The organism is Longimicrobium sp. (assembly GCF_048594345.1).
In the GTDB taxonomy this organism is placed as follows: domain Bacteria; phylum Gemmatimonadota; class Gemmatimonadetes; order Longimicrobiales; family Longimicrobiaceae; genus Longimicrobium.
In genome coordinates this window covers 1-47,374 of record NZ_JBMDXM010000015.1, presented here as the reverse complement: position 1 = coordinate 47,374, position 47,374 = coordinate 1, and the positions used below count along the sequence as shown (strand labels likewise).

44 protein-coding genes and 1 riboswitch are annotated in these 47,374 nt (G+C 69.9%); of the genes, 29 read left to right on the top strand and 15 right to left on the bottom strand.

Going from position 1 to position 47,374, the window contains the following annotated elements:
• Window positions 1-409 precede the first annotated feature (409 nt).
• Window positions 410-1,411 carry a hypothetical protein gene (locus ACOJUJ_RS01510; RefSeq protein WP_420125072.1) on the top strand — a complete coding sequence of 334 codons (1,002 nt, stop codon included), beginning with the start codon at window positions 410-412 and terminating at the stop codon, window positions 1,409-1,411.
• Window positions 1,412-1,554: 143 nt separating this feature from the next.
• Here ACOJUJ_RS01510 and ACOJUJ_RS01505 read toward each other — a convergent pair whose 3' ends face one another.
• From ACOJUJ_RS01505 to metH, 3 genes are all read right to left on the bottom strand, one after another.
• Window positions 1,555-3,462, bottom strand: a complete 1,908-nt coding sequence (locus tag ACOJUJ_RS01505) for a bifunctional homocysteine S-methyltransferase/methylenetetrahydrofolate reductase (protein ID WP_420125071.1) — start codon at window positions 3,460-3,462, stop codon at window positions 1,555-1,557.
• 32 nt (window positions 3,463-3,494) lie between these two features.
• A complete protein-coding gene (locus ACOJUJ_RS01500; protein ID WP_420125070.1) occupies window positions 3,495-4,094 on the bottom strand; it encodes a hypothetical protein in 600 nt (199 codons plus the stop codon).
• A gap of 462 nt (window positions 4,095-4,556) precedes the next feature.
• Window positions 4,557-8,027: a methionine synthase gene (gene metH / locus ACOJUJ_RS01495; protein ID WP_420125069.1), complete on the bottom strand. Its 3,471-nt coding sequence runs from the start codon at window positions 8,025-8,027 to the stop codon at window positions 4,557-4,559.
• Window positions 8,028-8,113: 86 nt separating this feature from the next.
• Window positions 8,114-8,186, bottom strand: a riboswitch (SAM riboswitch).
• 140 nt (window positions 8,187-8,326) lie between these two features.
• Between metH and ACOJUJ_RS01490 the strand changes: the two genes are divergently transcribed.
• Both ACOJUJ_RS01490 and ACOJUJ_RS01485 read left to right on the top strand, forming a co-directional pair.
• Window positions 8,327-8,608 carry a hypothetical protein gene (locus ACOJUJ_RS01490; protein WP_420125068.1) on the top strand — a complete coding sequence of 94 codons (282 nt, stop codon included), beginning with the start codon at window positions 8,327-8,329 and terminating at the stop codon, window positions 8,606-8,608.
• Between the two features lie 222 nt (window positions 8,609-8,830).
• A complete protein-coding gene (locus tag ACOJUJ_RS01485; RefSeq protein WP_420125067.1) occupies window positions 8,831-9,022 on the top strand; it encodes a hypothetical protein in 192 nt (63 codons plus the stop codon).
• Window positions 9,023-9,603: 581 nt separating this feature from the next.
• Here ACOJUJ_RS01485 and ACOJUJ_RS01480 read toward each other — a convergent pair.
• From ACOJUJ_RS01480 to ACOJUJ_RS01460, 5 genes are all read right to left on the bottom strand, one after another.
• Window positions 9,604-10,650 carry a hypothetical protein gene (locus tag ACOJUJ_RS01480; RefSeq protein ID WP_420125066.1) on the bottom strand — a complete coding sequence of 349 codons (1,047 nt, stop codon included), beginning with the start codon at window positions 10,648-10,650 and terminating at the stop codon, window positions 9,604-9,606.
• 116 nt (window positions 10,651-10,766) lie between these two features.
• Entirely contained in the window at window positions 10,767-11,786 is a 1,020-nt protein-coding gene (locus ACOJUJ_RS01475; protein WP_420125065.1) for a hypothetical protein, read from the bottom strand.
• Between the two features lie 166 nt (window positions 11,787-11,952).
• Window positions 11,953-12,684, bottom strand: coding sequence for a hypothetical protein (locus ACOJUJ_RS01470; protein ID WP_420125064.1), 732 nt, complete (start codon window positions 12,682-12,684; stop codon window positions 11,953-11,955).
• 270 nt (window positions 12,685-12,954) lie between these two features.
• Window positions 12,955-13,290, bottom strand: coding sequence for a hypothetical protein (locus tag ACOJUJ_RS01465; RefSeq protein ID WP_420125063.1), 336 nt, complete (start codon window positions 13,288-13,290; stop codon window positions 12,955-12,957).
• Between the two features lie 266 nt (window positions 13,291-13,556).
• Window positions 13,557-14,309 (bottom strand): TMEM175 family protein, encoded by a 753-nt coding sequence (locus tag ACOJUJ_RS01460; RefSeq protein WP_420125062.1) that lies wholly within the window; start codon window positions 14,307-14,309, stop codon window positions 13,557-13,559.
• Between the two features lie 182 nt (window positions 14,310-14,491).
• On the opposite strand from ACOJUJ_RS01460, the gene ACOJUJ_RS01455 reads away from it, so the two are divergent.
• Both ACOJUJ_RS01455 and ACOJUJ_RS01450 read left to right on the top strand, forming a co-directional pair.
• Window positions 14,492-14,770 (top strand): hypothetical protein, encoded by a 279-nt coding sequence (locus ACOJUJ_RS01455; RefSeq protein ID WP_420125061.1) that lies wholly within the window; start codon window positions 14,492-14,494, stop codon window positions 14,768-14,770.
• A gap of 93 nt (window positions 14,771-14,863) precedes the next feature.
• Window positions 14,864-16,456, top strand: a complete 1,593-nt coding sequence (locus ACOJUJ_RS01450) for an FAD-dependent oxidoreductase (RefSeq protein WP_420125060.1) — start codon at window positions 14,864-14,866, stop codon at window positions 16,454-16,456.
• Between the two features lie 490 nt (window positions 16,457-16,946).
• On the opposite strand, the gene ACOJUJ_RS01445 is transcribed toward ACOJUJ_RS01450, so the two are convergent.
• A complete protein-coding gene (locus tag ACOJUJ_RS01445) occupies window positions 16,947-18,371 on the bottom strand; it encodes an aminopeptidase P N-terminal domain-containing protein (RefSeq protein WP_420125059.1) in 1,425 nt (474 codons plus the stop codon).
• 215 nt (window positions 18,372-18,586) lie between these two features.
• On the opposite strand from ACOJUJ_RS01445, the gene ACOJUJ_RS01440 reads away from it, so the two are divergent.
• The 5 genes from ACOJUJ_RS01440 to ACOJUJ_RS01420 all read left to right on the top strand — a co-directional run bounded on the left by ACOJUJ_RS01440 (window position 18,587) and on the right by ACOJUJ_RS01420 (window position 21,724).
• The gene (locus tag ACOJUJ_RS01440; protein ID WP_420125058.1) at window positions 18,587-18,757 is read left to right on the top strand and encodes a hypothetical protein; all 171 of its coding nucleotides are present in this window, start codon (window positions 18,587-18,589) and stop codon (window positions 18,755-18,757) included.
• Between the two features lie 74 nt (window positions 18,758-18,831).
• On the top strand, window positions 18,832-19,017 hold the full coding sequence (locus ACOJUJ_RS01435; RefSeq protein ID WP_420125057.1) for a hypothetical protein: 186 nt from the start codon (window positions 18,832-18,834) through the stop codon (window positions 19,015-19,017).
• A 415-nt stretch (window positions 19,018-19,432) separates the two neighbouring features.
• The gene (locus tag ACOJUJ_RS01430) at window positions 19,433-19,606 is read left to right on the top strand and encodes a hypothetical protein (RefSeq protein WP_420125056.1); all 174 of its coding nucleotides are present in this window, start codon (window positions 19,433-19,435) and stop codon (window positions 19,604-19,606) included.
• Between the two features lie 340 nt (window positions 19,607-19,946).
• Complete coding sequence (locus ACOJUJ_RS01425) at window positions 19,947-20,738, top strand: SDR family oxidoreductase (protein ID WP_420125055.1); 792 nt, start codon at window positions 19,947-19,949, stop codon at window positions 20,736-20,738.
• A gap of 29 nt (window positions 20,739-20,767) precedes the next feature.
• The gene (locus tag ACOJUJ_RS01420) at window positions 20,768-21,724 is read left to right on the top strand and encodes a hypothetical protein (protein WP_420125054.1); all 957 of its coding nucleotides are present in this window, start codon (window positions 20,768-20,770) and stop codon (window positions 21,722-21,724) included.
• A 394-nt stretch (window positions 21,725-22,118) separates the two neighbouring features.
• On the opposite strand, the gene ACOJUJ_RS01415 is transcribed toward ACOJUJ_RS01420, so the two are convergent.
• Window positions 22,119-22,736 (bottom strand): polysaccharide biosynthesis/export family protein, encoded by a 618-nt coding sequence (locus ACOJUJ_RS01415; protein WP_420125053.1) that lies wholly within the window; start codon window positions 22,734-22,736, stop codon window positions 22,119-22,121.
• Between the two features lie 211 nt (window positions 22,737-22,947).
• Between ACOJUJ_RS01415 and ACOJUJ_RS01410 the strand changes: the two genes are divergently transcribed.
• The 6 genes from ACOJUJ_RS01410 to ACOJUJ_RS01385 all read left to right on the top strand — a co-directional run bounded on the left by ACOJUJ_RS01410 (window position 22,948) and on the right by ACOJUJ_RS01385 (window position 29,190).
• Window positions 22,948-24,147 (top strand): hypothetical protein, encoded by a 1,200-nt coding sequence (locus ACOJUJ_RS01410; RefSeq protein ID WP_420125052.1) that lies wholly within the window; start codon window positions 22,948-22,950, stop codon window positions 24,145-24,147.
• A gap of 13 nt (window positions 24,148-24,160) precedes the next feature.
• Window positions 24,161-24,826 (top strand): hypothetical protein, encoded by a 666-nt coding sequence (locus tag ACOJUJ_RS01405; RefSeq protein ID WP_420125051.1) that lies wholly within the window; start codon window positions 24,161-24,163, stop codon window positions 24,824-24,826.
• A complete protein-coding gene (locus tag ACOJUJ_RS01400) occupies window positions 24,823-25,131 on the top strand; it encodes a PqqD family protein (RefSeq protein ID WP_420125050.1) in 309 nt (102 codons plus the stop codon). The genes ACOJUJ_RS01405 and ACOJUJ_RS01400 overlap by 4 nt, the downstream gene beginning before the upstream one ends.
• 34 nt (window positions 25,132-25,165) lie before the next feature.
• Entirely contained in the window at window positions 25,166-26,998 is a 1,833-nt protein-coding gene (locus ACOJUJ_RS01395) for an asparagine synthetase B family protein (RefSeq protein WP_420125049.1), read from the top strand.
• Between the two features lie 85 nt (window positions 26,999-27,083).
• Window positions 27,084-28,043, top strand: coding sequence for a serine/threonine protein kinase (locus ACOJUJ_RS01390; RefSeq protein ID WP_420125048.1), 960 nt, complete (start codon window positions 27,084-27,086; stop codon window positions 28,041-28,043).
• Complete coding sequence (locus tag ACOJUJ_RS01385) at window positions 28,036-29,190, top strand: 50S ribosomal protein L11 methyltransferase (protein ID WP_420125047.1); 1,155 nt, start codon at window positions 28,036-28,038, stop codon at window positions 29,188-29,190. The genes ACOJUJ_RS01390 and ACOJUJ_RS01385 overlap by 8 nt, the downstream gene beginning before the upstream one ends.
• Before the next feature lie 29 nt (window positions 29,191-29,219).
• On the opposite strand, the gene ACOJUJ_RS01380 is transcribed toward ACOJUJ_RS01385, so the two are convergent.
• Together ACOJUJ_RS01380 and ACOJUJ_RS01375 are read right to left on the bottom strand one after the other, a co-directional pair.
• A complete protein-coding gene (locus ACOJUJ_RS01380) occupies window positions 29,220-29,363 on the bottom strand; it encodes a hypothetical protein (protein ID WP_420125046.1) in 144 nt (47 codons plus the stop codon).
• Window positions 29,364-29,560: 197 nt separating this feature from the next.
• Window positions 29,561-29,707 (bottom strand): lasso RiPP family leader peptide-containing protein, encoded by a 147-nt coding sequence (locus tag ACOJUJ_RS01375; RefSeq protein ID WP_420125045.1) that lies wholly within the window; start codon window positions 29,705-29,707, stop codon window positions 29,561-29,563.
• A gap of 195 nt (window positions 29,708-29,902) precedes the next feature.
• Between ACOJUJ_RS01375 and ACOJUJ_RS01370 the strand changes: the two genes are divergently transcribed.
• The 13 genes from ACOJUJ_RS01370 (at window position 29,903) to ACOJUJ_RS01310 (ending at window position 44,156) form a co-directional block, all read left to right on the top strand.
• Window positions 29,903-31,069, top strand: coding sequence for a nucleotidyltransferase family protein (locus tag ACOJUJ_RS01370; RefSeq protein WP_420125044.1), 1,167 nt, complete (start codon window positions 29,903-29,905; stop codon window positions 31,067-31,069).
• Window positions 31,066-32,904, top strand: coding sequence for an ABC transporter ATP-binding protein (locus ACOJUJ_RS01365; protein WP_420125043.1), 1,839 nt, complete (start codon window positions 31,066-31,068; stop codon window positions 32,902-32,904). The genes ACOJUJ_RS01370 and ACOJUJ_RS01365 overlap by 4 nt, the downstream gene beginning before the upstream one ends.
• 239 nt (window positions 32,905-33,143) lie before the next feature.
• A complete protein-coding gene (locus tag ACOJUJ_RS01360) occupies window positions 33,144-33,593 on the top strand; it encodes a hypothetical protein (RefSeq protein ID WP_420125042.1) in 450 nt (149 codons plus the stop codon).
• A gap of 505 nt (window positions 33,594-34,098) precedes the next feature.
• Window positions 34,099-34,440 (top strand): hypothetical protein, encoded by a 342-nt coding sequence (locus ACOJUJ_RS01355; RefSeq protein WP_420125041.1) that lies wholly within the window; start codon window positions 34,099-34,101, stop codon window positions 34,438-34,440.
• 7 nt (window positions 34,441-34,447) lie between these two features.
• The gene (locus tag ACOJUJ_RS01350; RefSeq protein WP_420125040.1) at window positions 34,448-35,044 is read left to right on the top strand and encodes a hypothetical protein; all 597 of its coding nucleotides are present in this window, start codon (window positions 34,448-34,450) and stop codon (window positions 35,042-35,044) included.
• Window positions 35,045-35,114: 70 nt separating this feature from the next.
• Complete coding sequence (locus ACOJUJ_RS01345) at window positions 35,115-36,596, top strand: aldehyde dehydrogenase family protein (protein ID WP_420125039.1); 1,482 nt, start codon at window positions 35,115-35,117, stop codon at window positions 36,594-36,596.
• Between the two features lie 131 nt (window positions 36,597-36,727).
• Window positions 36,728-37,564 carry a hypothetical protein gene (locus ACOJUJ_RS01340; protein WP_420125038.1) on the top strand — a complete coding sequence of 279 codons (837 nt, stop codon included), beginning with the start codon at window positions 36,728-36,730 and terminating at the stop codon, window positions 37,562-37,564.
• A 59-nt stretch (window positions 37,565-37,623) separates the two neighbouring features.
• Window positions 37,624-38,436, top strand: a complete 813-nt coding sequence (locus tag ACOJUJ_RS01335) for a hypothetical protein (RefSeq protein ID WP_420125037.1) — start codon at window positions 37,624-37,626, stop codon at window positions 38,434-38,436.
• On the top strand, window positions 38,433-38,948 hold the full coding sequence (locus tag ACOJUJ_RS01330) for a GNAT family N-acetyltransferase (RefSeq protein WP_420125036.1): 516 nt from the start codon (window positions 38,433-38,435) through the stop codon (window positions 38,946-38,948). Before ACOJUJ_RS01335 ends, ACOJUJ_RS01330 begins: the two co-directional genes overlap by 4 nt.
• A gap of 31 nt (window positions 38,949-38,979) precedes the next feature.
• Complete coding sequence (locus ACOJUJ_RS01325) at window positions 38,980-40,428, top strand: amidohydrolase family protein (protein WP_420125035.1); 1,449 nt, start codon at window positions 38,980-38,982, stop codon at window positions 40,426-40,428.
• A gap of 106 nt (window positions 40,429-40,534) precedes the next feature.
• A complete protein-coding gene (locus ACOJUJ_RS01320; protein WP_420125034.1) occupies window positions 40,535-41,176 on the top strand; it encodes a vWA domain-containing protein in 642 nt (213 codons plus the stop codon).
• Window positions 41,177-41,315: 139 nt separating this feature from the next.
• Window positions 41,316-43,115: a TIR domain-containing protein gene (locus tag ACOJUJ_RS01315; protein ID WP_420125033.1), complete on the top strand. Its 1,800-nt coding sequence runs from the start codon at window positions 41,316-41,318 to the stop codon at window positions 43,113-43,115.
• A 192-nt stretch (window positions 43,116-43,307) separates the two neighbouring features.
• Window positions 43,308-44,156: a hypothetical protein gene (locus ACOJUJ_RS01310; RefSeq protein ID WP_420125032.1), complete on the top strand. Its 849-nt coding sequence runs from the start codon at window positions 43,308-43,310 to the stop codon at window positions 44,154-44,156.
• A gap of 78 nt (window positions 44,157-44,234) precedes the next feature.
• Here ACOJUJ_RS01310 and ACOJUJ_RS01305 read toward each other — a convergent pair whose 3' ends face one another.
• The 3 genes from ACOJUJ_RS01305 to ACOJUJ_RS01295 form a co-directional block, all read right to left on the bottom strand.
• A complete protein-coding gene (locus tag ACOJUJ_RS01305) occupies window positions 44,235-44,465 on the bottom strand; it encodes a hypothetical protein (protein WP_420125031.1) in 231 nt (76 codons plus the stop codon).
• A 508-nt stretch (window positions 44,466-44,973) separates the two neighbouring features.
• Window positions 44,974-45,780 carry a hypothetical protein gene (locus ACOJUJ_RS01300; protein WP_420125030.1) on the bottom strand — a complete coding sequence of 269 codons (807 nt, stop codon included), beginning with the start codon at window positions 45,778-45,780 and terminating at the stop codon, window positions 44,974-44,976.
• Window positions 45,781-46,155: 375 nt separating this feature from the next.
• A complete protein-coding gene (locus ACOJUJ_RS01295) occupies window positions 46,156-46,953 on the bottom strand; it encodes a 3'(2'),5'-bisphosphate nucleotidase CysQ (RefSeq protein ID WP_420125029.1) in 798 nt (265 codons plus the stop codon).
• Window positions 46,954-47,374: the final 421 nt, after the last annotated feature.

Genomic DNA, 47,374 nt, shown 5'->3' with positions numbered 1-47,374 from the left:
AACCACCTCACCTCACGTCGGGCTACCGAAAACAGAGGTCAGGGTACAGAGGAACAGAGAACAGCCAGAGGAACAGAGGAGGAATGCGGATCACCTCTGTTTCTCTGGCGGTTCCCGGTTCCTCTGTACCTTCCGATGTTGTTTTTCCGGATTCGGTATCACCATCACGCCCGGGAGTAGAACTCGGAGTGCACGTCGATCACGGCAATCGGTATCAGTGGAGATGGCGGAGTTTCTCGTGCCGTACGACGGCGACGTGGATTATTCTGGACTCGTTAAGAAGCGTTGATCCTAGTTGACGATAGAGCCGGCGCTGACGATGCTTTGCGCGCGGCATCCAGGGCACACGATCAACGGATGGAGGATGGGAGAGCGTTTCGGAGGACGAGTGGCCAATGAGCGACACGGGATGACGTCCGCGAACCGTCGTCGCACGTACGCCTGGACGGCGGCGATCGTCCTCGCGGCCGGCTGCGGGGCGCTTCCTCCGCGGACGGAGAGCCCGCCCCCCGCCGTCGTATCGGCTGATTCCGCGGTGCAGCCGCTCCTGGAACCGGCGGCGCGGCTGGTCATGGCGTCGCCGGCGATTTCCAGGATCTGGCCGGGGTTCTGGCCGCCGGGCCAGCCGTTCGGCATCGCGAATCCGCACAAGGTGGTGCTGGTGGTGTCGGAGGTCGCGCCGGAATCGTTGTTCACCGCCCTTCCGCCGCGCGTCCTTCCGCGGGCGCTGCGCGGACGCGCGTACGTGGCGTACGGTGAGGTCCCCCGTCTCAACTCCGCGCGCGGCATCGGCTTCGATCTCCGCACGCGCCTGATGGGGCCGGAGATGACGGTGTTGCCCGTCCGGGACGAAGTGGAATCCACCGTCGAGGTGCTGGTCCACGAGTCCTTTCACGCGTTCCAACTGCGCGCCTTTGCGCGGCCCGAGCGGCAGGACGACGCGTTCGACCGGGCATCGGCCGCGCGTCCCGAGTTCGCCTCGCTCGTGGAATCGGAGCGCCGCCTGCTGGTCGCCGCGCTGGACGCGCCGGGGCGGGACAGCCTGGAGCGGGTGGTCCGGTCGTACCTGGCTGTGCGGGCGCGGCGGTACGCCTCAACGGCCGAAAGCGTCCGCGCGGAGGAACTGCACCTGGAACGGATCGAAGGGAGCGCCCAGTACGTGGGATCCATCGTCGCGGCGCTTGGCGACGGACGGCGGCGGCCCGAGCCGATCGCAGCCGCCGTGCGCGAGCATCTGACGACGGAGATCGACGCCTCCGATCCAGGATGGGCCATCCGGGTGCGCAGCTACGGCACCGGCGCCGCCATCGCCATCCTCCTGGACCGCCTGAACGTGTCCGACTGGAAGCAGCGCCTGCAGGCCGGCGAGACCTTCCACGACCTGCTGTCCCGCGCTCTGGCGGAGCGGTGACACGCTCCGGGCCACCACGTTGATCCCCCCGCGCCACCACCCTGAATAAACCAACCCCTCTCCCGAAGTTGGGGGAGGGGTCGACCGCCGTTGCGAGGAACGAGCAAAAGGCCGGTCGGGGGAGAGGGCCCGAGGGTCGCGCCTCACACCCCCGCGACCACCCGCTCCTCCTCCTCCTCCTCCGCCGCAGCCGCGCTCCACCCCGGGATCGCCTCGAACACCTTGAGCGCCAGCGGCACCTTGCCGAACGGCGCGCTCACCTGCACGCCCTGGATCATCGGCAGCGCCTCCGCCAGCATCCCCCGCGCAATGCGGGTGCCCTCCTCCGTGCCGCGCTCCTTGCCCTCCGCGCTGGCGACCCGCATCCGCGCCAGCACCGGCTCGGGCACCACGACGCCGGGCACCTCGTTGGCCAGGAACTCCGCGTTCCGCGCGCTGACCAAGGGCCACACGCCCGCGATCACCGGAATGCGCAGCCCGTCCTTCTCGATCCGGCGGACGAACTTCTCCAGCTGCCGCAAGTCGAACACCGGCTGGGTGATGCAGTACTCCGCCCCCGCCTCCACCTTCCAGTAGAAGCGCCGCATCTCGTTCTCGAAGTCCTCCGCCCCCGGGTTCACGCCCACGCCGACCACGAAGCGGGTGGGCTCGCCCAGTGCGTTGCCGCCGGGGTCCATCCCCCGGTTGAGCCGTGAGACCAGGTTGGTCAGCCCGATGGCGTCGATGTCGAAGACCGCCGTGGCATCCGGGTACGGGCCCATCTTGGGCGGGTCGCCGGTGATCAGCAGCAGGTTGCGCAGCCCAAGCGCCTGCGCGCCCAGCAGGTCCGACAGCATCCCCAGCAGGTTGCGGTCGCGGCAGCAGTAGTGCACCACCGCCTCGATCCCCACGCGCTGCTGGATGAGCACCGCCGTCGCCAGCGCGCCCATCCGCGACTGCGCGCGCGGGCCGTCCGGCACGTTCACGCCGTCCACCCCCGCCGCCTTCAGCAGCCGCACGCCCTCCAGCATGGCCTCCGGGTTGGATCCGCGCGGCGGGACGATCTCCACCGTCGTCAGGAACTCGCCCGACACCAGCTTGCGCCCCCAGTTGGAGCGCTCCGCCAGCGGTGCCGGCTCCTGCGCGATCGCGTTCTCGTTCTCCGCCTGCTCCACCGTCACCCGCGGCTCCGACGCCGGCGCCAGCATGCGCACCGCACCCGCCATGGCCGCCACGTGCTCCGGCGTGGTCCCGCAGCACCCGCCCACAAAGCGCACCCCCTTGCGGATCATCCGCGCCGCGTAGCTGGCCATGTACTCGGGCGACGCCATGTACATCGTGCGCCCCTCCACCTCGCGCGGCAGCCCGGCGTTGGGCTGCATCGACACCGGCGTGGTGGTGGACGCGAGAAGGCGATCCGCCGCGTTCAGCATCGCACTCGGCCCCACGCTGCAGTTGAGGCCCACGACGTCCGCGCCCCACTCCGCCAGCCGCTCCGAGATCAGCTGCGCGTCGCTGCCAAAGGCGGTGCGGCCGTCCTCGCGAATCACCATCTGCGCCACGATGGGGAGCTGCGAAGCGTCACGCACGCCCAGGATGGCCTGGTGAATCTCTTCCAGGTCCGCGAAGGTTTCCAGGATGAAGAGGTCCACCCCGCCCTCCGCCAGCGCCGACGCCTGCTCGCGAAAGATGCCGCGGGCCTCGTCGCGGGCCGTGGGGCCGTACGGCTCGATGCGCACGCCCAGGGGTCCCATGGCGCCCGCCACGCACGCGCGGTCGCCCGTCGCCTCGCGGGCAAGGCGGGCGGCGGCCACGTTGATCTCGTGCAGGCGGTCTTCCAGGCCGTGGCGGGCGAGCTTGGTGCGGCTGGCCCCGTAGGTGTTGGTTTCGATGATCTCCGCGCCCGCCTTTACGTAGGCGCGGTGAACGTCGCGCACCAGGTCAGGCTGGGTGAGCGAAAGCTCGTCGTAGCAGCGGTTGATGTAGACGCCGCGGGCGTACAGCATCGTCCCCATGGCCCCGTCGAAGAGGTGGGGACGGCCGTCCTCCAGCAGCCGGCGAAAATCGCGCATCGGTCTTCTTCACGGGTAACGGCCCCCGCGCGTTACGTGGGGGCGCCTTCATACACCAGCGGGCGCTTGTCGCGGGTGGGCACCACCCACAGCACGCGTCCCTGCCGGTCAAACCCCACCTCGACGGCGCCGTCGTCGGGCACGCACCCCTGGCCCTTGGGATACACCCAGCGCGTCACCGTGCCGCGCCGCAGCCGGATCATCTCTTCGTCGATGGTGGGGCGCGGCGTTCCGGCGGGGAACTGGTTCTCCAGGTGCGCCAGGTTGCTGGCCTCGCAGCGGTGCGGCGGCTGCCCCAGCGTCTGCGCCACCATGGTGCTGTCGTCGCCGACGGCCACGCTGGCGGCGCGGCTCTCGCGGCGGCGGCCGCCCATCAGCAGCGCGACGGCCACCACCAGCAGGCCAATGGCGATGATGGCGACGCTCACGATGCGCGACTTGCGTTTGTGCGTGCGCAGCGCCTGGTCGATGCGGGCGTCGTACGCGTCGTACCGGTTGGCGATAGGGTCCTCCTGCGGCGGAGCCGGCGTGCGGCGGGTGTGTGAACTTCCGATGCAAACGTTGGCGTGTCTGCACGTTCCCTGCCGCTGTCGCCCTGACGCCGCCTCATCCGTCGGATCGGAGCGGTTCACCACACATCGAACTGCGTCCGCGCGGGGTGCCCCTCCCCCGGCCCCTCCCCGTTCGTTCCTCACGGAGAGGGGAGGTTGTTGCCGCCGCCATCGAGGCGCGTCGAAACAGATCGAACTGGCGTCGGCGGGGCGCCCCCTTACTCGCCTAGGCTCGCACCTCCCCCAAAAACCCCTGGGGGAGGTGGACTTCGATCCCGCTTCGACCCGGTGCGTCGCACCATCCCGCGCTACCCCATCCGAAACACTCCGCCCCCTGCCCCACCCACAACACCTCCCCCGGCAGTTTCGGGGGAGGTGGGCCGGTGGTGCCGGCCCGGAGGGGGCCTGCGGGCCCTCCGAAGCACTCCACCCCCTGCCCCATCCACCACCCCTCCCCCGAAGTTGGGGGAGGGGTCGACCGCCGTCGCGAGGAACGAGCGAAAGGCCGGTCGGGGGAGAGGGCGCGTCCGGAGCGCGCCGATCTCAGCTCGTCGAGAAGTACTTCGCCGCGGGATGGTGCACCACCAGCGCCGCCGTGGACTGCTCGGGGTCCAGCTGGAACCCGGCCGTCAGCCCCACGCCGATCGTCTCCTTCACGGGCAGGATGCGGAACAGCGTCTCGTGCTGCTCCACGTCGGGGCACGCCGGGTACCCCCAGCTGTAGCGCAGCCCGCGCTCGCCCTCAAGCCCCAGCTCCTGCCGCACGCGGCGGTTCACGTACTCCGCCGTCCCCTCCGCCGTCTGCACGCTGAACCCGTGGAGGAAGTACCCTTCCGAGTAGTCCCCGCCCTGGTTCTTGCGCTCGATGAACTCCGCCGCGCGATCGCCGCTGGTCACCACCTGCAGCGGCAGCACGTCCCGCGGCCCGTCGCCGTCCAGCGGGCGAAAGTAGTCCGCCAGGCACAGCTCCTCGCGGTCTTCCTGCCGCGGAAATTCAAAGCGGCCGATTTCCTTCGTGCGATCCGCGGGGTCGAAGACCACCACCGCGTCGCCGTCGCGGCCCGCGGGGAAGTAGCCGTAGACGGCCTTCGGTGAAAGCCAGCGCTGCGTGCGCGCCTCCAGCGTGTAGCGGGCCAGCCGCGGCTCAAAGTCCTCGCGGACAATGCGGTCCCACTCTTCGCCCTTCAGGTTGCGCGCGCCCCACTGCATGCGGTACAGCGTGTTGCGGTCGATGCACGCCACCACGTCGTCAACGGGAATCCCCAGCAGCGTCTTCCATCCCCAGAACGGCGGCGTGGGGACGTCCGCCAGCGCCACCGCGGGGTTCTCGCGGCTGGCGGGCCGCATGCTGCCGGCCGACGCCTTGCGCGCCTCGTACTCCGCCTGGCGCCGCAGCATCTCCACGTTGTGCGCACGGATGAACGCGTCGCCGTCCTCCGCGACAATGCGGTCCATCGTGTCCAGCCCCTCGAAGGCGTCCTTGCAGTAGAACATCCCCGACGGGTACGGCTCCTCCGCCCCCACCAGCGCCGCGGAACGGACAAAGCTGGGGTTGATCGCCGCGCCGCCCACCAGCAGCGGATACTTAAGGTTGCGGCGAAAGAGCTCCTGCGCCGCCAGCGGCATCTGCTTGGACGTAGAAACCAGGAGCGCGCTCAGGCCGATTGCGTCGGCGCCCACCTCCTCCGCCTTTTCCAGGATGGTGTTGACGGGCACCTGCTTGCCCAGATCGAACACAGTGTAGCCGTTGTTGGTCAGAATGGTGTTCACCAGCGACTTGCCGATGTCGTGCACGTCGCCGTACACGGTCGCCAGCACCACCTTGCCCTTGGTCTGCCCCTCGGCTTTCTCGAGATACTGCTCCAGCCGCGCGACAGCCTTCTTCATCACCTCCGCGCTCTGGAGGACGAAGGGGAGGATGAGCTCGCCGGCGCCAAACTTGTCGCCCACTTCCTTCATCGCCGGCAGCAGCACCGTGTTCAGCACCGGCACCGCGCCCAGCTTTTCCACGCCGCGGTCCACCCACTCCTCGATCCCGTCCTTCTTGCGGTGCAGGATCTTCCAGTGCAGCGCCTCTTCCGGCGTCATCTGCTCCGTGGGATCCACGGCGGATTCCACCTCGCCGCTTTTCCCCTCGTAGTGCTGGATAAACGCCGCCAGCGGGTCGTGCGTCTCCGTGCGCCGGTCAAAGATCAGGTCGTCCGCCAGCCTGCGCTCGTCCGCGTCGATCTCAAAGTACGGCTTTACGTGCGCGGGGTTGATGATGGCCGTGTCCAGCCCCGCCTCGACGCAGTAGTGCAGAAAGACGGAGTTCAGCACCGCGCGCGCGTGCGGCTGCAGGCCGAACGACACGTTCGACACGCCCAGCGTGGTCAGCACCCCCGGCAGCTCGCGCTTGATGGCGCGGATCCCCTCGATCGTCTCCACGGCGCTGCGGCGGAACTCCTCGTCGCCCGTGGCCAGGGTGAAGGTCAGGGCGTCGAAGATCAGCGCGTCGGGCGCCAGGCCAAACTCGTGGACGGCGATGTCGTGGATCTTCTTGGCCGCCTGCAGCTTGGTTTCCGCCGTCTTGGTCATCCCCCCCAGGTCGCGGTCGATGGTCAGCGCCACCACCGCCGCCCCGTGCGCCGCAACGGCGGGAAGCACGGCGTCGATCCGCTCGCGGCCGTTCTCCAGGTTGATGGAGTTGACGATGGCGCGCCCCGGCGACTGCTCCAGTGCCGTGCGGATCACGTCCGCCTCGGTGCTGTCGATGCACAGCGGCGCCTCCACGCCCTGGCTCAGGAGCTTGACCACCGTGCGCATCTGCGCCGACTCGTCCTGCCGCTCGGTAAGGGCCACGCACACGTCCAGCACGTGCGCGCCGCTCTCCGTCTGCTCGCGGGCCACGTCCAGAATGCCGTCGTAGTCGTCCGCCAGCAGCAGCCGCTTGACCTTGCGCGACCCCTGCGCGTTCACCCGTTCACCGATCATCGTGGGCGCGGGGACCTGCACCAGGTCCGTCGCGCGGATGCCGGAGGAAAGGCGGGGGACGTACTCCACCCGCCTGGACTTCGGCGTGACGTCGCGGATGCGGGCGACCAGCTCGCGGATGTGGTCCGGCGTGGTGCCGCAGCATCCGCCGACGACGTTCACGCCGTGCTCGCGGATGAACTCCTCCATCTGCTCCGCGAACGAGGTGCTGCCCAGCGGATAGACCGCGCAGCCGCCCTCGTTGTGCGGGATGCCGGCGTTGGGGATGCAGCTGACGGGCAGGCGGCTGTTCTCGCCCAGGTAGCGGATGGCCTGCCGCATGTGCTCGGGACCGGTCGAGCAGTTGAGGCCGATGACGTCCGCCCGCAGCGACTCCAGCGTCACCATCGCCGCGGCGATGTCGGTCCCCAGCAGCATGCGGCCGGACGTATCCAGCGTCACCTGCACCTGCAGCGCGACCGGGCGCCCCGCCGCGGCGATCGCCTCGCGGCAGCCGAAGATGGCGGCCTTGACCTCCAGGATGTCCTGCGAGGTCTCGATCAGCAGCACGTCGGCGCCGCCTTCGATGAGCGCCGCCGCCTGCTCGGCGAACACCGGCACCAGCTCGGCGAAGGTAATGCCGCCCAGCGTGGGGTCGCTGGCCGAGGGAAGAAAGCCGGAGGGGCCGATGGAGCCCGCGACAAAGCGCGCCCGGCCGTCCCGCGCGGCAAAGCGGTCGGCCACGGAGCGGGCCAGCCGGGCGGCGGCCACGTTGATCTCGCGGACGCGCTCGTGCAGCCCGTACTCGCGCAGGGTGATGCGGTTGGAGCGAAAGGTGTCCGTCTCCAGCACGTCGCACCCCGCCTCCATGAACGACGCGTGAATCTCGCCGATCACGTCGGGCCGGGTGATGACCAGGTAGTCGTTGCACCCCTCCAGCGCCTGCCCGCCAAAGTCGTCGGGGGTCAGCTCGTAGCGCTGGATGCTGGTGCCCATGGCCCCGTCGAACACCAGGACGCGGTCTTTCAGTGCGGCAAGGTACGGCGAGCGCTGCTGCGTCATCGTGTCAGATCCCAAAACAGAAAACCCCACGACTCGGAAGGGAGAGTGCGGGGCGAAAATGCGCTGGATCGGCTGTCCGACATCGGCTCCGGTCCATCCCGACTCTTTAGCGTTTTTAACGAGGCGCAAGCGGTCGCGCAAATCCCCTCGGCACGCGGAGTTGATGCGTACGGGGCGGAATCTAGCGTCCCCCGCAAATCGCGCAAGGGGGCGGGGCTTGCGCTTGCGCAAAGCGGGTCCGCATGCCTTACTTTATCCGCCTCCCCATGCAAGATTCTCTCAACCAGGATGAACCGGTCATGAACAAGCTCAGGCTGAACGTCGATTCGCTGCGGGTGGAGTCGTTTGTCCCCGCGCCGCTGCAGGCGGACGCGCGCGGCACCGTGCACCCGCACCAGAGCGGCCCCGAGGAGCCGCAGAGCATCGTTGCGACCTGCGAGTGCCCCCAGAGCAGCGCCTGCTCCGGTCTTGCCACCTGCGACTGGTCGTGCGGCTGCCCGAGCGCCGTCACTTGCGGCGAAAACACCTGCGGCCAGTACAGCTGCGCCGAGAGCTGCATGCCCTGCGTGCCGAAAGGCTGACCGCACCCCGGTGGTCATGACGCAGCACATGCGCGTGCCCTCCACAAAGACGGGATGATGCACGATGCCCCGGCCGCGCGTTGCGTGGCCGGGGCTTTCGTCGCACGGCCGGGGGTGGATTCCATCCGCCCGATCGACGGAACTTGATTCCAACATTGCGGGCGGACGGATCTTCAAACCTGTGCTGGCATCATCCCATTCACGCCACCCATGAGGCAGACGATGAAGATCAAGCTGAACCTGGACGCGCTGTCGGTGGATTCGTTCGAAACCGCGGGCGCAGACGTGACCTCGCGCGGCACCGTGCACGCGCACGAGGCGGATCCCACGCGCAACTGCAACACCCGCAACCCGTTCTGCCAGGTGCCGTCCGTCTACGCCGTGTGCCCCATCAGCGACGTGGAGTGCTCCTGACGGGATGAGCCCGTCAGTCATCCTGAGAGGGTGTTGAGAAATCGCAGCTCTTCGTACGAAGCGCACAGTCATCCTGAGGGAGCGCCACGCATAACCTTCAGGACCACAAGAGCTTACGCGCGACCGAAGGACCTTCTCTCCGCGACCGTGAGGCCAGATGCGGGGCCTGAAGCCAGCCTTACGCTTCTGCCGGCAAGGTCCTTCGGTCGGCGCCAGGGTGTTGTGTATGAGCAGGTTATGGAGCGGCGCCTCCCTCAGGATGACTGGCATGATTCGAGGTTTCTCAACACCCTCTGAGGCTCAGCCTGAGGGAAGCGCACACGCGTAACCATCCGTACCCAGTCGTTTGTGCGCGAAGGACCTGCTTTACGCCAGCGGGGGCAAGTTTGGTGGCGTACATCCAGCCGCTCAGTTCTGCCGGCAAGGTCCTTCGGTCGGCGCCCGGACTCCGTCGTTCGCGACAGTCCGCCGCGACGCCTTCCTCAGGATGACTGATTGTGGACGCGAGGTTCGAAAGAAGATCAGCAAAGAGCCCCCGGAACTCGTGGAGTGCCGGGGGCTCTTTCGTGCACGGATGTCCGCTACTCGCCTGCCGCGTCCGGCAGGCTGCACCACAGCAGCTCGCCGCCGTCGACGGAGAGGCAGAGGAGCGCATCCGGGTACAGCGCGATCGGCATCGCCAGGTCCGGCGGCGCGGGAACGGGGACGGGCGGCTGGCCCACGCGCCACAGGAAGTCTCCATCGCCGCAGGGGGCCCACGCGACCGGCGCCGTACCGCAGGCGAGCACGCCGGAAAAGAAGCCGTACGGCTGCTGGCCGCGCCCGCGGACCCAGCAGTGGTGCAGCTGGCCCGTGGCCGGGTCGATCGCCGCCAGCCCGCAGCCGTGGCCGTGCCATACCAGCACGTGCCGGTGCGCCGCCGGCCACAGCACGTCGGTGGGGTCGTACACCAGGTCCCCCACGATGCGCGTCTGCCCGGGGATGCGGCGCAGCTCGCCCAGCCCGTGCAGCGCGTCCACGCGATGCGTGACCACCACGCCGTAGCATCCCGCCGCCAGCCAGAAGTGCTCCTCACCCTCCGGCACGTCGCCATCCGCACACGGAAGGGCGACGACGCTCTGGACGCCGTGCAGCGCCAGACCTTCCAACTCGCCGTCGGAGTCGCGCTCCCGGTGGTGAAAGGTGAACGTCTCGCTCCACGCCGCCTCGCCGGCATCCAGATCCAGCGTGCCGCCGCGGCCCTCGCCCACGCTGATGACCCAGCGCCCGTCGGGGCTAAGACAGAGGGTCGGGCCCGGAAGCGTCGGCAGCGCGGCGACCAGCTCGCCCGAAGGGATGGCGTACACACGGGGCTGATGGTCCCTGGACCACAGCAGCAGCCGTTCCAGCGCGTGCGAGCCCGACATCACGTGGACGTTCCATCCCCTGCCGTCGCTGCTCCGCGGCAGGTGGATGGCGAGCGGGCGCGGCTCGCACGTTCGCGCCCGCGGATCGATGTCCAGCAGCCACAGCTGTCCCGTGCGCCTGCCCACCGCCACGCCCCGCCGGCCGTCGTGGCGAACGAAGCCGTAGCCCGGGCTCAGCGGCTCCGGCAGCGGGATGCGGGCGGTGACAGCGAGGTGATCCATGGAAGGCGAGGTGCGGATGGAGGACGCCGGATGTACCGAGGATCGTTGGGGCGGAAGAAGCCATCAACCGGAGAGCGCCCGGCCGGACCGCGGCATTCTCGTGATTCCAGGCGGCATCATGACGGCGGAACCGTCAGATCGCCCCACAGCAGCTCCGTGCCGTCCGGCGCAAGGGAGAGGAGCGCGTCAGGATACAGCGCGACCACCGGACCGGGCGCATCGGGCATCCGCACCGGGGGGTCGCCCACGCGCCACAGAAAGGAGCCGTCCACGCTGGTTCCCCACGCCAGCGGCGCCGCACCGCAGGGCACCACGCGGTGAAAGAAGGCGTAGGTCCTTCGCTGCGGCGGGCGCATCAGGCAGTCGTACCGCTCGCCCGTCGCGGGATCCAGGGCGGCCAGCCCCATGCCGAAGCCGTGCAGCACGAACAGGTGGCGCTGTCCGAACGGCCGCACCAGTTGCGTGGGATCGTACACCAGGCCGCCGAAGCCCCGCGTGCGCCCGGGAACGCGCCGGACGTCCAAATCCCCTTCCACCTGGTGGGTGAACACCTCGCCGTAGCATCCCGCCGCCAGCCAGAACGTTTCCTCCTCCGCCAGCAGCGGCTCACCCTCGCAGGGATGCGCGACGACGTCGTCCACGTGGTCCAGGTAGATCCACTCCAGCTCGCCCGACGCGCCTTCCGTAACGTGAAACGCGGACGTTTCGCGCCACGCCGGGAACGGGGCATCCAGATCCATGACCGCGCCCCGCTCCTCCTCGAGCCGGATGGCCCAGCGCCCGGACGGGCTCAGGCACAGCGCTCCCTCCGAATGCGGCCACAGTTCCGCCACCACGTCGCCGGAGGAAATCGCGTGCACCCGTGCCTGGTCGGTCCACAGCAGCAGCCGGTCAAGCGCGTGGGATGCCGTCATCAGACGGACGTTCCAGTCCCGGCCGTCCTCGTTCCGCGGCAGGTGGATCGGGAGCGCGCTCGGCACGCAACTCCGTGAATCGGGATCGATGTCCAGCAGCCACAGCTGCCCGGTGCGCTCGCCCACCGCCACGGCGCGCCGTCCGTCGTGGCGAACCAGGGAGTGGATGATGCTCAGCGGCTCCGGCAGCCGGATGCGGGAGGTGACGGGAAGGTGATTCATGAGGACGTGTGGATGGCGGTTCGCCGGCGGGCCGGAGAGTTACCGCCGCTAGCCGAACCCGTCAACCGCCGGTACGTACCCAGTGGGACGACGCGAGGATCCGGACGCACGAAGCCCCGCACGGGGCGGGGCTTCGAACCTTCGGCTGCGGCTGTGAATCCGCGGGTCAGAGGGTGTCGTCGTCGCGGCGGTCCTCGTGCTCCTCGCGGTGCTCCTCGGACTTCTCGCGGCGCTCTTCACGGTGCTCGCGCAGGCGCCGCTGGCGGATGCGGTCGGCCTGCTGCCGGGCGCGCTGCTCGTGCACACGGGCGCGGGCGGCATGCTCGCGGTGCTGGACGCCGTGGCGGGCGGCGATCTCCGCGTGGCGGCGGGCGTGGTCGGCGGCCTCGCGGCCGTGCACCCCGGCGCGGCGGGCTTCCTCGTGGGCGCGAAGGGCTGCCCGCTCCGCGTCGCGTCCGGCGCGCTCGGCGTGCATCCGGGCGCGTTCCGCATGTGCACGCGCCTCGTGCTGATGCTCGCGGACACGCACCTGCGTCCGGGCGCGGACGTGGTCGCCGCGGGCGTGCTCACGGGCCCGCTCACGCGCATGCTCCGCGTGCTCCCTGGCGCGCGCGGCGTCCGCATGGGCTCGCTCACGCGCATGCTCCGCGTGCTCACGAGCGCGGCGGCCATGCTCACGCGCGTGCTCGCGGGCGCGCTCGGCGTCCGCCCGGGCTCGGTCACGCGCGTGCTCCGCGTGCTCACGGGCGTGCTCTGCCCGCTCACGGGCGTGTTCGGCGTGCTCACGGGCTTCGGCGCGGGCGCGGTCTTCAGAACTGGTGGCGGGCGGGGCGATCTGCGCGGCCAGCGACGCGGGCGCGGCGGCCAGCGCCAGGGCAATCATCCAGTGCGGTTTCATGGAATGGATCTCCGTTCAGGAAAGGAATCGGCGGGGCGTCCGGCGACCACGGCGCGGGCGCGCCGTCCCGTACCCATTTCCACAGTACAGCGCGGCAATCGCCGATGTTTGCGGTGCCGCCGACTCCTAATGGATTCCCCATGAAGCCCAATGGTTGCAATCACTATCACACAGCCGACGGATTTGCTTCACACGCGGTGCTGGCGATGAACGACGCGGAGCCCCGGCCGGTCAGCCGGGGCTCCGCTGTCTTGGGGAAGACGCTGGAAGCTACGCGGGCCGGCGCCGGTCGCGGCGATCCTCGCGGCGGTCGCGGACGTCTTCGCGCCGATCGCGCACGTCCTCGCGGCGGTCCCGTACGTCTTCGCGCCGGTCGCGCACGTCTTCGCGGATGTCGCGCGCGCCGCCAAAGTGCCGTGCGTCGCGTCGGTCTTCCGCGCGGTCGCGCCGGTCTTCGCGGCGATCCGCGATGTCTTCGCGCCGGTCACGGCGGTCCTCACGGCGGTCGCGCACGTCTTCCGCACGGTCGCGGTGATGGCTGTGCTGCGCGGCGAGCGGGGCGGGCGCTGCGGCCAGCGCCAGGGCAAGCATCCAGTACGGCTTCATGGGTGTGAACCTCGGTCCGGGAGTCCAGTGTCTGCGCCCGCTGAGGAGCGGTTCACATCACAGTACAGCCGCTCCCGGCCGGGCGTTGGCCGCGCTCGGACGTGCGGATCTACCGGCCTTGTACCGAATCCACAAACCCGTAAAAACATTGGGCACGCAGAGGAAGCGGAGGAAGCAGAGAACTGATGTAAAAACTCTGCTTCCTCTGCTCCCTCTGCGTGAGAACCTGCAGTTGGGGAATATGGAGTGTATTTGCGGATCAGGTCTTATCCAATCGCCGGCACCGACTCCACCCGCTTGCGGCGGCGGCCGCTGAGCCAGCCGTGCGCCAGCAGCGCCGGCCCCACCAGCCAGTACGACAGCCCGCCCAGCAGCGGTCCGGATTCCCCGCCAAACACCGACAGCAGCACCGACACCGCGCCGATCGCCACGTTCAGCAGGCTTTCGCGCACGTTGTCCATCGTGTCGTAGCGCTCCATCTCCGACAGATCGAGGGCGTCACCCAGGCGCAGCGCGTTCAGGTGCATCAGCGCAAAGAGCAGGAACACCGCCATGTATCCGCCGCCATAGATCATCATCAGCCCCGGCCACTGGTCCGCCGTGAGCACCTGCACGCCGTCGTGCGTCTGCAGCCAGGGGCGGCCGCCGCGCATCATGTCGATCACCAGGGTGAACACGAACTTGAGCGGATACACAAAGAAGACGATGACGAACAGCAGCACGCCGTTCAGCGCGACCGTCCACCCGTCGTTCAGCCCGTAGCGGCGAAAGAAGCGGTTCTGGCTGTTCCAGATAAAGAAGAGCAGCGCAAAGCAGGCGGCAAACGCCACAAAGCCGCTCATCGCGTCGAACAGCGCAGTCGCCGTCCGCGGCACCTCCAGCGACACCACCAGCAGCGTGATGGCAAAGCCGAACACGGCGTCGCTCAGCGCCTCGAGCCGCGACACCTCGCGCCCGCGCAGGCGAAAGCCGTTCGCGTCGACCGTGCTGCCGTCCATCACCATCGGGGACCGGATCATCGCGCCTCCTGGGCGTGCGGACCTGCGGGATCGTACGTCGCGCCATGCGACACAATCTGCTGGGAAACACGGGACATCGGCATTACACTGCATCGCTGGCGGAAACGCCGGAACGCCGCCGCGGTTCACGCCGGCCCGCCGAGCGCGGGCCGGGTTAACATCCCCCGGAACGGAGGTGGACGATGAAGAAGCTGCGGCTGCGGGTGGAGAACCTGCAAGTGGAATCGTTCGGGACGAGCGCTGCGCGCCGCGGGCCGGGCACGGTGGTTGGGCGCGGCGAGGACTGCACCTGGATGGACAGCTGCCTGTGCGACACCGCGTACTACTGGTGCGGAACGGGGATGGAAACCATCCACTCGTGCGACTACACCAACAACGAGCTGTGCGAGCGCACCGCGGTCGACTGCCCGAACACGAACTACCAGGTGTGCGGCACGCGGCAGGAAACGCCGGGCTGCTGACCGGGCGAGCCGGAGGGCAGGAAAGGGAGGCAGTGAGCAGCAAGGGCGATTAAATCCAATCAAGCACAATTCAACGGAAGAAGGAGTGCCGTCTTGAGCCATTCAATCGCGCAGGGTGGTAGCCGTCCCGTCGTCATCAGTGATCGTCAGGGATTCGACCGCCGCTGGTTCGCGCCCAACCTGCAGGCGGTCTACGTACCGACGCATCCGGAACAGGTGGCGGACTGCCTGACCGCCGCCATACGGGCCTGGGGAAGGGACGTCAAGGCAACCTCGGGTCGCCACTGCTACGAAAACTTCGTCTACAACAGCACCACCAGGGCCGTCATCGACCTGTCGGCACTGAACCAGGTGGGGTTCGATCGGGCGCGGAACGCTTTCTTCGTCGACGCGGGCTGCGAGAACTGGAGCGTCTACCGCACGCTCTTGAATGGATACAACAAGACGCTTCCCGCCGGCAGCTGCTATTCGGTCGGCGCGGGCGGCCACATCACCGGCGGCGGTTATGGATTGCTGTCGCGGCTGCACGGTCTGACCGTCGATCACCTGCACGCCGTGGACATCGTCACGTGGGACGCCGGGGCCGGACAGGCGCAACTACGCCATGTCTCCGCCGACAGCGCGACGAGCGACGAGCGCGACCTCTTCTGGGCGCTGTGCGGCGCCGGCTGCGGCAATTTCGGCGTCATCGTGCGCTACTACTTTGCCGACCTCCCTAACGCGCCCGATCACGCCACGATCTCGACCCTGGCGTGGAACTGGTCCGATCTGGACCCGAACAGTTTCGCGGACCTGCTGGCGGCATACGCCGAGCTGGTCGCGGAGATGCCCGAGACCGACTTTGGGCTGCTGAAACTGAACCACGTTTCGAACGGACAGATCGGGCTGATCCTGCAGATGGCGTCTGCCCCCGGCGTGGGCATGCGCGAGCATCAAGCGCGGGCGGAGATGAGCACCGGCCGCTGGAGGGCGCTGCTGGAGCGGGTGGTTCCCACCGTGCCGCTCGAGAAGCCGCTGGGCGGGCACCCTGGCTACATGACGACGATGCCGGCCAGCGACGCCGCGCAGCACGTCACGTACCTCGAGGCGCTGCAAACCCTGAACGGTTCCGGCCCCAACCAGTTCGGAAAATACAAGTCGGCGTACATGAAGAAGCCTTTTCCGGCTGATCAGGTCGCAGCCATCTACCGGTGGCTGAATACGACCCCGCCGGGGCTGCCTGCCGCCGACATGAATCAATCGCTCCTGCAGGTGGACAGCTACGGTGGTGCGGTCAACAGGCGGTCCGCGGAGTCCACGGCCGTCCCGCAGCGCAGCTCCATGCTGAAGCTTCAGTACCAGACCTACTGGATCAACGCCTCCAAACCGGGCGAGAGCCATCTGCAGCCCTACTCGGATCAGGCCGCGGCTCACCTGCAGTGGATCAACGACTTCTATCGCGACGTGTATGCCGAATACGGCGGCACGCCCGACCCGGCCCGGGACCGTACCGGCACCGTCGATGGCGCCTACTACAACTATCCCGACATCGACCTGGGCAGCCATGAGCGCGGCGATGCCGATCAGGCGCTCTGGCTTTACTTCCTGGAGAATTTTCGACAGAATCCCCGCAACCTGGTGAAGGTGAAGCAACGATGGGATCCGGAAAACTACTTTCACCACGCGCAATCGATTCCGGTCCGATGAGGGCGTGATCGGGGTCCGGCGCTCCGGCTTCGCATCACACCAGTTTCCATGATTCGCCGTGCAGTCGGAGTGCTACTGCCGGGCTCACGCGGAGACACGGAGGGCGCGGAGACGCGGAGAACGTCCCGCTTCTCCGCGCCTCCGCGTGAGATTTCGTTGTGGAAGTCCTGAATGCACAGCGAATTAGAACTGCAGAAACGGCAGCTGCACCTCCGGAAACGATACCTCACACCGGGTCAACGGGGTCAACGGTTTTGATCGTTACCGTTGACCCCGTTGACCCCGTCCCGTGTGAGACAAGTCGTTTCCATGACCGGATCGGGTGCACGATGATCAGCGCAATCCGGTATCAGCAGGCGCCACAGGGTTGTGCGGGGGAAAGGTTCCACGTGGCGCGTCCTTCGAAATGACTTTCTGGGGCACGGGTGGATAGCGCGCACGCCGGCTCTGGAAGTCGAAAGGGCGGCCTCACCGGCCGCCCTTCCGCGCGTCAGGACCTGGCTTCGGAGCAGATACGCTCCACGTCGTCGGGGTCGACGGGAACGGCGCGGGTGAGGATTTCGTGGCCGTCCTCCGTCACCAGCACGTCGTCTTCCAGGCGGATGCCGATGCCGCGCAGCTCGGCGGGGATGTCGTCGCCGTGCTCGGGGATGTACAGGCCGGGCTCGATGGTGAGCACCATCCCGGGCTGCAGCACGATCGGCTCGCCGTCGCGCGCGGTGTACGAGCCGGGGTCGTGCACGTCCAGCCCCAGCCAGTGCGAGGTGTTGTGCATAAAGAAGCGCTTGAACTTCTCCTCTTCGATCAGCTTTTCCGGATCACCCTCCAGCAGCCCCAGGGTGATCATCCCCTCAACCAGCACCCGCCGCGCCGCCAGGTGCATGGCGTTGGCGGGCGCACCGGGGCGCACGGCCTCGATGCCCGCCTCCAGCGCGCGCAGAACGATGTCGTACACGGCGCGCTGGGGGGCGCTGAAGCGGCCGGACGCGGGAAAGGTGCGGGTGATGTCGGAGCAGTAGAAGCCCACGTCGGCGCCGGCATCCACCAGCACCAGGTCGCCCTCCTCGATGCGCCGGTCGTTGGTCACGTAGTGCAGCACCGTCGCGTTGGCCGCCGACCCCACGATGGCCGGAAACGACGTGCCCGACGTGGCGGAATACGATCGAAAGGTCTGGTCCAGCAGCGCCTGCAGCTCCCACTCACCCACACCCGGCCGGCCGGCGCGCATCACGGCGATGTGCCCGCGCGCGGCCAGCTCCGCCGCCTCGCGCATCAGCGCCAGCTCGCCGGGCTCCTTGATCAGGCGCATTCGATCCAGCAGCTGACCGGGGTCGCGCAGGTCCCACGGCCCCTTCCCCGCCCGCGGCCGCGGCGCGCGAAAGCCCGTCAGCAGCGCCAGCATTCGCCGGTCCATCTCGCCCCCGTCCGCGCGCAGGGCGTACCACAGCGCATCCGCCGGCTCCAGCAGCGCCTTCAGCCGGCTGTCCAGCTCTTCGATGGGATAGGCGGCGTCGGCGCCGTACGCCTGCATCGCGCCCTCCACGCCGGCGCGCCGGCCGTTCCACGTTTCGCGCTCGGGATCGCGCGGGCGCACGAACAGGGTAAAGCGGTGCGCGCCGTCGTGCGGCGTGAGCACGGCTACGGCGCCGGGCTCCAGAAAGCCCGTCAGGTAGAAGAAGTCGCTGTTCTGGCGAAAGGGGATGTCGGTGTCGCGCGACTTTACCAGCTCGGGCGCGGCCGCGAGCACCGCCACGCCCTCGCCGATCGACGCCATGAACCGCTCGCGCCGGGCGCGGAACTCCTCCGGCCCACGGCTGCGTACCGCATCCGCCGCCTCCGCGTGCTCGACGGCGCCCTCGGCCGGTTCGGCAAAGGTGGGCTGGGTTGATGCGGCGGCTGGCATGGCTTCGGTCATCGATCGTAACGGCGGTCGGCGGCGATGGATTTGCGGCCGCGCCGACGGGTTCGACGCGGGCTCACAGCATAGGCCGGAGCGGTGGATCGGCGCAATCCGCGGGAGCCGCGAATCGTCCGTGCACCTTGGCCAGGCAGGTTGCGCACGCTCCACTACGAGACGATATTCGTCGTCAAACGTCAGCCGATCCACCGACCCGTTCCCTGGAGGAAGCCTTGCGTAAGCTCAGGCTGGACCCCGACGCGCTCGCGATCGACAGCTTTGCCGCGCAGGCAGAGCCCGCCGCCGCGCGCGGCACGGTAGAGGCGCGCCTGGCCACCGGCGTGTACAGCTGCTGGAACACCTGCCGTTGTCCGTCGCACCACGCCACCGAGTGCACGTTCTGACGCGAACCCCCGCCGGGTAGCCGGACCGTCCAGCCACCCGGTCCGTTTCCGACATCACCAGAGGAGATCGCACCATGAAGAAGCTCACGCTGAACCCTGACGCGCTGCGCGTGGAGTCGTTCGACGCCGGACAGGGCCAGTCCGCTGAGGGCACCGTACAGGCGCACGGCCTGAACGCAGCCCTGCGCACGCCCATCTGCCCGTCGCATCACAACACGGAGTGCTGCGCCACCGACCGCCTGCTGACCAACTGCTGCTGATCCGGTCACCGACGGGCACGTCAGCCGCCGTCCCCATGCGCGGGGGCGGCGGCTTTGTCGTTTCGCAAGGTCTTAAAGACCGGGTCTCACACGGAGTTAACGGAGTCAACGGAGTTGTGTCGTGCCCAGGCTACGGGTGGAGCGCTTCAGCGGGATTCTGTGGAGTGGGTGACCCACGTGGGACGACGTCTGGAGGCGCGGAGGGATTTCGCCTATCGTACGATGCCGCTGATGTTTACGCCGCGTCGTACGGAAAAACCCGCGCCGGAGCTGCAGCGCAGCCTGGAACAGGTGTTCTCCACGGGTAGTTTTATGCGGATAACGTGAATGCGGCAAAGTACTTGCGTCCGCTTTCGGCCACGCGGAGCACATCCCGTTGCTCCCCCAGGTGACTCAAACAGCGGAGGCATTCCAGATGAAGAAGCTCAAGCTGCAGATCGACGACCTTGCCATCGAGACCTTTCAGACCGCCGCGCCGGTGCAGGCGGAGGGAACGGTGGTCGCCCACCGCACGCAGGGGAACAACTACACCTGCGACCCGCTGGTAGGCACCTGCTTTGGCTACACCTGCGCCGGCGCCGGCTGCTGACGCCGCCGCGCGGGATGCGGTAAGGCCGGCCCGGGAGCGACTTCGGATGCTCTCGGGCCGGACTTTTGGTACGAAAGTACGAAGGTACGAAGGTACGAAGGTACGAAGGTACGAAGGTACGAAAGTACGAAAGTACGAAAGTACGAAAGTACGAAGTACGATCACGGAATCCTCCTGGATCACCTCGTATCCGTACTTTCGTACCCCGTACTTTCGTACCCCCGCACTTTCGTACCTTCGTACCCCGTACCCTCGTACCCTTTTCCCCTCTCGCACTCCGCCGATCCACCGTGATACATTCCCGCGCGTCGGAATGGACGATTAGCGCGGGAGGGAAATCATGGATCTGGGATTGAAGGACCGCGTCGCCATCATCACCGGCGGCAGCATGGGGCTGGGCAGGGCCGTCGCGCGGGAACTGGCGCGCGAGCGGGCGCGGGTGGTGATCGCCGCGCGCAACGAGCAGCGGCTGCAGCGCGCCGCCGAGGAGATCCGCCGCGAAACAGGCGGACAGGTGCTGGCCGTGCGCGCGGACATGACGCGCGCCGACGACATCCGCGCCCTGGTGGAGCAGACGACGGATCGCTGGGGCGGCGTGGACATCGCCTTTGCCAACGCGGGCGGGCCGCCGGGGACACGGTACGAATCCACCAGCCCTGAGCAGGTGGAGCGCGCCCTGGAGCTGAACCTGATGAGCACCGTGCGCCTGGCCCAGGAGGTCACGCCCCTGATGCAGAAAAAGCGGTGGGGGCGCTTCATCGCACTCACCTCCGTGTCCGTAAAGCAGCCGCTGCCGGGGCTCATCCTCAGCAACACGGCGCGCGCGGCGGTGGTCGGCTGGGTCAAGACAATGGCGACGGAGCTGGCGCCGCACGGCATTACCTGCAACGTGGTGGCGCCGGGGTACATGCACACCGGCCGCGTGGAAGACCTGGCCGCCGAGCGGGCCGAGCACGAGCAGCGGCCCGTGGACGAGATCCTGGACGAGATGGGCAACCGGATCCCCGCGGGGCGGATGGGGAACCCCGAGGAGCTGGCGGCCGTGGTCGCGTTCCTGGCCTCGGAACGGGCGAGCTACGTAACGGGCACGACCATCCAGGTGGATGGCGGGTACGTGCAGGGGCTGCTCTGAATCAACCGGATGTCCCCGCACCACGACGCATGAAGCACACGATCCTGATGGCCGCCGCCGCGCTGGCGCTCGCCGCCCCCGCGGGGGCGCAGAACGGCCACGCCACGCCGGTTTCCCCGCGAAAGCATACGTCCGCGCCGCTCACCTGGGAGGAATGCGGGATCGACGGGCTGCAGAACCTGCGGCGCAACCCCACGGCGGCGGAGCTGCGCTGCCGCTTCGGCGGGCGCGGGCCGGGGGCGTTCGGCTTGCTTTCGTACCTGGACGTGCCCGTCTACCGCCCGGTCACGCCGCTGCCCGGCACGCACACCGTGGGGGTGCCGGGGATGCCGCACCCCGCGCCGGGGGAAAGCTACGAGCAGTGGGAGTGGCGGGTGCTGCGGACCAGCTACGGCCCCGCCGTTCGCAACGTGTACAACGACCTGGCACAGCTGGACCCCGTGTTCATGTCGATGATCCGCCGCTTTGAGCGGGAGCTGCGGGCTCGCGGGGTGCGCGCGTCGCGGCGCGAGACGTACCGCACGGCGGAGCGGCAGGCGTGGATATTCCAGCAGGGGCGCGTGCGCCCCGGGCCGTTCGCCACCACCACGCTCACCTCCTGGCACAGCCGCGTGGACCGGCTGGGGCGCCCCGCCGCCCGCGCCGCCGACTACTCGGTTTCAGGCGGAAGTCTGCCCCGCTTTCACGCCATCGCGGCGGAGATCGGGCTGCAGAGCTACGGCGCGGACAGCAACGACCCTGGCCACGTGTACCTTCCCGACACCGACGCCGCCGTGGGGCTGGAGCTGGCCGTGCTGCGCACCGTGCCGCGCGTGATGCACGTGACCCTGGCCACCGGCCGCCCCGAAGGCGAGTGGCAGGCGCCCAACGCGCTGGAGCACTGGCGCCGCCGCGCCCGCGACTTCATCTCGCAGCCCGTGCCGTTCTATCCCACCGTCATGCCGCCGGTGATTCCGATCCGGGAGCGGGTGCCGAACCGAAGGTGAGGGTGTGAGGGTGTGAGGGTGTGAAGGTGTGAGCTGACGGGGTGGCGTGACCCTCGGGGCCCTCTCCCCCGGCCGGCCTTTCGCTCGTTCCTCGCAACGGCGGTCGACCCCTCCCCCAAGTTCGGGGGAGGGGTTGTGTGCGCGCATGGCTGTCGTCCCGGCGAATCCCAGATTACGGGGGAGAGGTCGTTCGAGCACACGATCGCCTGACGTAACGACCAACCCCTCCCCCGAAGTTGGGGGAGGGGTCGCCGCGAGCCGCGAGGAACGAGCGGCGAAGTCGGCGGGGGAGAGGGCCCCCGAGGGTCGCGGCCTACTCACCCGTTCACCCGTTCACCCGTTCACCCGTTCACCCGTTCACCCGTTCACCCGTTCACTCGTTCACCCGTTCACCTCAACTGCCCTGGATCACCGCGACCGCGCCTACGACCGACGCTACCGCGGCGATCAGGCTCGCCCCCAGGCCCAGAAAGTCCCGCCAGCCGGCGCCGCGGCGGGTGATGCGGATCTGGTCGCCGGAGCGGATGCGCATCTCCGCCACCTCGGGCGAAGGGTCGCGCAGGTCCAGGATGGTCTCGGTGCCGCCGCGCATCAGCCGCACCACCTCCAGCCGCCCGAACTCCGCCACCCCGCCCGCCGCCGCCACCGCCTGCGCGATCGTCGTCTCCGGGGGCAGGGTGTACAGGTTGGGCAGCCGCACCTCGCCCGTTACGCCCACGCGGTACAGGTAATCGAACACGAACTGCGGATCGTTTTCGTACCGCAGCAGCACCTGCCGCAGCTGCTCGCGCACCTGGTCGCGGGTGCGGCCCACCACGCGCACCTCCGACAGCAGCGGGTGCAGGATGGTGCCGTCGGGGCCGATGGGAAACTCGCCCGTCATCTCCGGCTGCCGCCATACGTTCAGGCGAATGACGTCCGCGGGGCGCACGGCGGCGGTGGTATCCTGCGCGGCGGCGGGCACGGACACGGCGCACAGGGCAAGCAGAAGCGGGAGCAGAAGTCGGCGCATGGTGCGGTCGTAAGGGTGAGATCGGGTCCTCCGCACACATGGTGCAACCCGTGAACCACGCGCGCCAGAGCCGGCGCCCGTCCGCAAGGCTTGTGCAGTCACGTAGCAGGGTTCATATTCCAGCAACTTCCGTTTCCACCCCGGTTTGCGGCATCTGCCGCGCTCGCAGGCCCCGGCACACTTCCCGACGCATCCCGAGCCGCGCACGCCCATGCACCGCATGTCGCGCCTGACCCTGTTTCTGGCCGCCGCCCTGGCCGCCGCGCCTTCCGCCGCGTGGGCACAGCCCGGCGCCGGGGCGCAGCCGTCGCGGCCGGTGGACGAGTGCGGCAAGCCCGCGACGCCCCGGCCCCGGCGCGGCACCGCCACGCCCCCGGCTTCGGGCGGCGCGCCCGCCGCCCAGCCGCCGCACGTTCTGGGCACCCCCGCCGGCGGAGCGGCCGGGTCCTCCCCGTCCCCGGGCACGGCGGAGCCGGCGTCTTCCGGGACATCCGGCGCGCAGACGCCCCCCCAGGCCAGCGGCATGGCCGAGGGGATGAGTTCCGCGGCCGTCGCGGGGGCCACGGGCGGGCAGGTTCCGCAGGGGTCCGCCTACGCGTACGCGGGGAGCACGTGCACCACGATGGCGGCGGGCTCCGCGGGTGCCAGCACGGCGCCGGCGATCGATCCGCGCGCGGCCCGGCGCAACCGCGACGCGCTGCGGTTGGGGCTTAGCGAGTCGGGCGACCGCCGGCGGCTGGGACCCGCGGCCAGTGTCTCCGTCCCCACCGCGTTTGGCGTGGACGCCGGCGAGGTGTTCATGGGCGTGGCGTACCAGGGCCGCACGCGGTACACGGAAGACGACGACGCGGCGGCCGTGCTGGGCTTCGGCATCGGCACGCGGCGGGTGGTCGCGCTGGAGGCGGCGTTCACGTCGTACTCCACCATCCGCAGCTACCCGTTCGAAACCGGCGGCGTGAGCCTGAAGCTTCACCGCGCGTTCCCCCGGCAGACCAGCCTGGCCGTCGGCTACGAGAACGCCCTCAGCTGGGGCGGCTCGGACGGGGACGGCAGCCTGTACGGGGCGGTCACCCGGCTGGTGAACCTGCGCGAAGACCCCGAAGCGCCGTTCAACACCGCCGTGTTTACGGTGGGCCTGGGGAACGGCCGTTTTCGATTCGAAAAGGACGACGCGGCCGAAAAGGAAACGCTGAACCTGTTCGCCGCGGCGGGCGCGCGCGTGACCCCGCAGGTGTCGCTGGTGGCCGACTGGACGGGGCAGGACCTGAACGCGGCCGCCTCGCTCACCCCGCTGCGGCACATTCCCGTGGTGGTGACCGTCGGCCTGGCGGACCTTACCGGCTCGGCCGGCGACGGCGCCCGCTTCATCCTTTCGCTGGGCTACGGCCTGGCGTTCCGCCAGCCGTTCTAAGCCAGGGACACCCATGAACCGCACCCTGTTCTCCGCGCTGCTGGCGGCGGCCGTGCTGGCCTCGGCCCCGCTGCGCGCGCAAGACGGCGTTCCTACGTCCGATCCCACCGGCCCCATCGTTACGGGAAGCGGAATCGCCGGCTACCCGGTGCTCCCCGTGCGCGACCTGGAGGGCGCGCTCTTCCGCGACATGAGCGATGGCCGCACGGCCTTCCGCACCTCGCCCGTGGCCGGCGCCGTGCTGGGTGAGGCCGCCGAGGCGCAGCGCGCGGCGTGCGCGGGCACCCTGCAGCGGCCGGCCGCGTGGCCCGACAGCCTGCCGCTGGACACCGTTCCGCAGCGCGTGGTCTGCGGGCTGCTGGCCAGGCCGGGGATGGACAGCGAAGAGGCGCGGCTGGTGCTGTGCGCCCTGCGGGGTGGCCAGCCGGGCACCGACGGCGACGCGGCGTGGCTGCTGGTGGCGGCGCTGGCGGGGCTGGGCGCCGAGCGGCCCGGGTTCGTGGACCAGCGGCAGCGCTACATCGACGGCGCGCGGTGGGAGAACGCCCTGCGCGCCTACCAGCTGTACCTGGCCACCGCACCGGACGCGGTGATGGACCCGCCCTCCGCGGAGATGGTGTCCATCGCCATTATCCTGGACCGCGTGGTCGACGCGGGTCTGGCCGCATCGGGGCGGTGAAGTTCGCCGATCCCCCGCGGCTGGACGCGGATACCCGGCTGGTGGCGGCGCGCGACCAGGTGTCGTGCGAGCTGGACGGGCAGGCGGTGATCCTGGGGCTGGACGACGGCGTGTACTACGGGCTCAACCCCGTGGGCGCCACCGTCTGGGCGCTGCTGGAGCGCGGGCCGCAGAGCGTCGCCCAGTTGCGCGACGCGGTGACCGACGAGTTCGAGGTGGATGCCCCCACGGCGGAAGCCGATCTGATCGAGCTGATGGGCGACATGCTGGCGCGCGGCCTGGTGGAGCTGCGCCCGGCGGACTGATCCCCTCCCCTTCCCCACCTTTCCCCCACACGACGTGAGCGGCATCGCCGGCATCGTGGCCCTGGACGGCGCCCCCGTGGACGCCGCCCTCCTGGACCGGATGGCCGGCTCGCTCGCGTCCCGGGGTCCCGACGGCACCGCGTTTCGGTCCATCGGCCCCGCCGGCTTCGTCCACGCCCTGCTGCGCACCGGGGATTTCGTCGAAGACGTCCCGCAGCCTGTTTCGGTGGATGGACGAAGCTGGATCGTCGCGGACGCGCGGATCGACGGGCGGGCGGAGCTGGTGCGCGTCCTCCGCGCCGGCGGCGTCCACGCGGACGCAGGCGCGCCCGCGGCCGAGCTGATCCTTCACGCCCTGCGCCTGTGGGGCGACGACGCGCCTGCGCACCTGCTGGGCGACTTCGCCTTCGCCGCGTGGGATACGGAGCGGCGACGGCTGCTCTGCGCGCGCGACCTGTTCGGCGTAAAGCCGTTCTACTACGCGGCCACGCGCGGCGCCTTCGTCTTCTCCAACTCCATCGACTGCGTCCGCCTCCATCCCGCCGTCTCCGGCGAACTGGACGAAGGGTGGATCGCGGACTTCCTGCTCCACGGCGACTCGCAGTCCACGGAAGGCACCGTCTACGCCGCCATCCGCCACCTCCCTCCGGGGCACCTGCTGACCGTGGAGGACGGGCGGATGCGGATCCGCCGCTACGCCTCGCTCCCGGAGGACGTCGAGCCGCTGCGGCTGCGGGGGCCGGCGGAGTACGCGGAGGCGTTCCTAGAGGTTCTGCGCGAGGCGGTGGCCGACCGGCTGCCGCGGGATCGCGCGTCGATCCTGCTGAGCGGCGGGCGCGACTCCACCGCGCTGGCCGCCACCTGGCGGGACGTGGTGGACCGCGGCATCCGATCCACGAAGCTGCGCGGCTACACGGCGTACCACGCGCGGCTGATGCCCGACGACGAGCCGCGCTTCGCCTCGATGGCGGCGGAAGCGCTGGGCATCCCCCTGCGCCTGCTCCCCGCGGACGACTACGCGCCCTTTGCCCGCTGGGAAATGCCGGAGCTGTATCGTCCCCAGCCCACGTCATCCCCGCTGCTGGCGCTGGAGGCGGACCAACTGCGCCAGGCGGCGGGGCACGCGCCCGTGCTGCTCACCGGCCAGGGCGCGGATGCGCTGCTGCGCGAAAGCACGTCGCGCCTGGCCCGCCTGGCCGCGGGTGGGCAGCTGTGGACGGCCGCGCGCGAGGCGGCGCAGTACGCGCGCTGGCACCACCGCATCCCCCGCCCCGGCGTGCGCACCTGGCTGCGGGAGCGCGGCGGCCCCCGGCCGCAGCCGATCGATCCGCCGGTGTGGATCGACCCCGGCTTCGCGCGGCGGGTGGGGATGGCGGAGCGGCTGGCGGCGTGGAGCCAACCGATAGTATCGGCCCATCCGCTGCGGCCGGAGGCGCACGGGCTGCTTTCCACCCCCTTCTGGCCGATCCTGTTTCCCCTGTGGGACCCCGGCGTCACCGGCGTGCCCATCGAGCAGCGTCACCCGTACCTGGACCTGCGGCTGGTGCGGCTGGCGTTGTCCATTCCTCCGGCGCAGTGGTATAATGACAAAGGATTGCTGCGGATAGGGATGCGCGGACGGCTTCCCGCGCCGGTGCTGGCCCGGCCCAAGACCCCCGTGGCGAAAGACATGCTCGAAGTGCGCGCGGCGGACCTTGGAGACCGCTGGCTCGGCGGACGCACGGCGGACGCGCGCGTGGCGCCGTGGGTGGACCTGTCCCGTGTCCCCCGCCTGGCCGGCGGCGCCTCCGACGCCGCGCCGCGCTACCTGTACGAAGACATCCGCCCGCTCGCCCTGTCGCTCTGGCTTGCCCATCACCACCGCTGAACGCGGCCGCGGAGGCCCCCTGACCGCAGATCCCCACCCGCGGGCCGCGACACCCCTGGCCGCGGACGACGCTCCGCGGACGCCGGTGCGCCACCGCCTGTTCGGCTTCCTGGTCGAAGCCGATCTGCCAATCCCCGGCCTGGCGACCGTGGACGAAGACGCGGAGCCGCGGGTGCGGATCTGGATGGGAAGCGTCCCGGCCGACGTCTTTCAGCCGGGTGCCGCGGAGGAGGAGTGGTACGTCTCGCCGCGGACGACGGCGGACGAGGCGCCGACGGTGGTGGTGCACCGGCTGGGCGGCGGCGCGTTCCGCCTGCGCTACGCGGACGGGTGCGAGTACCACGTGAACGCGGCGGGAACGCGCATCGCCTGCACCTGGCCGGCGCACTTCACGGTGGAGGACGCGGCGACCTACCTGCTGGGGCCCGTCTTTGGACTCGTTCTGCGGCTGCGCGGCATCCCTTCCCTCCACGCCAGCGCGGTGGCCGTGGACGGCGTGGCGGTGGCGCTGGCGGGGGCGGCGGGGACGGGCAAGTCCACCACGGCCGCCGCCCTGGCCGCGCGGGGGCACGCGCTGCTGGCGGACGACGTGCTGGCGTTGCGGACCGAGGCGGACGGCATCGTGGCGCAGCCGGCGTATCCGCACCTGCGGCTGTGGCCCGACATCGTCCCCGCCCTGCTGGGCCCCGGCGCGGAGCTGCCCCCGCTGACGCCCAACTGGGACAAGCGCGGCCTGCGCCTGGACGAGGCGTTCCATCCCCATCCCCTCCCCCTGGGCGCCGTGTACGTGCTCTGCGGCCGCGAGCCGGGTCCGCACGCGCCGCGGCTGGAGCCGATGAGCGCCATGGACGCCATGCTGGCGCTGGTGGCCAACGGCTACGTGGGCTGGTTTCCGGACCGCGCGGCGCAGGCACGGGAGCTGGAGGTGCTGGGGCTGGTGGGGCGCACCGTTCCCGTGGCGTGGGCGACGCCCAGCGCGGATCCCGCGCGGCTGGGCGAGCTGTGCGGGATGATCGAGGCGGACGTGCGGGGGCGCCGTGGCTGAAACCTACAGCATCCGCGGCCACGGGTCGATGATCGAAGACACGGTGCGGATGGACGCCTACACCGCCGCGCTGGAGCGGACCATCCGCCCCGGCGCCGTGGTGCTGGACATCGGCACGGGGACGGGGCTGATGGCGCTGCTTGCCTGCCGCCTGGGGGCGCGGCGGGTGTTCGCCGTCGATCCCGGCGACTCCATCCACCTGGCCCGCGCCGCGGCCCGGGCCAGCGGCTTCGCGGACCGCATCCAGTTCATCCAGGACGTCTCCACGCGTGTGGAGCTGCCGGAGCGCGCGGACGTGGTCGTCTCGGACCTGCGGGGGGTGCTGCCGCTGTTCGAGCAGCACGTGGCCTCCATCGCCGACGCGCGCGAGCGGCTGCTGGCGCCGGGGGGCGTGCTGGTGGGCCGCAGGGACACGCTGTACGCCGCGCCGGTGGAGGCGGAGGAGGAGTACGGCCGGATCACCCGGCCCTGGGACGAGCACGCGCGCGGCTTTGACCTGTCCGTGGCCCGCCGCGCCGCGCTCAACACCTGGAGCAAGGTGCGGGTGCCACCCGACCACTTGCTGGGCGAACCGCGGGTGTGGGCGGAGCTGGACTGGCGCACTATCCGCGAGCCGGAGGTGCGCGCCACGGTGCAGTGGACGGCGCGGCGCGAGGGGACGGTGCACGGGATCGCCGCCTGGTTCCACGCCGAGCTGGCGGAGGGGGTGGGGTTCAGCACCGGGCTGGACACGCCGGACACCGTCTACGGCACCGCGTTCCTTCCCCTGCTGGAGCCGGTGCGGGTGAACCCCGGCGACGCGATCACGGCGGAGTTGCAGGCGCGGGTGATCGCCGACGACTACCTGTGGGTGTGGAACACGCGGGTGACGGGTCCCCAAGGAGTGACGGCGGACTTTCGGCAGTCCACTTTCCTTTCCCAGCCGGTGCGGCCGGCCGAGCTGCGCAAGCGGGCGCACGACTTTCGCCCCGTGCTGGGGGAGCAGGGGCGGATGGACGCGCTGGTGCTGGGGATGATGGACGGCGGCGCCACGCTGGAAGCGATCGCGCACGAGCTGCGGCGCCGCTTTTCGGAGCGGTTCCGCGACTGGGAAGACGCGCTTTCACGCGTGGCCCGGCTAAGCCAGGCGTATGCGGAGGAAGAATGACGGCGGACGGAGGACCCGCCCGCGCCGGCTCAGGTCTTGAGGTTGTTGCCGCCCTGCACCGGGTCGTTCTTGTTCATGTTGTCCTGCACCGTGAGCGTAAGCTCTTCCAGCCGGCCGTAGACCGCCAGGCGGGGAGGGGTGTACGAACGGCGGGCGCGATCGGTGGATTCCATTGTCGTTTCGCAGCAAAAGAAAAGCGGCGGACGCGGCCGGGCGGGAAAAGACGCCGGGCGGTGTCCGCCACATCGCTAAGTGTGTATCAGCCTGACCGGATGCGCAACCCCCTCGTGGGCCGTGGGGAGACGAGAAAACACCCGTGCGGCAACGATTTGGGGCGGCAGATGAACGGAGCGGGACGCGTACCCGCAGATCAGGTCTTGAGGTTGTTGCCGCCCTGCACCGGATCGTTCTTGTTCATGTTGTTGTTGATGGTCAGCGTAAGCTCTTCCAGCCGGCCATAGACCACCAGGCGCGGAGGGACGTATGAGCGGCGTTCCGGGTTCGTGGATCCCATCATCTCTCACTGTACGTGGACCGTGGTGGACAGGGCCGGGCGCGAATCTCCTGGACGGTGTCCGCACCTGAATGGTGCAGCCAAAACGCCCGGATGGCAAGTCTCGCGACCTTACCGAACGATGTACGGAAGCGTTTACGGCCCAACGGCTTCGCCGCGCGGGCGGCGCCGCCCGTTCCGCCGCCGCGGCGGACGCGGATGACGAAGATTCCTTCCCCGCCACGATCCGCACATCCGGAGCACGCCCTGCTGCTGGCCGTCGCACGGAGGGCCGTGGGAATCATCGCGAACGTCGAAGCGGCGGTGGAAGCAGTGGATTGGGATGCGTTCCTGGCCCTGGCGGCGCGCAACCGGCTCCTGCCGCACGCGCACCGCTTTCTCGCCGCGCGGACGGAGGTGCCGGATGCCGTCCGATCGACGCTGCACACGGAGTACGTGGCCAACGGGCACCAGGCGCTGACGCGTTCGGCGGAGTTGCGGCGGCTGATCGGGGCGCTGGAGCAGGCCGGGGTTCGTGCGGCCGCGTACAAGGGGCCGGCGCTGGCGGTGCGCGCGTACGGCCACCTGGCGCTCCGGATGTACGCGGACCTGGACCTTCTGGTCGCGCCGGACCACGTCCCCGCCGCCGCGCGCGTGCTGGAGGGGTTCGGATACGTCTCCGCACATCGCTTTTCGCCGGCGCAGGACGCCGTCTTTCGCCGCACGGACGGCGACTATCCGTATCATCATCCCCACACCGCCGCGCTGGTGGAGCTTCACTGCCACGTCTCGTCCGCCCGCTTCTGCGCCGTCCTCCCTACGGCGGAGCTCCTGGCGCGCGCCCAGCCGGTGCCGATCGGCGGGGGAACGGTCCCGGCGCTGGATGACGAAGACCTGTTCATCGCGCTCTGCCTGCACGGCGCCAAGCACCGCTGGTCGCGGCTGGAGTGGCTGGCCGCGGCGGCCGCGCTGGCCTTTCACAGGCTGGACATGGAGCAGGCGGTGATCCGCGCGCATGCCTTCGGCGCGCGGCGGGCCACGCTGCTGGCGCTGCTGCTGGCGCGCGACGCGCTGGGGCTGCCGCTGCCGCCCTCCATCGAACCAACCATCGCTGAAGATCCCGGCCTCCCCGCCCTGGCGGCCGAGGCGCGCGCGCTCTGGTTCAGCGCGGAGGCGGACGAGCACGACACGGCGGCCAACCTGCGCTTCAACTATCGCGTGCGCGACGGGGCGGCGGACCGCGCCCGGTACGCCGCGCGCTGGCTGTTCACGCCGTCGCCGGAGGACTGGGCGTGGGTGCCACTGCCGGACGCGCTGTCGCCGCTGTACCGCGCGGTGCGGCCGCTGCGGCTGGCGCTGCGCTATGGGGTGCGGAGGGGCGCGTGACGGCGCGGGTGGCCGTGCGCTTTGGGCGCGAGATCGCGCGGATGATGCCGCGCCGCTTTACCCTGGCGATGGTGCTTACCCTGGCCGTAACCAGCGGCGAGGCGGCGGGGGTGCTGCTGCTGACGCGGCTGCTGGCGCTGGCCGGCGTGGGCTCGCTGGGCGGCTCGGCCGGGGCGCTGCCGCGCGCGGTGGACCGCGCCTTTGCCGCGGTGAACGTGCGGCCCACGCTGGGGGCGGTGCTGGCGGTGTTCGTCTTCGTCGCGGTGGGGGTGGCGATGCTGCAGCGCACGGCCACCCTGGTGGGCAACCGCGTGTACCTGGACACGGCGGTACAGGCGCGCGTGCGGCTGTACCGCGCCATCGCCCGCGCCCGCTGGCTGCCCATGGCGCGCACCCGCGGCTCGGAGCTGCTCAACGCGCTCACCAGCGAGGCCGACCGGGTGGGGAGCGCGGCGTACCTGCTGCTTACCCTGCTGGTGCACGCGCTCCTTTCCCTGGGCTACATGGCTCTGGCCATCCGGGTGTCGCCGGTGCTCACCGGCGTGGCCATGGCGTGCGGAGGGGTGCTGCTGCTGACCCAGCGGCGGTTTCGCGTGACGTCGCGGCTGATGGGCAAGGGGCTCAGCGATGCGCGCGCGGAGGTGCTGAACGCGGCCACCGAGCACCTGGGCGCGCTCAAGGTGGTCAAGAGCTACGGCGCCGAAGAGCGCAACGCCGCCATCTTCGCTGCCGCGGCGGAGCGCTCGGGCGTGGTGCACTACCGTGCCTGGCGCGCCCTGGCGGATTCGCGGGCGGCGTTCATGGCGGGGACGGTGGTGATGCTGGCCATCGTGGCCTGGCTGGCGCTGGAGGTGCTGGATGTCAGCGGCGCCACGGTGCTGCTGCTCATCTTTCTCTTCTACCGCCTGGTCCCGCGCCTGTCCAGCGTGCAGACCGTCTACCAGCAGCTCTCGCACGACCTGCCCGCCTGGGAAGGTCTGGACGCACACACCCGCGCGCTGGAGGCGGAGCACGAGGCGCTCTCGGCGGACCAGGCACGGCCGGTGGAGCTGTCGCGCGCCCTGCGCTTCGAGGACGTGTGGTTCTCGTACGGCGAGGCGCGCACCAACGTGGTGGAGGGGCTGACGCTGGAGATCCAGGCACGGCGCACGACCGCCATCGTGGGCCCGTCCGGCGCCGGCAAGACGACGGTGGCGGACCTGGTGATGGGGCTGGTTTCGCCGAGCACGGGGCGCATCCAGGTGGACGGCCGCACGTTGGACGAGTCGTGGCTGCGGGCGTGGCGCGCGGGGATCGGGTACGTGGACCAGGACACGCTGCTGTTCAACGACACGGTGCTGGCCAACCTGGTGTGGGCGCGCCCGGAAGCCACGGAGGCGGAGGTGTGGGAGGCGCTGCGGCTGGCGGCGGCGGACGAGTTCGTGCGCGCGCTGCCGCGGGGACTGGCCACGGAGGTGGGCGACCGCGGCGTGCGCCTGTCCGGGGGCGAGCGGCAGCGGCTGGCCCTGGCCCGCGCGCTGCTGCGCCGCCCCGCCCTGCTCATCCTGGACGAGGCCACCAGCGCGCTGGACGGCGAGAACGAGCGGCGCATCCGCGACGCCATCGGCGCGCTGCACGGCAGCGTTACCATCCTGATGATTACCCACCGCCTCCCCAGCGTGCGCGACGCCGACGTGGTGCACGTGATGGAGGCGGGGCGGCTGGTGGAGTCGGGCTCCTTCGACGAGCTGGTCGCGCGCCCCGGCGGCCGTTTTCGCCGCCTGTGGGCCAGCCAGGCGGGCGAAGGCGACCTTTCTGGGCCGGAGCCCGCGGCGAATGCGGCCGAGGTGGGCTGACGCTTTGCAAGCCGAAGAAGGCCTCACGCAGAGTGACCAGAGTCAGCAGAGTTTTACGTGGCGTTTCCTCTGCTAAACGGCTGATTCGGGAAAAGACGGGTCTCACACGGAGTCAACGGAGTGAACGGAGTTTTCTCGTGCCGTTGCCTCTGTGCTTGCGACGCGAAGTCTGCTGAACGGTGAGGACGATGACGGAGCGCGTCGCCGCTCTTCCATCCGCCAGGCTCCCGCTGATTAGCATGAAGTACAAAGTCATCAAGGGCGTCGCGCACGACTTTGGGCATGCGTTCGTCAGTTTGACGAACTACGTGGCCGACGACTACGTGATGGACCACCTGGCCCGCGCCGCCGCCGCGTCGGGCGAGCCGGAACTGCGCGTGGACCTGCTGACGGGCGCCGCGGAGCCCGCGGCGCTGGTGGTGCCGCTGGTGCGGGCCAGCCTGGACATGCATGCCGCGTGGCTTCCCGGAAAGCTGCGCGAACACGGCGTTCGCCCGGAACAGCTGCGCGAGGCAACCCTGTCCGTGCGCTCCGACCTGTCCCGCCTCCGTTCGCCGGCCCTTCCCCGGGTGATGCTGCCGCTGGTGTGCCAGGTGGAGCTGACGGACGACCGCGGCATCGTGCACGTGGGCACCGTCCGCAGCGAGTGGCCCGTGGAAAAGGGCGAGGAAGACCGTGGTCTCTCCTGAAACGGCCTGACCCCCGATGTCCAGCCTGCTGACAAGGCGGCCAGGACCCGCACACGCGGCGCAGACCAGCGACCATGCGGAGCAGGCTGCACGCGCGCGGCGGGTGTTCGAGTTGCGGCGCGGCGCGTGGTGGCGCGTGGCGCAGTCGAAGGCGCGGGGCGATGCACCGCAGCCCAAAACATCGGCCGTCCTCCGCTTACGGCAGCCGCACAGATCCCAACGCGCCACCTCCGTGCTCCAGCGTATCGCGAAGGCGTTCGGCGCTTCCGCGAGACGAGGGCACGCTCCGGGTAGGATGGAACGGCTCACGCGACCGCACACATCGCTCCCAATGCGCCAGCCGCGAAATTTTCGGTTGGCGCATCTCGTTGCACACTGGCCACTTACGGCTCACACGCCACCCTTGCCGAAGCCGGCACTCCCCGTTTACTCTGCGCACATCCGCGCCCCCGCATGAACAGTTCAGCGGGGGGTTGACCGTGTACGCTGAATTTCGTACATTGCGATGCGCAAGCTGGGGTTCAAGGTGGCCAGGTCCAAAGCCATCGCCGCGCTGCGGGCTGGGCCCGCGTACATCCTTTTCGAGGAGCGGGCGGTTCGCGAAGGCAAAAACCTGCTCGACACCGGCGAGGTTGCTCCCGAAGAGGTGGTCGCCCTGCTGCACAGGTGCCGCGGATCGCCGGACCAGTACTGCCAAACCGCGCACCACCGCGAACCCTCGATCCCGGTTCACACGTTCAAGCCGGTGCTCGGCGGGACACGGTGGTACATCAAGGTCTACTTTCTCAATGCTACGCCTGACCTTGAGCCCGCGATCTTCATCAGCGTTCACCGTAGCGAGGAGTGACTGGCACATGAAGAAGTTCTGGCGAGCCGGCGATCGCTCTCGCGCGATCTGCGAGGACTGCGGGCTGGTGGAAACCCTCTTCGAGTACCGCACCTACCCGCTGCAAACGCCGCGGGTAGACGTCCCCGGGGTGCTGGTGGCGGTGTGCTCGGTGTGCGACCGCACGGTGGCCGTTCCGCACCAGTCGTCGCCCAGGCTCAACGAGGCCCGCAAGGCGGCCGAGGCGCCGCTCGAGGCGCGAATCCCCCGGCACTTGGAGGACGTGCTGGCGGTGGTGGCGACCCATTACGGGCGCAACGACAGCGAGTTCCGCGGCGTCATCCTGCGCTACTACCTGCATGCGCTGGGGGAGAGCGATGCGCTGGCGCGGCACGTCCGCGAGCTGGCGGCCGGGGAGCTGGCTCGGGGCACGGCGGATGAGCGGCTGTCCGTAAAGGTACAGCAGCCGGTGCTTGCCCGGGCCTGGGAATCGGCGCGCAACGCGGGCGTGCGCTCCAAGACGGACATGGTGAAGGGTGCGATCATCGCCGCCGCCGAGGACCTGGACAGCGCCGAGGGAAGGGAGCGCAGGGAAACGCTTGCCGAGATGGCGGCGAGCGTCTAAGTCAATCGGCACGCCGACGCGGTCCGGCTCCCCACGGGCTGCCGGGTCCCCTCATCCCTACGGCCACTCCATGACGGATCTCGTCCTCACCGATCCCATGCTCTCGCCCCGCGCGGCGGAAACCGACGACGACGCGGAGCAGACCGCCCGCGCGCGGCGGGTGTTCGAGCTGCAGCGCGGGGCGCGGTGGCGCGTGGCGCAGTCGGGGGCGGCGGAGCGCATCGCGCGGCTGCGGCGGCTGCGGACGGCGATTCTGGCACACCGGCAGGCGCTGTACGACGGCGTGTGGGCGGACTTTCGCAAGGGCGAGGCGGAGTTCGAGATCACCGAGATCCAGATCGTGCTCGGCGAGATCGCGCACGCCATCAAGCACCTGCGGGGGTGGATGCGTCCCCGCCGCGTCCCCACGCCGCCGCTGCTGGCCGGGACCGCCGGCCGCGTGCGCCACGAGCCGCGCGGCCAGGTGCTGATCCTGGCGCCGTGGAACTACCCCTTTCAACTCCTGTTCGGCCCGCTGGTGGCCGCCGTGGCGGCGGGGAACGTGGCCATTGTGCGCCCGTCGGAAAAGGTGCCCGCCACCTCCGCCGCCATGGCCCGCATTGTCACCGACGCATTTGCGGAGGACGAGGTGGCGCTGGTGGGGGGCGGGATCGCGACGGCGGACGCGCTGCTGGAGATGCCTTTCGACCACTTTTTCTTTACCGGCAGCACCGCCGTGGGCCGCAAGGTGATGCACGCGGCGGCGGAGCACCTGGCCACCGTTACGCTGGAGCTGGGCGGCAAATCACCCGCGATCGTGGACCGCTCCGCCAACGTGGCGCAGGCGGCGGAGCGCATTGTCTGGGGAAAGATGGTGAACGCGGGGCAGACGTGCGTGGCCCCCGACTACGTGCTGGTGCACCAGGCGGACGCGCCCGCCTTTCTGGCCGCCGCGCGCAACACCGTCGCCCGCTTTTACGGCAGCGGCGAGGCGGCGCGGATGAGCCGGGACTTCGCGCGCCTCGTGGACCGCCGCGCGTTCGAGCGGCTGGCGTACGCGCTGCGGGAGACGATCGCCGGGGGCGCGCGGGTGGAGGCGGGGGGCGATACGGACGCGGAGGAGCGCTTTATCGCGCCCACGGTGCTCTCCACCGTGCGGCCCGACGCGCCGGTGATGCGCGAAGAGATCTTCGGCCCCATCCTTCCCGTGCTCACGGTGGCCTCCACGGACGAGGCGCTGGCGTTCGTCAACGCGCGCCCCAAACCGCTGGCGCTCTACCTGTTCAGCCGCGACGCGCGGACCACGGAGCGCGTGCTGCGCGGCACGACGGCCGGCGGGACGATCGTCAACCACGTCATCTGCCACCTGGCCAACCCGGACCTGCCCTTTGGCGGCGTGGGGGAAAGCGGCCAGGGGAGCTACCACGGGATCGCCGGGTTCCGCGCCTTCAGCCACGAGCGCGCGGTGCTGCACACCGGGCGGTGGAGCCTGGCGCCGCTCTACTATCCGCCGTACGGCCCGCGCATGCGCCGCATCGCGACCCTGATGTCACGGTGGATGGAACGATGGTGAGTGTCCGCGCGTAGCAGCGGCGACGAGGGCCATCCCTCCCGCCGCGGGGTCTGGCGGATCGGGCCGCCGCGCGGCACCTTTCCCTTCCCCGCCTGTCCTCCCATCGCCCGCCTCCCATCCGCCGACTCCCGATGACGCGCATCCTCACCCTTCTCATCGCCCTTCTGTGCGGCACCGACGCCGCGGCGCAGACCCTTTCTGGCGCCTTCACCATTCCCACGGGCAACTACGAGTACCGCTGGCGCACGCTGGTGCGGCCGGACGGCACCATCGAGCGGACGGCGATCCGCGGCTACCTTCGTCTGCACGCCAACGGGCGGTTCGCGCACCAGCGGCAGACGCCGGGGCTGGAGTGGTCGCACCAGAGCGGCGCCTTCAACGCGCGCGGAAACATGCTGTACATCAACAACGTCGATGGCAGCGGCGGCGACGTGGTCAGCGCCATGACGCTGCAGCGGGACACCTTCATCGTCCGGCACCCCGGCGACCGGCTGTTCCTGTGGCAGAACCTGCACGGCGAGGGCAAGCTGGAGTACGAGCTGGCCCCCGTGGGCGCGCCGGTGCAGCGCGCCCCGGCCCCGGACCTGATCCCCTCGCTGTACGGCCACGTGGTGGAGATCCGCTACTTCGAGCACGGCACCGACACGGCGCCCCCCCGGGCCCAGCGACGGTTCGCGACGTCGTTTCCCGCGGCTACCAGCCGCTGGATCTGGGCGCAGCTGCAGGTGGAGTGGCCCACCGCGCCCGCCGCCGGCGAGGTCACCGTCGAGTGCGCCATGCACGACTCCGCCGGAACGGAGATCGACCGCGTAAGCTGGACGATGCCGTACCGCGCCGGAAGCACCTCCGCGTACCAGGTGTACGGCCTGGGGAGCAACGGCGGCGGCTTCTTTCACGCCGACACCTATCGCGTCAACTGCGCCATCGACGGCGTGCAGATGATGGAAGGCACCTTCCAGGTCACCTGATGGCGCCGGAAGCCCGCCTCTCCCCCACTTTTCAAATCGCACCGTCCGCCCACGATCTGATGACGCGCATCCTCGCCCTTCTCCTCGTCCTGTTCGGTGCCACGGACGCCGCCGCGCAGCCCGCCGCGGGCGCGTACGAGGTGCCGATGGGGAACTGGGAGTACCGCTGGCTCACGCGCCGTGACGCCGACGGCAACGTGCGCCGTGAAGCCGCGACCGGCCACCTGCGGCTGGTCGCCGGCGGCCTGCACGACCACCTGCGCACCGCGGAGGGCGCCACGCTGCAGAGCATGGGATCGTACCGCACGGAGGGCCACCTGCTCCTGCTGCCGCGCACGGACATGGACAACCGCGGGCGGATGGCGGTGGACACCTTTGCCGTCCGCCACATCGGCGACCGCATCTTCCTGTGGCGGGAGGGGGGCGGGGAGACGATGGAATACACCCTGGCCCCGCCGGGCGCCCCGGCGGAACCGGCCGTGGTGCCGGGCATCATCCCCGGCATTCACGCCTTCGTGCAGTCGGTCACGTTCTTTGAAAGCGACGGCGGGCCCATGCCGCGCCCCCAGCGCCGCTACGCCACGGCCTTCCGGGTGGATTCCACGCGCTACGTGAACGTGCAGATCGACCTGTCCCACCCCATCGCCCTGGCGGACGGCACGCTCCCCGTGGCGTGCAACTTTGTGAACGTGGAGCTGGGGGCGTCGTTTCTCCTGGAGTGGCCCGCCGAGGTGCGCCGGGGCAACGCCAGCTCGGGGCTCTCCACGGGGTTCGGGACGGCGGACCCGGGCCACTGGCGTCCCGGCACCTACCGCGTCGCCTGCACCGTGAACGGCGTAGCGATCCCCGAAGCCGGCTTTACCATGCAATGACGGTGGATGCAGACGCGGCGCCCGTGCACGCTCCCCGCGTGCGCCCCGCGGCGGAGGCGGACGTGCCGCTGATCTTCCGCTTTATCCGCGAGCTGGCGGAGTACGAACGGCTGCTGCACGAGGTGGTGGCGACGGAGGAGCGGCTGCGCGACACGCTGTTCGGCGTGCGCCCGGCGGCGGAGGTGGTGATCGCGGAGGATGGGAGCGAGGCGATCGGCTTCGCGCTTTTCTTCCACAACTACTCGACGTTCCTCGCGCAGCCCGGCCTGTACCTGGAAGACCTGTACGTGCGCCCCGAGGCGCGCGGGCGCGGCGCCGGGCGCGCGCTGCTGGCCCATTTGGCGCGGCTGGCGAAGGAGCGGAATTGCGGCCGGCTGGAGTGGTGGGTGCTGGACTGGAACGAGCCCGCCATTCGCTTCTACCGCTCCCTGGGCGCGCAGCCGATGGACGACTGGACGGTCTTTCGCCTCACCGGCCCCGAACTGGCGCGATTGGCGGAAGAAGCACGATGATCCACATCATCCCACCGTTTCGAGGACGCACATGAAGCGCTTCCCCGCCCTGCTTGCCCTCTGCCTCGCGACCGCCGCGCTGGCCCCGGCGAACGCCGGCGCGCAGGATCTCGCGCTGACGCACGTCACCATCGTCGACGTGGAGAGCGGCGGCCTGCGCGCGGACCAGACGGTCCTGATCCGCGACAGCCGCATCGCCTGGACGGGCCCCTCGCGCGAGGCCCGCATCCCCAGCGGCGCGCGGACCGTGGACGCCACCGGACGCTACGCCATCCCCGGGTTGTGGGACATGCACGTGCACACCTCGCGCGAGGGGCGGGCGGCGCACTTCTGGCCGCAGTTCCTGGCGTACGGCGTGACCGGCGTGCGTGAGATGGGGAGCTACCTGGACTCGCTGCAGTACTGGCGCGGGCGGGCGCGCCAGCCAGGCTCTGGCGCGCCGCGGATCGTGTTCTCCAGCCCCATGCTGGACGGCAGCCCGCCCGCCTGGCGGCACGGCTACGGTGTCGCGGACTCCGCCGCGGCGGTGGCGGCGGTGGACACCATGGCCGCGCTGGGCTTCGACTTTCTGAAGGTGTACGCCCGTCTGCCGCGCGACGCCTACTTCTCCATCGCGCGGCGGGCGCGGGAGCGCGGCATCCCCTTCGCCGGCCACATCCCGGTGTCGGTGACGGCCATGGAGGCCATCGACGCGGGGCAGCGCAGCATCGAGCACCTGAACGACGACCTGTACCTTCTCTGCGTCCCCGGCGGCGCGGCGCTGCAGCAGCGCTACCTTGCCGCCCGCGCGCCGGGTGCGCCGGCGGATTCCGTTCAGCCCGCGCTGGACCGGCTGCTGGGCGCCCTGCAGGCCGGCCCCGGCGCCGCGGAGTGCGCGCCGCTGCTGCGCCGGATGGCCGCCCACGGAACCTGGTTCACCCCCACGCTCACCGTGCACCGCGGCATGAGCCCCACGGACGAGCTAGCGGCAGACCCACGCATCCGCTTTGTTCCGCCCAACCTGGCGCGGCGGTGGGAGAGCGGGCGGCGCAGGGGCGAAGAGGCGCGGATCGAGCAGCGGATCAACGCGGCATCCGCGCGGATGGTGGCAATGGCGCAGGCGGCCGGCGTGGGCATTCTGGCGGGGACGGACGCCAGCGACGAGGCGTACGTGTTCGCCGGCTCCGGGCTGCACGACGAGCTGGCGCTGCTGGTGGAGGCGGGGCTCACGCCGCTGCAGGCGCTGCAGGCGGCGACGCTGAACCCGGCGCGCTACCTGGAAGCCGCGGATTCCATGGGCACCGTCGCGGCCGGGAAGGTGGCGGACCTGCTGCTGCTGGACGCCGATCCGCTGGCAGACATCCGCAATACCATGCGCATCTTCGCTGTCGTCCATGGCGGCCGCCTGATCGACGCGGCCGAGCGCGAGCGCCTGCTGCGCCTGGCGCAGGACGAAGCCGCCCGCGCCGCCGTCGCTCCGCCCGCGCGCCAGCCGGAGTGACCGGGACGGCGCCATGCAGGCAGCTTTCGCTTCGATGTCGCGATCCGCGTGAAGCAATCATCATGAGTCGGCTTACACCACGAGCATGGGTGATCCAGCACGCAGGATGGACATAGGGGTCATCCACACCCCGCAGACCTTCAGCCAGCTCGGCATCCTTGTACTCGACGGGAGCGGGTCCATGGCTGGCTCCACGCCAGGAAAGATCTCGAAAGCGCAGGCCGTCAGCGCCGCCGTGCGTGAGATGCTCACAAGGATGAGCGTCTCACGCCACATGCGGAACTTCTACTTCGCCGTCATTACCTTCGACGGTCAGGCCCGCGTCCACACACCGGTGACTCCCGTCGCGGATGTCGACGACAACGCCGATTACGATCCCATGCGCGGCCACGGCGGCGGCACCAACATCGGCGCAGGGCTACGGGAGGCGCAGCAGATCGCGGAGGGATTTCTGCGCACCGCACCGGATGATCTTCCGGCCAGCGTGGTCATCGTGGTACTGTCCGACGGCCTGGATTTCGATCCCACCGGCTCCATGCGCCTCGCTGATGAGATCCGGAACAACCCGAGAATCACCATCTGCAGCACGTACTTCGCCGAGGTTGGAGCACTTGAGCCGGCGGCACAGGACCATCTACGCGCCCTGGCCAGCAACCCTGGGATAGGGTTCAAAACCATCTACGACGCCGAGACCCTGCGCAAATTCTTTCTCGCGTCCGTCTCGGCTGGAGTCAATTTATCGGTATGACTATAGCACGCTCGGCCGGCCGGATGGCATGGCGCGGCACACGCCTCAGACCCCGTGTCCACCCTCTGGACGGTGACGCCCTGCGCGCGGACTTGATCATGGAAACCGGTGAGGCTGCCGAAGCCCGGGAGCATCCCTGATGCTCCGCATCACCGCGATCAGCAGCTTGAGCTCGGGGTTCTTGCCGGAGTACGGAAACGTTCAAACGCTGGAACTGCGGGAGGCGGGGTTCGACGGCGGTGCGTTCGGCGACGTGTACGACCTGGTGGCGGTGAACGGCGCGCCGCCAACCTCGCCGCAAATCGTCAAGGTGCTGCGGGACAACGGGCTGGACAGCGCGCGCCAGGGCTTTGAAACCATCCGGAAGCTGCAGCACAGGATCCTGGACGACAATCAAGACCGGGCGGCTTCGGGCCAGCCCCTCATCCAGACCCATCCCGCCCTGCGCGCGCTTCCGCAGTTCAGTTTTAGCGGTCAGATGGGTGGCCAGACGGTGTTCGGCTATTCCGCGGACCGGCTGGATACCGCGGGCTATGTTCCGCTCTCGACAGTGCTGGACCCGGACGTCGATCCCGAGCCGCGGTTGCGGTACGTGGAGGAGCTCTCGCTGCAAGACAGGCTCTTGCTGGCGGAAGAGCTGGCGGACGGGATACAGGCGCTCCGCAGGCTGTCGTACATCCATGGCGCCATCAACCCGCCCAGGCTGTTCATTAACGTCGGGGAGTGCCACGTGGCCCTCATCGACTTCGACAGCGGGGCGGCGACGGACGCGCCGGACGAGGTGCCCACCGTTTTTGGCAGGAGGACGGACGGGGAGTGGATGGCGCCGGAACTCGTGGACCAGATCCTGGCCCAATTCGGCAGCCCCACCGTGGTGCGTGTGGACCGCTACACCGAAGACTGGGCGCTCACGGTGGGCATCCACTACCTGCTCTTTCTCTGCGGGCCATTCTTCTTCCTGCAGCGCTCCAGCGGCAGGAGCATCCGCGACTATCTGACCCGCTTCCAATGGCCGGCCTACGATCCCGCGGACCCGCTCTTCGCGCCCGGGCTCGAGAGGAACCACGCCACCTATGTGACCCTGCTGGCGCAGCTTCCCGCCCGGATCTTTCAGCGGATGTCGGACGCGGTGAACGGGGGCGGGGCGGAGCCCGCGCGGCGACCCGTGCCGTACCAGTGGATCACGGACCTGCGCCATGCGCACGCGCCGCTGGAGATCCTTCGCTTTCAGGTGGAGCCCGATGCGGTCGCGGAGGGACACCCCGTGCGCCTTGTCTGGGAAGTGACGGGAGCGCACCGGGTCAGCATCGACCGCGGGATCGGGGAGGTGGGCGAGACGGGGAGCCGCGAGGTCTTTCCCCTCGCGAACGGCTCGTACACGCTCACGGCGGTGGCTCGTGGCGGGGAAACGTATTCAGCGAGGGCGCTGGTGCGCGTCCAATCCACGCCTCCGAAGCCCGTCGCCCCACCGCCACGGTCCAGCCCGCTCCGCGTCTTCATCAGCTACAGCCGCAAGGACCGGCGGTGGATCGAACGCATCCGCGTGCACCTGAAGCCGCTCGCCCGGGAATACGACCTGGACGTGTGGGACGACAGCCGGATCAGCGCCGGCTCCGACTGGCGCGAGCAGATCGAGCAGGCGATCGACACGGCGGGAGCCGCTCTGATGCTGGTGAGCGCGGACTTCCTGGCGTCGGACTTTGTACACGAGGTGGAGCTGCCCAAGCTGCTGGTGAAGGCCGAGCAGCACGGGACCCTGATCCTGCCACTGATCGTAAGCGCGTGTCGATACTCGGAAACGCCCTGGCTGCAAAAGCTCCAGGCCGTCAACGATCCGCGGAGGCCCATCGACCAGCTTCCCCGCGGAGAGCGGGAGCAGAAGTTCGTGGAGCTTGCCCTGGAACTGGAGCGGGCACTGCGCCAGCCGGGCACGGCGTGATGGCTGGCCTTGGCGTAACGGGCCGGCGTTGAAGGTTCACCGCCTTCGATCGTTTCCGCATTGCCTCACCATCGCCGGCGCTTGTCGGCCCCACGACTTGCACACCTCTCGATCATGGCCCTGACTTCCTGCCGCGCGTGCGGCGCCGCCGTTCGCGCCGGTTCCCAGGCGTGCCCCAATTGCGGGGCCGCGATGGGGCCCGTTCCCGCCGCGGTGTACCGCCCGCCGCCGCCCCGTCCGCCTCCGGCGAAGCGGCCCTGGTGGGCAACCCTGGGGAACCTCGTCGGATGGGCGGTCATCCTGGGAGTGCTGGGGCTGGTCGTGGTCGCGTTCGTCCGCGGCTCCGCGGAGAGCGGACGGCGCAAGACGGAACAGGCCGAGATGGCGCGGGAAACGCCGCACGTCCGCACGGTGTTCGGGATGATGCAGGACACCCTGCCCAACGCGCCGTCCCTCGACACCACCGCAAGGCCGCTGCCGACCACCGACCGGGCCAAGCGGGTGTGGGTGATCAGCCGCATGCTGGTGGACCGCTGGGCGTGGGAGCGGCAGATCATGACGCGGCACGGCGTTACCCGGCACACCGTACCCGCGACCATGGAGACGGCGCACTACCAGGCGAACGCGCGCGACTACCCCCAGGTGGGCAAGTACCTGGAAGGCCGCGTCGCGGCGATCGCGGAAATCGAAAAAGAGTCGGCCGCGTGGGTAGAGGAGCGCACGGCAGTGCTGGCGCGGGAGTCGGGGATCCCCGCAGGCGAGATCCGCGAGCTCTTTCCGCCCGACTTTGGCGGCCAGGCGCGCGACGATGCGCGGCAGCTGAACGCGCTGCTGGAGATCCACCGCCACTGGGTGCGCGTGGACCCGCGGGTGCGCCCCGCCGGGGGAGACATGCTGAGCTGGCAGAGCCAGGACGAGATGAACCGCGCCAACGAGCTGGCGACGGAGGCAAGGGCCGCCGCAGGCTTCTCGGCGCAGGTACGGCAGGAAAGGCTCGAGGCGGAGAAAGCCGCCATCACCCGCGTCATCAGTGACGGCTGAGGAACGTCGCACGCACGGTCGATGGGAGAAGGGCCGCCTCCGCGGGGGGGGCGGCCCGTCGATCGTCAACCCGTCTCGTCAGGCGCGCTTGCGAGGCATCGGCACCAGGAAGGCGATCGCGACCAGGATTACGGGCACGCCAAAGCGGACGAAGCGCTGCCCGGGCGTCAGGCCAGGCTGAAGCGCCTGCCATCCGCCGTACAGGCACACCGCGGCCACGAAAATCCACATGGCCGTGCGCCAGCTCCAGTACTTTCCGTTCGCCGCAATCAGCCCGGTGGTAAATCCGTCGATGATCTCGAACAACATCGCCAAACTCGTATCGCTGAGGGGAAGGAGAAAGGATTCGTACGAAGTGGAGCCGATCCGTCCAGAAGCGTTGACTTTCTGCGGGAGGCACCGCGCGTAACCTGCTTGTACCCTGAAGATTGGCACCGGCCGCAGGACCTCGCCTGCCTGACCGGCGGACCTGGAACGGCTCCCGGCAAGGCTGGATCTCGCGCGACCCGATCAAGATCCTTCAGTCGCGCATGCTTCGTGGCCAGGAAAGCTACGGGCGTGCGCTCCCTCAGGCTCAGGATGACACCGCACCTCCGCTCGCTCGCGAGGGGCACTTTCTGCGCTACAAATCCAGCCTCTGGGTTCTGCTGGCAAGGTCCTTCGGTCGGCGCCACACCATTTCGTACAAGCAAGATGCGACGCGGCGCCTCCCTCAGGATGACGGATCGTGTGGGCAGGTGTGGCACCATCGTTCCGGGAAAATCACCTGGGTCGTTTCCGGATGCTGTACGGGACCAAGTCACATACGGATTGGATCTCACCGGGCCGGCGCGCGGCGTGGCGAGCAGCCCAGCGAATCGGGAGGCGGTTCGCCGCGGCCCTGGTGCCATCGCAGGCACGCCGCCAGGCTGTCCGGGTGCATCACCCCGCCCCCCCAGGCAACCTTCTGCCCGACCGTGTAGCCCTCCCACGCGGGCTGGCGCATCCAGCCGGGGAACGTGCCGGTATGCCCTTCCACCTCGACGATGACGGCGTACTGGTCGATGCGGGAGTACACCGGCCGCGACCGCGCGGCGGCCGGAATGCTGGGCCACACGGGGGCCCGCCAGGTGCCCGTGTCCGTGCGAGCCGTCTCGAGAAGCGTGTCGGCGGGCACCCACTCCGCCACACGGTACACGTACCAGGGAGCGTAGGTGGTGTCCGTGCGGTACACGGCGACCTCGCCGGCCACCGTGTCGTACGTGGTTTCGCCCCGCCGAAGCCGACGCCCGCTGATGCGGTAGTTGCGGCTGGCCTTTTCCTGCATGACCGTCTCGGTGCCCACCTGCACGCGCACGGTATCGCGGATCCGCCGCTCGCTGCGCACCACCTCCCCGCTGTCGGGGACCTCCCATCCTTCGTCCTCGCGCCACCGCCGCTCCAGCAGCACGATTTCACGGCTCCACTCCTTGGCCACCACCCTGCCGGGCCTGCGCTCCTGGATCTCCCGTTTGCGGGCGGCGGCCTCGGTCGCCAGGACAAAGGAGACGATCAGGCCGATGAGCGTGGCGGCGCCGCCAAAGAACCAGAGGATGCCGCGCAGCCAGCGCCTCCTTTTCCTGGGCCTGCCTTCGGAAGGGGACATGGGCGAAGGGAGCTGAAGGGTGATATCCGTGGGGCTAGGGAAGGGACGATTCGGACCGGCGGCGCACGGCGAGCGGCCGCGCGGTGCTCCGCGGCCGCGTGTAACCAGATTCGTGGTGTTTTTGTTCCAGAAAGGAGAGATGCCGCACACTCACGTCGTGGCGTTCACGGCAACGAGAGCGCGGCGCCGCCAGCCTTGGTGGTGCGTCGATCGTGAGATCCTTCGATCACAGATAAGCGTGTGCGCGATCGAAGGACCTTCTCTCCCGTGACGAGGGGCGCGCGGTCGGCAGGGATTCCGCCTCACGGATTTGCCCGCGGGTCTCCGCGGTCGCGCCGTACGTCCCGCGAGGGCAAGGACGCACGGCGGCGTCCTTCAGGATGACGGGTGCGGGGCGTGGGACAGCCGCAGAAGCTCGTCGTGGACGCGGCCGTTGCTGGCGGCGATGCCGCGCCAGGTGGGCTCGGGCTGGTTGAAGCGCGCGGCGCTGCCGTCCAGCAGCGTCGCCCGGCCGCCGGCCTCCTGCACGATGACCACGGCGGCGGCCACGTCCCACTCGGCCTTGGGCCCGCGCGAAACGAACGCCTCAGCCCCGCCCTGCGCCACGCGGCACATCTTGTACGCCGTGCTCCCCAGCGGCTCCACGCTCCACGCGCCGTGGAACGCGTCGAACTCGCCGCGCTTCATCTCCCACCGCGACGCCACGATGCGCGGCGTCCCGTCCGCATCCACCTCCGACACGCGGATCGGCTCGCCGTCGCAAAAGGCGCCGCCACCCTCTACCGCGCTGAACATCTCGCCGGTGACGGGGTTGTGGACGACGCCGGCGACCGCGCGGCCGCCGTCCACCAGCCCCACGCAGACGGCGAACTCCGGCCGCCCCGCCACGAAGCTGTTGGTGCCGTCGATGGGATCCACCACCCACAGCCGCTGGCGCTTCAGCCGCTCCGGCGAGTCCGCCGTCTCCTCCGAAAGCCAGCCGTAGTCCGGTCGCTCGCCCAGAAGGATGCGGTGCAGGATGCGGTCGGCCGCCAGGTCCGCCTCGGTCACCGGCTGGTCGGCGGACTTGAAGCGCACCTCCTGCTCCACGCGAAACGCGCGCATGATGGACTCACCCGCGGCGCGTGCGGCGCGGACCGCCAGTTCCAGATCTGCCTGATAGGGGTTGCTCACTCAGCCTGCCTGCCACGCGCCGGACGAACGCCGGCGCACGGGATTGAGATTCGATGGATGAGAAAAACCGCGAGGGCGAATAAATTCGCGGCAACAACTACACGAATTCCGCCTTCGCGGAATGGTGGATTCGCGGTAACTCACGGTGCGATGCGCGTGGAGGGTTCACCGCGTGGCCCACGCGTGTCCCTGGCTTCGGAAGAGCGATTGAAATCGCGGCAACAACCTCACACTGTCCGCCTTCGCGGACACGCGGGCCGCCGGTTCTCTCCGCACTCCGGCGGGTCGCGGGCCCATCACACCATCACACCATCACACCATCACACCATCACACCATCACACCATCACACCATCACACCATCACACCATCACACCATCACACCATCACACCATCACACCATCACACCCTCACACCAGCACA

Excerpts from the sequence above, each read along its gene's own strand:
- ACOJUJ_RS01510 (WP_420125072.1), top strand. The coding sequence starts at position 410 with ATGACGTCCGCGAACCGTCGTCGCACGTACGCCTGGACGGCGGCGATC.
- ACOJUJ_RS01505 (WP_420125071.1), bottom strand. The coding sequence starts at position 3,462 with ATGCGCGATTTTCGCCGGCTGCTGGAGGACGGCCGTCCCCACCTCTTC.
- metH (WP_420125069.1), bottom strand. The coding sequence starts at position 8,027 with ATGACGCAGCAGCGCTCGCCGTACCTTGCCGCACTGAAAGACCGCGTC.
- ACOJUJ_RS01490 (WP_420125068.1), top strand. The coding sequence starts at position 8,327 with ATGAACAAGCTCAGGCTGAACGTCGATTCGCTGCGGGTGGAGTCGTTT.
- ACOJUJ_RS01485 (WP_420125067.1), top strand. The coding sequence starts at position 8,831 with ATGAAGATCAAGCTGAACCTGGACGCGCTGTCGGTGGATTCGTTCGAA.
- ACOJUJ_RS01480 (WP_420125066.1), bottom strand. The coding sequence starts at position 10,650 with ATGGATCACCTCGCTGTCACCGCCCGCATCCCGCTGCCGGAGCCGCTG.
- ACOJUJ_RS01475 (WP_420125065.1), bottom strand. The coding sequence starts at position 11,786 with ATGAATCACCTTCCCGTCACCTCCCGCATCCGGCTGCCGGAGCCGCTG.
- ACOJUJ_RS01470 (WP_420125064.1), bottom strand. The coding sequence starts at position 12,684 with ATGAAACCGCACTGGATGATTGCCCTGGCGCTGGCCGCCGCGCCCGCG.
- ACOJUJ_RS01465 (WP_420125063.1), bottom strand. The coding sequence starts at position 13,290 with ATGAAGCCGTACTGGATGCTTGCCCTGGCGCTGGCCGCAGCGCCCGCC.
- ACOJUJ_RS01460 (WP_420125062.1), bottom strand. The coding sequence starts at position 14,309 with ATGATCCGGTCCCCGATGGTGATGGACGGCAGCACGGTCGACGCGAAC.
- ACOJUJ_RS01455 (WP_420125061.1), top strand. The coding sequence starts at position 14,492 with ATGAAGAAGCTGCGGCTGCGGGTGGAGAACCTGCAAGTGGAATCGTTC.
- ACOJUJ_RS01445 (WP_420125059.1), bottom strand. The coding sequence starts at position 18,371 with ATGACCGAAGCCATGCCAGCCGCCGCATCAACCCAGCCCACCTTTGCC.
- ACOJUJ_RS01435 (WP_420125057.1), top strand. The coding sequence starts at position 18,832 with ATGAAGAAGCTCACGCTGAACCCTGACGCGCTGCGCGTGGAGTCGTTC.
- ACOJUJ_RS01430 (WP_420125056.1), top strand. The coding sequence starts at position 19,433 with ATGAAGAAGCTCAAGCTGCAGATCGACGACCTTGCCATCGAGACCTTT.
- ACOJUJ_RS01425 (WP_420125055.1), top strand. The coding sequence starts at position 19,947 with ATGGATCTGGGATTGAAGGACCGCGTCGCCATCATCACCGGCGGCAGC.
- ACOJUJ_RS01420 (WP_420125054.1), top strand. The coding sequence starts at position 20,768 with ATGAAGCACACGATCCTGATGGCCGCCGCCGCGCTGGCGCTCGCCGCC.
- ACOJUJ_RS01415 (WP_420125053.1), bottom strand. The coding sequence starts at position 22,736 with ATGCGCCGACTTCTGCTCCCGCTTCTGCTTGCCCTGTGCGCCGTGTCC.
- ACOJUJ_RS01410 (WP_420125052.1), top strand. The coding sequence starts at position 22,948 with ATGCACCGCATGTCGCGCCTGACCCTGTTTCTGGCCGCCGCCCTGGCC.
- ACOJUJ_RS01405 (WP_420125051.1), top strand. The coding sequence starts at position 24,161 with ATGAACCGCACCCTGTTCTCCGCGCTGCTGGCGGCGGCCGTGCTGGCC.
- ACOJUJ_RS01380 (WP_420125046.1), bottom strand. The coding sequence starts at position 29,363 with ATGGAATCCACCGATCGCGCCCGCCGTTCGTACACCCCTCCCCGCCTG.
- ACOJUJ_RS01375 (WP_420125045.1), bottom strand. The coding sequence starts at position 29,707 with ATGATGGGATCCACGAACCCGGAACGCCGCTCATACGTCCCTCCGCGC.
- ACOJUJ_RS01370 (WP_420125044.1), top strand. The coding sequence starts at position 29,903 with ATGACGAAGATTCCTTCCCCGCCACGATCCGCACATCCGGAGCACGCC.
- ACOJUJ_RS01360 (WP_420125042.1), top strand. The coding sequence starts at position 33,144 with ATGAAGTACAAAGTCATCAAGGGCGTCGCGCACGACTTTGGGCATGCG.
- ACOJUJ_RS01355 (WP_420125041.1), top strand. The coding sequence starts at position 34,099 with ATGCGCAAGCTGGGGTTCAAGGTGGCCAGGTCCAAAGCCATCGCCGCG.
- ACOJUJ_RS01350 (WP_420125040.1), top strand. The coding sequence starts at position 34,448 with ATGAAGAAGTTCTGGCGAGCCGGCGATCGCTCTCGCGCGATCTGCGAG.
- ACOJUJ_RS01345 (WP_420125039.1), top strand. The coding sequence starts at position 35,115 with ATGACGGATCTCGTCCTCACCGATCCCATGCTCTCGCCCCGCGCGGCG.
- ACOJUJ_RS01340 (WP_420125038.1), top strand. The coding sequence starts at position 36,728 with ATGACGCGCATCCTCACCCTTCTCATCGCCCTTCTGTGCGGCACCGAC.
- ACOJUJ_RS01335 (WP_420125037.1), top strand. The coding sequence starts at position 37,624 with ATGACGCGCATCCTCGCCCTTCTCCTCGTCCTGTTCGGTGCCACGGAC.
- ACOJUJ_RS01330 (WP_420125036.1), top strand. The coding sequence starts at position 38,433 with ATGACGGTGGATGCAGACGCGGCGCCCGTGCACGCTCCCCGCGTGCGC.
- ACOJUJ_RS01325 (WP_420125035.1), top strand. The coding sequence starts at position 38,980 with ATGAAGCGCTTCCCCGCCCTGCTTGCCCTCTGCCTCGCGACCGCCGCG.
- ACOJUJ_RS01320 (WP_420125034.1), top strand. The coding sequence starts at position 40,535 with ATGGACATAGGGGTCATCCACACCCCGCAGACCTTCAGCCAGCTCGGC.
- ACOJUJ_RS01315 (WP_420125033.1), top strand. The coding sequence starts at position 41,316 with ATGCTCCGCATCACCGCGATCAGCAGCTTGAGCTCGGGGTTCTTGCCG.
- ACOJUJ_RS01310 (WP_420125032.1), top strand. The coding sequence starts at position 43,308 with ATGGGGCCCGTTCCCGCCGCGGTGTACCGCCCGCCGCCGCCCCGTCCG.
- ACOJUJ_RS01305 (WP_420125031.1), bottom strand. The coding sequence starts at position 44,465 with ATGTTGTTCGAGATCATCGACGGATTTACCACCGGGCTGATTGCGGCG.
- ACOJUJ_RS01300 (WP_420125030.1), bottom strand. The coding sequence starts at position 45,780 with ATGTCCCCTTCCGAAGGCAGGCCCAGGAAAAGGAGGCGCTGGCTGCGC.